The sequence below is a fragment of the Acinetobacter sp. AR_0276 genome (genome assembly GCF_003000705.1).
GTDB lineage: Bacteria > Pseudomonadota > Gammaproteobacteria > Pseudomonadales > Moraxellaceae > Acinetobacter > Acinetobacter nosocomialis.
In genome coordinates, this window is the sequence record NZ_PSQO01000004.1 from 461,372 (window position 1) to 518,694 (window position 57,323).

A 57,323-nucleotide genomic window follows, 5' to 3' on the forward strand; every position below is an offset into this window, starting at 1 on the left:
GTTGCTGAAAATATTGAAATGCCAATGCGTCTGCTAAATTACAAAAAGGCAGAACGAGAAAAGCGCTTAAATGAGTTATTAGATTTTATTGATCTTAAGCATAAAAAAGATGCTTATCCAGATGAGTTGTCTGGCGGTCAAAAGCAACGTGTCGGTATTGCGCGTGCTTTAGCAAACCATCCTAAAATTTTATTATGTGATGAAGCCACATCTGCCCTAGATCCTCAAACTACTCAATCTGTTCTAGAGCTTTTAAAGAAAATCAATCAAGAACAGAAAATTACCATCGTCATGGTTACTCATGAAATGGATGTAATTGAATCCATTTGTGACCATGTTGCTGTTATGGAAGCTGGTAAAGTGATTGAGCAAGGCTCAACTATTGATATCTTTAGCAATCCTCAGCATCCAACGACTAAAAACTTTATACAAACTGTTTTACATCAGCAGTTGCCAGTTAATATTCTAAATCAACTAGAAAATCAGCATCACCATAGTATCTACTGCTTACAATTTTTAGGCCGTTCCGCTCAAGAACCTGTGATTCAGTCACTTATTAAACAATTTGATATTAGTTTAAATATCTTGTTTGCCAATATGACTGAAATTAATGGCACAGTGATTGGTCAAATGTTTGTACAGCTTTTAGGTGATCCACAGTTGATTCGTCAAGCGATCGAATTTTTAGAGAAAAATGAAGTAAGTGTAGTTCAGTCAGGAGATCAAGTATGAGAGATTTAATCGTACAGTGGTTAACTCAACTGACTCAACCTTTCTGGCATAGCTCTCTTTCTATGGACCAGTTCGTAACTGCGTTACAAGAAACCTTTCACATGGTGTTCTTTGCGCTTTTATTTGGTGGTATTTGGGGCTTCATTCAAGGGATTATCCTGCTTGTAACTCGCCCAGAAGGTATCTTGCCAAATAAATTCATTTATCATTTACTCAACCCAATTGTGAATGCTCTGCGTTCGCTCCCATTTATTATTTTGCTTATTGCAGTTATTCCTCTCACCAAGTTCTTGGTAGGTACATCAATTGGTACTTGGGCAGCAATCGTTCCTTTAACAATTTATGTTGGACCATATATGGGACGGCTCATTGAAACTTCCCTACTTGAAGTAAATGAAGGAATTATCGAATCTGCTCAAGCAATGGGTGCAACACCTTGGCAGATTATTTCACGCTTTATTTTACCTGAAGCTCGCAGTTCTCTTATTTTGAACTTAACAACTGCTACAATTAGCCTTATCGGCGCGACTGCTATGGCTGGTGCGGTTGGTGCTGGTGGTATTGGTGACTTAGCAATTTCTTATGGTTATCAACGTTTTGATACAAGCGTCGTAATTTTAACAGTGATTATCCTCTTGCTCTTAGTACAGATTGTACAGACTTTGGGCAACTGGCTCTCTAAGATACGTTAAATCATTTATATACAAATCAAAGCTCCCTAAACGGGAGCTTTTTTTGTTTTTAGAAGTTTCTGTCACCAAACAGTTGAGTACGTGGCTTAATAGCATTTTCTGTTATCATCAGAATTAGCGATTAATCATTTACTCTTTGGATTTAGTTTCAGGATAAAAACAATGCGTTATAGAATTCATTTTATTGATGTGCAAAATGCCCTACAAAACTATATCTGGATTTTAGAAGATACTGAAACTCATGAAGCTGTTGCAGTTGATCCAACAGAGGCTGAGTTAGTCACTCAATTTTGTGATGAGCATCATTTAACTTTAAAGCAAATTTGGCTTACACATTGGCATAAAGATCATATTGGTGGCGTTGCAGATTTAATGGCAAATTCCACTCTAGCTGTATATGGTCCAAGAGATGAATTAAGTAAAATTCCTGGTATTACCCATCCTCTTCAACATGATGACCATCTAAAGTTTAATGATTTAAAAGCAGAGATTATTGCGACACCTGGTCATACCTTAGGACACATTGTTTATTTTATTGAAGAGTTGAATGCGCTCTTTTGTGGAGATACTCTGTTTGCAATGGGATGTGGCCGACTATTTGAAGGTACGGCAGAACAGATGTATCACTCATTAAATCGTCTTGCTGCCCTTCCAACCACAACTAAAGTCTATTGCACACATGAATATACGCTTTCTAATGCTGAGTTTGCTTTAAGCGTAGAACCTGAAAATCATGCCTTACAAGAACGTGCAGAACAAGTCCGCAAACTTCGCAAAGAAGGTAAAATTACCCTACCAAGTAGTATTGAACTTGAGTTGGCAACCAATCCATTTTTACGTGCTGAAAGTGTAGATGAGTTCGCTCAATTACGTAGTTTAAAAGATAATTTCTAATTTTTTGGCTTTATATAAAGATACAGTTTAATTTTAAGAACTGTATCTTTTTGAATAAGGCATGTTTCGTGAAATTATTTTTTACATTTATTGATTTTAAATTAATTTGTTTTGATTAAAATTTACTCTAATTCTTATATTTTAAAATAATTATAAAAATTAAATAGTTAAATTTTATTAGTGATAAAAATGATTACACAAAAACTGAATAAATTCATAAAATGAAGAAGATCGGTTTATCTCTATTACTTTTTTTACAAGTTGCAAAATAAAACAAAGTTTTCCCCCTTTAAAAAATCCTAGTAAATCCCTATTAATAAATAAGGTGTAAGACACGGATAGAAGGAGTTCTCACGTGAAAAAGGTTGTTAAAGCTAAAAATTTAATTGCGTTCCGTATTTGGTTAGAAAAATTAGGATATTCGGTTAAAAATCTTGCCGATGGAAAAGGTTTCACTTTCAGTTTTAAAAAAGAGTATGGTTTAGTCACTTGTGATTTGGCTGGCAATGCCTTAGCGATGCAATTAGGTGAAGAATTTGAGGATCATTTAAAAGCGTAAGCTTGAGCTGTTTTGCGTATACTATTTTTAGTATAGGCACCTCAAAAGTTCTACTTCATAAGTAGATCTATATGAGAGTTTGTGAGAAATTTTATACTGACCTGCCATAATTAAGCATTTACATAGAAGATAGTTTTTTTAAATTAAATTTTCGACTAGACAAAATAAAACCTGTAGCATGGCGCCTCTCCCAAATTGCCAATTGCTACAGGTTTTTTATTTCGAATTAAAATTTTAAATAATTAATTCGTTTTAGATTTTCCTAATGCTTTATCTAGAACGTCCTTGTCCAGAGCTTTGTCCCAACGGGCAACAACAATTGTTGCACATGCATTACCAATTAAATTAGTTAAAGCACGACACTCAGACATAAAACGGTCAATACCTAAAATTAGCGCCATACCTGCCACTGGTACAGATGGAACAACCGACAAAGTAGCAGCCAGTGTAATAAAGCCTGCGCCCGTTACCCCTGCTGCACCTTTTGAACTCACCATTGCCACTAAAAGTAATGCAAGCTGTTCACTAATAGATAGGTCTACATTACATGCTTGTGCAATAAATAAAGCAGCCATAGTCATATAAATATTAGTACCATCAAGGTTAAATGAGTAACCTGTAGGAATGACTAAGCCCACTACAGATTTTTCACAACCTGCTTTTTGCATTTTATCCATGAGGGAAGGTAAAGCAGCTTCAGATGAACTTGTACCTAAAACTAACCAAAGCTCGTCTTTGATATAACGAATCAAAGCAATAATTGAAAAGCCGTTATAGCGCGCCACAGCACCTAGAACAATTAATACAAACAGCACAGCTGTAATATAGAAAGTCATAATCAACAGTAATAGATTACCAATTGATTCGATCCCATATGCGCCGATAGTAAATGCCATAGCCCCAAAAGCACCAATTGGCGCAAGTTTCATTAACATGCCAACCAAGTAGAAAACTGGAGCAGTAAGGTTATTTAGGAAATCAGTGATTGGACGCGCACGATCACCTAAAACAGCTAAAGAAATACCAAATAACACCGCCACAAATAGAACCTGCAAGATTTCACCACCAGCAAGCGGACTTACCAGTGTTTGCGGGATAATATTCATGAAGAAGTCAGTAATATTGGTAGCATGAGCCTTCTCAACGTAAGTATTTACTTTATCGCTGACTAAGGTCGCTGGATCAATATTTAGGCCTTTACCAGGTTGAATGATGTTTGCCACAATCATACCAACCACAAGTGCAAGACTTGAGAAAGTAATGAAATATAGCATAGCTTTACCAGTCACACGTCCAACTCGACTCATGTTCGTCATGCTGGCAATACCAGTAACCACGGTCAAAAAGATTACGGGAGCAATAATCATTTTAACGATCTTGATGAATGCATCACCAAGCGGTTTTAAGCTTTGTCCAAGTTCAGGGTAAAAATGACCTATTAAAACGCCTAAAATAATTGCAAAAATGACCTGTACATACAAAATTTGGTGAAACTTCTGTTTTTTCTGTACCGTTTCTTGGTCAAGGGTATTGAAATCCATTATCTAAATACCTGTTCGATGGGGATAAAAAAATAAAATATAAAGCGTGCACCACAAGCTGCTTTAAAGGAAGTGAAGCCATTGTAAAGAATAAAAAACACCCTGTGTCATAAATTTAAAAAATGTTAAATTCAAAAATCATGTATATTTTTGTATACAAAACAATTATTTTACGGAATTTTTAAAAAATTAAATTTCTTAAAAATAATTAAAATTCTATATAACTCTATGTTTATTATATGATTTATATTATTTAAAACTTCCTTGAATGCTTTCAATATTAATTTTACAATGAATAAAATCATCATTTCAAAAGTAAATGATTAAAATAAATTCATATTTATTCTAAATTATGAGAATTTAATTTTTAAATAATAAGAAATATTGATATATAATTGTTTAATAAAAACAAAAGCCTATATGCTTAGGCTAATTAAATGAGCCATTTTTAACTAAAAAGACGAACATATTTCTATGATTTTAAATAAATAGACGTTTTAAAAGACTACGTACGTAATCTAAATTTAATTCCTGATTGGTAAATAGAATCCGAAATAACATGGGTGCAATTACAGTTTCGATAATTTCTTGGTTCGGTATAGTAAACTCATTTCGTAATTTTGCACGATTTTGAATAATGTCGAGTTGCTGAATAATTAAACTTTCGCACATACGTGCATTAGAATCCGAATTTGATGTATACAGAACATCTCGTAATAAATCTTGTCCCACCTCGGAAGCATATTCTTCAAAATATTGCTCAACCCATGCTGTGATATCTTGTTTAAACGAACCTAAATCTTTGGGTTCCATATCAGGTTTAAGTTCATTTAAAGCTACATCTGAAAATAACTGATTGATGTCTCCCCATCGACGATAAATGGTTGAAGGTGTTACTCCCGCCTGTGAAGCGATCATTGGAATGGTAATCTGGCTTTGCTCGAAATCTTTTTGTAATTCTTTTACAGCATTATGTACCGCGGTTTGTATTCTTTCGCTACGGCCACCAGGGCGTAATCCAGTAACAACTTTTGCCATTTATAAACTCTGTAAAGGTCTCGAAAAATTTATAAATATTTATATCTATATACAAAATACACTAAAGCTAAGGATTTGCTTTAGTGTAAAAATAATGTATAAAAGCTAAATATTCGCTTTTATGTTATTCATGTTCTATGAACAATTCAAGTTCAAAACGGTCAAGAGCTGTTTTTCAATTAGATGCCGCGTGTGCTTTGACACTCAATACAATTACGCTCATGACATTTATGGCTGCATCTAGTGCACCAACCCCACTCTACCGCCTATACCAACAGCTCTGGCAATTTTCACCGATCACACTGACTTTAATTTTTGCAACCTATGCTTTTACACTGCTGGGATCATTACTCATTATTGGGTCACTGTCTGACTATATTGGACGTCGTCCAGTCATCATTGCAGCTATTTCTCTGCAAATTATTTCGATGAGTTTTTTCTTATTTGCATCAGATGTTTCAATGTTATTTATTGCACGGGGCTTACAAGGTATAGCAACTGGTCTTGCAGTTTCTGCTATAGGAGCAGCAATTTTAGATTTTAGTAAGTTACATGGTTCACTGATTAATAGTATCGCACCCATGATAGGCATGGCTGTTGGGATTTTTCTGACCTGTTCTATTTTACAGTTTTCTACTCAACCCTTACGGGTAGTTTTTGAGTTCTTATGCTTTCTTCTTATTTTGGAACTCATTTTAAGTTTTCTTACTCCTGAAACAGCGCAAAAAAGATCCGGCGCACTTGCTTCATTAAAACCCAATATGGCCATTCCTCCACAAACGAAAAGCGCTTTATTGACTATTAGCCCAATTAATATTGCACTATGGATGGTTAGTGGTTTCTTCTTGTCACTCATGCCATCGTTATTGGCAAAAATTTTCCATACTTCATCTGCATGGCTAAATGGTATTACCTTTATGGCGCTCGCCCTTTCAGGTGCGGCAGGTATATTAACGCTTAGAAAGTCGACAAATTTTCGTATTTTATTAACAGGTACGCTCTCAATTGCTATTGGCGCAGCTGTTTTATTTGTCGCTATTAACCTGACTAATGCTGTAATTCTATTTTTAGGTTCTATTATTACTGGAGTTGGTTTTGGTACGGCGTTTATGGGGGCCATTCGTAGTGTAATGCCATTGGCGCTTCCTGAAGAACGTGCGGGTCTTATGGCTGCTTTTTTTGTTGAAAGTTATTTGGCTTTTAGTATTCCTGCAATTTTAGCTGGGTATTTTGTAGGAAAAATTGGGCTGATGAGTACGGCAAATAGTTATATTGGTTTTATTATCTTATTGTCACTGGTTGCTCTTCTAATGATTATTAAAAATTTTAAAAATAAATAAGCCATAAAAAAATAGCCTCTAATGAGGCTATTTGAATTCTAGGTATCTGCTACATACATACGTACCATCTCGCCTTCCTCATCCTTTACCAACGTTAAAAACCGCCAACCACATTTTTCATAAAATTCGGTATGGTCCGTTATTAAATAAAGTGTTTGGATACCCTGATTACCCAAGTCTTCACGTACAAAATCTAAAATGTGTTTTGCAACGTTTTGGTTTCGATAGGTCTCTTCTACAAATAAAGCACATAAGTTTGGGGTTAAATCTTTACGCTCATGAAAGTCATTATCAATGACTCCCGCTCCAGCAATTAAATGCTTATTTTCATTTAAAACAATGTACCACTGTGGAATAGCATGCTTTTGATCAATGGAAATCTGGATACTCTGAGGATAATCAGATAACCGTAATATTTGCATAAAATAGACCTATTTTGACCAACCTTTTTAAGGTTGAGTCACTGAACTACTAATGGTTTGTTGGGTTGGACTCTCATACGTTGTTTCAGCAACTGGTGAAACACGCCAAATTGTATTACCGACATCATCTGCAACTAACACAGCTCCTGAAAAATCAATTGCCACCCCAACTGGACGCCCATACGCTTTGCCTTTATCACTTAAAAACCCTGTCAAAATATCTTGCGGTGGACCAGAAGGCTGACCACTTCTAAATGGTACAAAAATGACTTTATAACCACTATGAGGCTTGCGGTTCCACGAACCATGCTGTCCGATGATCGCCCCACCCCTAAATTGTGGCATCAATTCGGCTGCATAAAATGCGAGGCCTAAAGAAGCAGTGTGGTTACCTAATGCATAGTCAGGTTTAATTGCCCGAGCCACCATTTCAGGATTTTGTGGTTTTACACGTACATCTACATGTTGACCATAGTAGCTATAAGGCCAGCCGTAAAAAGCGCCATCTTGAACTGAGGTCATATAGTCAGGTACTAGGTCACTACCAATTTCATCGCGCTCATTAACCACCGTCCAGAGTTTACCGCTTTGAGGTTGCCAAGCCATACCATTTGGATTACGCAGTCCAGTTGCAAATGGACGTGACTGCCCACTTGCGATGTCAAACTCCATAATTTGTGCGCGACCTTTTTCTTGATCTAAGCCATTTTCAGCTACATTACTATTGGAGCCGACGGTAATGTAGAGCTTTGTCCCTTCACGATTGGCAATGACGTTTTTGGTCCAATGATGATTTAAAGGACCACCCGGTAAATCTAGTACTTTAGTACCACTGGCAGTAATTTTGGTTGCGCCTTCTTGGTAAGGGAAACGCATAAGTGAATCAGTATTGGCAACATACAAATAGTTCCCCACCAGTGCCATACCAAATGGTGAATTTAGATTTTGAAGAAATACGGTTTTCTGGTCAGCTATTCCATCTCCATTGGTATCACGAAGTAAAGTAATACGATTAGCACTCGGATGAGATGATCCTGCTCGTCTCATCACGAAAGTCATAATTTTACCTTTAATGCCTTTGCTGTCTTCGGGTTTAGGCGGAGCATCTGTTTCAGCGACCAATACATCACCATTCGGTAATACATAGAGCCAACGTGGATGTTCAAGTCCTTTAGCAAATGCTTTTACCTTTAAGCCTTCTGCCGGAGTTGGCGCAACACCACTAGGCCAGCCCTTCGCTGGTGCTATATTTACGGTTGGAATTAAGCTTGTTTTTGGTTCAGGTAACTTTGGTTCTGGACCGTAACTCTCGGTAATTGGATATTGAGAGGATGAAGCACATCCTGCAAGGACACATACAACAGTAGTACCTAAAGTCGGCAGTAAAAAACGTGTAAGCATCTTTTATCTCCATTTCTTATTTTTTCGCAATATGCACAGGGTAATGCTTTAGGAGAGAGACTTATAGTTTATTTATTTAACTGTGCTCGGCATTAACGGCTATATTTTTAAACTTTTAATACATAACTGGGTGTTTTCTAGACGTTTAGCTTACTTTAATGCTTAGCTATAAATTGATACCTTACATTTAGTTTAATTACCTAAAGTATTTATGTTTGCTGATAATCATTTATTAGGTAATTATCTATCCTTGCCTATTTTTTAATTAAAAATTCCTTTACCCTGACTTACTTTAATTATTTTAACTTTCACTGTAGCTCAGGTGTTCAACTAAGTTCATTTATTTCTTATGTCAAAAAATTTAGCAACATTGATTGGTTTAAGTGCCATCCTGATGTGGGCCTCTATGGTAGGTTTTGTAAAACATATTACGACCGTGATTGGACCAGATGTTGGCATTACACTGATCTATTCACTAAGTGCGTTGCTACTGCTTATTATTTTTAGAGTGCCAAACTTTAAGTTAATTTCTAAAAAATATTTAATTTTAGGTGCAATTTTATTTATCGCTTATGAACTCTGCTTTTCGTTTGCACTTGCCTATTCAAAGACAGCGCAACAAGCGATTGAAGTCAGCATTGTGAACTACCTTTGGCCAAGCTTGACTGTTTTAGCTTTTGTCATTTTTAAAGAGCTAAAATTTAATATCTTTATTATTTTAGGTTTAATTATTTCAATTTTCGGCATTACTTTTATTCAGACCGGAAATGGCGATTTTAGTCTAAGTCGAGTTATAGACAATTTTTATAGTAATCCTCTAAGTTATATTTTGGCTTTTATAGGTGCAATTATTTGGGCTTTGTACTGTGTATTAACCAAGAAAATAGGTAAAGGACAAAACCCTATTTCTATTTTCTTTATTGGCGTCGCTCTAACATTGTGGTTAAAGCTATTCTTTAGTGGTCAAGCTGTTTTACCTACACTCGATTTAAATACGACGTTATCTCTCGTCTTTGCCTCTACAGCAATTGGACTAGGTTATGCCGCATGGAATATTGGCATTATTCATGGCAACACCACGATGCTAGTGGTGGCTTCTTACTTCACTCCAATCATTTCATCTTTACTGGCCATGCTGGTTTTACAAACCGAGTTATCAATCAGCTTTTGGCAAGGAACCGCTATGGTTACAGCCGGTTCACTCATCTGCTGGCTTTCAACAAATTGGACAGTAATCCGCTCTTATTTCAAAAAGAATTAAAAGCAGTGATGAGTAACAGGACTAGCATTAGTTTTTTTGCTCTAAAGCAAAATTTACAGCTTCTTTGGCATGACTAGAAGGAAATTGCTGTTTATCTTTTCTTAGCCTAGTTATTTTAATATTAAAAAATATACAGCCTCAAAATTATCTTCAAACAAGCAAACAAGAATCTGTAGTTCTCCCTTTAACGTGAAAACTAAAAACTCAAGAATTCACGCAAATTTCACGACAGCCTCTTTAATTTAATTTTATAAAGTTGGCTAGGATTTAAATATGAAAATTATAACCACTGCCCTAGGGCTGATTACCTTAGTAGGTCTAACAGCATGCAAAAGCGTGCCTAGTTACTCAGGTGATTATGGTAAAGCCGAACGACAAATTACTGGCGTCACATTAAATGATGAGCAAGCACTGGAGATTGGTCACCGTTTTGTTGCTGCGTTTAACACTTTAGGCACACCTTCTTTTGTAAGTAATGCGAGTCAACTTTATGCGGATCAGCTCTATATCAACGATACACTTTCCCAGTTCTCGCAAAAAAAAGATCTAATTAAACACTTTGAGGGTATGAACGCACGAGTAAGTAACGTCACTGTAAAACTGATTAGCGCAACTCACCATCAAGATACAGCCTATATTCATTGGTATATGGCTTATGACTTTAAAATGCTAGGCCGTACAAAAACCATGGCTTCTTATGGCATTAGTCAAATCAAAATTAATGAACAACAACAAATTATTTTCCAACAAGACTTCTGGGACCCTGCGAATGGTCTCTACCGTTCTTTACCTATATTTGGAGGAGTTTATAAATGGATATTGCCATTCAAAAAAGTCGAATCATAATACTACTGGGTATTTTAATTGCGTCTCATGCAAATGCTACTGAACTGAAAAAATGCAGTTCAGCTCCTTTAATGGTAACGAGTCAAAAAGTCGGAAATGTTAGCTACTTTGCTGAAGATTGCCTAAAAAGTTGGCAGAACCAAAGCATAAAAATGGACTTTAGTTATAACCGAGATATTCCTGAGTGGGCATTTAAGCGAGCAGCAACTCACTATTTAAAGAAGAATATTAGTGGATTTGATGCGAAATCCCCGCTTAATCATATTAATGAGCTTTATAGACCAATCAAGAGCGGAGATTTATATAGTCTTTCTTATCACCATGAAAATCAAAAACTAGAGCTAAAATTAAACCAGAAGCTACTCGGTTCTATAATTAATCCGAATGCAAATCAATATTTTAAAATCTGGTTTGGTACTGAACCATTTAATGCTAAATTAAAACAACAACTATTAAATTAATGGCTTAATAAAATCTCATGGGTAATCATTTTATCCTCATGGTTGAGGACCATTTTGAACTGGCGGCGACCGTGTGTGAATTTCTTGAAGTACATGGTTACGTCATCGATCATGCGCGTAATTTAGATGCGGCACGTTCTTTTCTTAAGTCACAGCATTATCATCTTTTGTTGCTCGATATCAACTTACCCGATGGCTCAGGTTATGACTTGTGTAACTGGTTACGAACCGAACAAGGCATTGATATGCCAATTCTTATGCTCACTGCTAGAGATACTTTAGATGACAAACTTAAAGGATTTACTGCTGGCACGGATGATTATTTAGTTAAGCCATTTGATTTTAATGAGTTGGTCATGCGTATTCGAGCACTGATCAAGAGAGCGGCTGGTGAAGTCGCAAATCATAAAATTCAAATTCATGATTTAATTCTCGACAGCGCAACTCAAACTGTTATTCGTGCCGGAAACAATATCGAATTACCCCCTATTCAATTTAAATTATTAAAAATTTTGATGCGTCAGTCTCCTAAAGTAGTAACTAAACAGGAACTTATGATGGAGCTATGGGGTGATGAAGAACCTGAAAGTGATGCTTTGCGCAGCCACATCTATAACTTAAGGAAAATGATAGATAAACCTTTTGACCCTAAACTATTACATACAGTAGCAGGCGTAGGTTTAAAAATTGCTTTAGACGATACTGCCGATTAATTTAAATAGACGACTACTATTAAACCTGTGGTCATCTCTAAATCCAGCTCAGGATGAGTCGTTAAGTAATATTGCCGATCAAACAACTCAACTCGCCAACCTAATTGTTTGCAAAGCTTTTGGACCAATTGTAACCCGATGCCGTGTCCTTTGGCTTTTAAAGAAAGTTGCGAGTCGCTGAGTTCCTGAACTTTCATATCATTAGGTAAAGAAATTCCGATACCATTATCGGCAATAATTAAGCTGTTTTTTTGTTGGATAATATCGATTTGTGAACCTTGGGAATAATTCAGAGCATTACGCAAAATATTGCCTAGAACCATTTTAGTCATAGAAGGATATAACCAGCGTGGTTGTTCGGCTGAGTCTGGGTGAATATGAATATGTATACCTTTACTCACACTTACCCCTTCTAAACTTTCGACTAAATCCCTCACAATTTCAGATAATAAATTCTTTTCAGACGGTAAATTTTTTACCGTATTACGGGCAATTGCGAGCAAGGTGTCGACAAGCAATTGCATGTCTTCAATTGTATTGTGAAGACGAGTTAAAGATTTATCTTCTCCATATTTAGTCTGACAAAGTTGTACATTGCCTTTTAAAATCGTGAGCGGCGTACGTAACTCATGGCTGACATCGCCGGTAAATTCTCGCTCGCGTCGAATAAATTCACTTAAAACCTGATGATATTTTTCCAAGGCTTGTTTGAGATATTCCGCCTCCATATTGCCATTGGTATTGATATCTTTAAAAGGTGAAGCTTGTGTATCTTGGTGTGCCCAATCAATATTTTCTAATGCATTTGCCAAACGGGTAATAGGGGAAAAATAGCGTCTTGCTCTTCGATTTGACCACCACAAAAAACTATATAAAACAGACAAACTAAACATAAGTGGTGCGAGACCAAAAAGCCAAACCAGCTTATTGACATTACTTTCGCCAAATACCAACAGTACATGCTGACCATTACGTTCACCATATACCGTCATACGTTCTTTGCCATCAACAAATATCCGATGTACCCCACTTTCTAGATGCATATCTTTAAAAGGTTGTGGGGCTACTTGAGTATTCCACCGATATCCATATAAATTTTTAGTATCTGGCAGGTCTGCATTTGGGTTACGTTCTATACGCAACCAGTAATGTTCCATTTCTTGTTCTAAAGCGGTTTTAAGTAAAGAGCCTTTAATCACCCAAGCACTACAAGCCAACCCGACCACAATTGATAAGGCAATTAGACCAATCTGCAACCAATAATATCGATTGAACATTTGGGCTAATGGATGAGCTTTGCCATCGTTTCGAGTTCTTATCATATTTTATCGCCGAGATAGGCTATCGAAATTACAATGATCTCTTTTTAAATAAAAAGTGACCAATGACCCACTCTTGTCCTTGTTCAAAACCAAAAAGTTCAGCACAAGCCATGAAGAAAATACGCCAGCGTTGCCACCAAATATTGGCATCTTTGCCATAGATCTTTTTAAACAGTGGTTTGAGCTCTTCCTCTTGATTATCCATATTATTAAGCCAAGCATTTGCCGTTCTCATATAGTGCTCACCCGACCATTGCCAATGTTGAGCCAACTCTAAATGCTCTTGAAAATGCAAAAAAGTTGAAGTCGAAGGCATTAAACCGCCAGTAAAGAAATACTTAGACATCCAATCATAGTCTGATTTTACTTCAAAAGGATAATGCAAAAAGCGATGACAGAAAATATGACACCAGAGTAATCCTTCCGGCTTTAACCACTGCTGAATTTTTTCAAAAAGTCGCTGATAGTTTCGAACGTGTTCAAACATTTCGACCGATACAACACGATCAAATCGGGCTTGGTCTAATTCGAGTACGTTTACATCACAGGTCAGTACTTCAATATTGCTTAAACCTCTTAACTTTGCTTGCCCGAGAATATGCTTTTTCTGGGTTGCAGAATTTGAAACAGCCGTAATTTGTGATCGTGGATAGTTTTCTGCCATCCACAAAGTTAAAGAACCCCAACCGCAACCTAACTCTAAAATGTGTTGACCATTTTTAAGTTGTGCTCTTTCACAATAAAGCTGAAGTGCAAGCTCTTCTGCCTGATCTAAAGTTGTTGTTTTGGTGGGAAAGTAACATGCACTATATTTCAGTCTTTTTCCAAGCACCGCCTGAAAAAACTCGGTTGGTAACTCATAGTGCTGCTCGTTTGCCTTATCTGTTTCAACGGCGATTTCGCTCTTTTTCAGCATATTAAGCACATCCATATAGCGCTGTGCCCCTTGTTCAGGGTCATAGCGACCTTCCTGAATTAAACGCTTTTTGCTTAAAGCTCGAATTGCAGCCCGAATTGCATGGTCTGGAATCACACCACTTTCAACAATTTTCAAAGACTGATGAACGATAAAATCCATATGCGCACCTATTTTTTTGGTTTCCGCGGTATAAACATTGACGTTTTTTGTTGATAATCAAGATAATTTTGACCGCGACTTTTAATTGCCTGTTTTTCACTAAATGGAATACCCGTGACGTAATATAAAAATAGCCACATGAGTACCGGATAAATCCACAATAAATATTGGCCTGCTGCTAAACCAATAATTGGATAGGCAAACCAGTGTAACCATTCAAAAAAATAATTGGGATGACGGGAATAGCGCCATAAACCTTGGTCCATGGTTTTACCCTGATGTTCTGGGTTTAATTTGAATCGGTATAGCTGCTGATCAGCGAACTGTTCTCCGATAAAGGCGGTTCCCATAACTACAGCAGCAATAATTAGGGTAATTTTATATCCGCTGTCCCATGCAATTGCCTCTACATTGAGTAACATCCACATCGGCAAAAAGAATAAAAGCACTAAAAAGGTTTGAAAGATAAAAAACAAGAAAAAACCTAAATGCTGAAACTTACCCATTGCCTGTCGCATACTGGCGTAACGACCATCTTCATTCTGTTCAGATTGATAACGTCTTAATAAGTGCCAAAATAATCTTAAAAACCATAATCCACTGAAAAGACCAATAAACAGTCGCACTTCGACAGGAGCAACCGAAATGAGTAAAGAAGAAACTATAATGTTCACTGCCAGACAGAAACTCCATGCGGCGTCTACAATTCCGGCACGACCATTTAGAGTTGCAAGTAGCCAACTGAGCAACATGATCAGTAAATCCAGAATTAATAAATTCCATAACATGCGCATTCTCCTTGCTTGATGTGTTTGAGTTAGTAACTGCTACTTTCAAACAACAAGTGAACGTTGCTTATCACACCTTCTTTAAAGCCACCCTCGCAATAACATAAATAAAAATCCCACATACGTATGAAGTTTTCATCGAAACCCAAAGCCAAAACCTGCTCTCGGGCTGCTAAAAATCGCGCTCGCCAGTGATGAATGGTTTGCGCATAACTTAGACCAATGTCATTTAAAGACTTTAACCTTAAACCACTTTCAGACGCGGTTTGAGTCAATACAGTTATGCTAGGAATAAAGCTGCCGGGAAAAATATAGCGTTTAATATAATCAACAGTGTTGAGTGCTTTTTTATAGCGGAAATCTTCAATGGTAATGGCTTGAATAAACGCTAAACCTTTTGGTTTTAATAGTGCTTTACACTGATCAAAATATGTCGATAAATACTGTGCACCAACTGCCTCAACCATTTCAATTGACACCAACTTGTCAAACTTACCTTCAAGCAGACGGTAGTCTTTGAGTTGTACATCAATTCGGTGAGATAGTCCTGCTTCATTTACGCGAGTAATGGCTTCATCATATTGAGCCTGTGAAATGGTAATAGTGGTCACTCTACAGCCATAGTGTTGAGCTGCATAAATTGCAAAACCACCCCACCCACTTCCAATTTCAACCAAATGATCCATTGGTTTTAAATCGAGCTTTTTACAGATAATCTCTTTTTTTAAATCGGATGCTTCTTCGAGAGTCATGGTTTCATTTTCAAAGACTGCACTCGAATACATTAAAGTCGGATCTAAAAACAATTTAAAAAAGTCATTGCTTAAGTCGTAGTGCTCAGCAATATTTTTTCGGCTACCAGTTATGGAATTCTTCCGGTTTTGATACCAGGCCTTAAGAAAAAACTGACTGGCTTGGGCAACAACATTCTGGTTGATTTGGTCTAATACATCTCGATTACGCGCTAATATCTGAATCAACTCGACAAGTTGCTCACTGCTCCAATCACCACGGATATACCCTTCTGCTGCTCCTAAAACACCATTTTTTAAAATGAGATCCATCAGTAGAGGATTATGAACTTCAATTACAGCGTGAAGATCTGAAACTTCACCGACCGTCCCATTCCACGCGCCCTGAAAAGTAATCTGTCCATGACGTAATTTAAGAAGACTCTTGAGCAGTAATGGTAGCGAGTCATCTTCACCATAAAGAAATGTTTTTATCATGTCTTATCTACCTTGATCTTTTTAGGATGACGATAAAATGGAACTTTTTTTCGCCACAACTTAAATGCCTCTAAATATATGGAAAACAGCATTTTAAAAGGCGCTAGGCTGTTGATAAGAGCATATCGATATTGCTGTGAAGGAAATGTGATGGGCACAAGTTCAAAGCGCATAGTGGCATCAAAGACTTGTTTTTTCTCTTCAAAGAGCTGCATATGAATAACATTTTGTAAGTCTGAAAAACTAAACCGCCAACGGTAAGTCAACTGCATGGGCATGAACGGCGAAACATGAAATGATTTTTCAAAGTTAAAATCGAAACTCTGATAATCACCCACCTGACCTTGTTGTTTTATACAGTCGTGTGTATAGACTTTTCGCTCATTCCACGGGGTATTGGTAATTTCACTAAGAATAAATAGCGGTTGGCCTGTTTGACTTAAAACAAAATAAAATACGACTGAATTAAAGCGAAAACCCAAACAACGAGGCAAAGCCAATACTCTGATTTGCCAATCTGAACCCATATATAAGTTGTTATTTTGCAGTAGCGCTTTTCCTACCCGATCCCTTACCGAACCGCTATACATATTTAAAAAATCACTTTCGGATAGTTTTAATACATTCCAATGATCAGTCGACCAAAATAAACAATCTTGTGTAATTTCATTTAATTGATCTGGGTCAAACCATAAATAATTTAAGGTCGATGTAAATTGATGAGTTTTGGGACTATAACGTCTGTGACGAATAAGTGCGGGAGCGATAGCCAGTTTATTTAATAACATTTTATAAGCTCCCGTTTTATTTTTATAACGCTAAGAGTTGCTCTACAACGTGTGCTGCACTGCGAGCGCCATCTTCATGAAAGCCCCATCCCCAATATGCTCCACAAAATGAAGTACGATTTTGCCCACTAATTTCTTGCCAACGAGATTGAGCTTGAATCGCTTTTGCATCAAATACGGGATGTCTATAATGACGTTCAACCAAAATATCTTCGGCTTTAATTTCCATATTGGGATTTAAAGTACAGAAAATCTGAGTTTTGCAGGGTAAGTTTTGTAAATTGTTCATCCAATAGGTAAAACCATAATGTATGGCAGACTCACTGTTTTGAACTTGCAATGTAGGAGTTACATGTACATGCCAGCTTGCCCACTGCAAACGGCTTTTAGGCATAATTGAAAGATCGCGGTGTACCACCATATGATTATCTTGATAACCAAACTGACTTAATATTTCTTGTTCAAGCGATGAAGCATCTTTTATTAAATCTAGACTATCATCAGCGTGGCTTGCAAAAATCACCCAGTCATATTGTGCTTGCCCTTCTGAAGTTTTGATCCACACGGTTTCAGGGGAACGGCTCACACTTTTTACTTCTGCAAACTTCCATTCAAGCGATGGGCAACTCTTTTGAATAGCACGAATATAACTTGCCGAACCGTGTTTAACCGTTTGCCATTGTGGCCGCTCTTTTAGCTGCAACATACGATGATGCTGAAAAAAACTTACCACAAATCGATATGGAATCTGTCCTACCTGCTCAACAGGTGCCGACCATAATGCACCACACATCGGATAAAGATGCTCATAGCGGAACTCGGCACTATATTTATGTTGATCTAAATAGTCTTCAATCGCTAAATTAGGATCTAGATCTGTCACGTCTATATCTTTATTATCATCGTAAAAACGCAGCAAGTCTGAGAGCATTTGTAGAAATTTACGATTTAAAAAGTTCTGCGGACGGGCAAAGAGCGACCATTTTTTTGAAGGATTATATTGAAGCCCACTGACCAGATTATTTACCGAAAAACTCATATCGCTGCTTTGAGTTTCTACGCCTAATTTTTTAAGCATGTCAGTAAATAACGGGTAGTTATAGTCATTAAACACAATAAAACCGCTATCTACCGCTATCTTAGTACCGTCTATATCAAGCTCATGCGTATCTGTATGACCGCCAAAATAGTTATTTTTTTCATATATCGTAACCTGATGTTGTTTTGACAATTTCCAAGCCGCATAAAGCCCCGATATACCTGAACCAATAATGGCAATTTTCATAACACTTCCCCATTTTCAATTTTTTCTATCGGCAGATTTTTAATTTTTTTATATTGATAAACCTTCTCTGGTACTGGTTTTAATCCCCATACCAAACCAAATAAAGACATGACTTTTAACACATAAAAGGTAATATCGATCTGCCACCAATAAAAACCTTGACGCACACTACCCGCGTAAAAGTGATGGTTGTTGTGCCATCCTTCACCTAAGGTAATTAAAGAGAGGAAAAAGTTATTACGGCTATCGTCAGCCGTATTAAACTCTCGTGAACCATAACGATGCGCAAGTGAATTAATACATAAAGTCGCATGTGTTAACAGCACAGTAGAAATCACAAAACCCCATACCAAAAGCTGTAAGCCATTGGTACCCAACCCAGGGAAACGCTGCGCCAACCATGAACCTAAACCGTAAATTGCCAAAGCCGTCAAAATCACAACAGGTAAGCTAAATCGGTCAAGCCAAATCAGTTCGGGATACTTCAACCAGTCTTTAATGACTTTTTTTCGAGTGGCAAAATTCTGTTCGTTTAAAAACCACCCTACATGCGAATACCAAAAACCTGCTTTCGCTGAATGCGGATCTTGTTCGGTGTCGGTAAAATGATGGTGATAACGGTGGTGTGCTGCCCACCATAACGGTCCGCGCTGTGCACTCATGGTTCCAATCAAGATAAAAATAAATTGGACAACACGGGAGGTTTGAAAGGTTTTATGGGAAAGATAACGGTGAAAAAAAGCGGTAATTGCAAACATGCGTATTAGGTAAAAGCCAAGCATGAAAATCACAGCAAACCAAGACACCCCTACCCAAAAAGCAGCTAAACAAGCGATATGTAATAGAATAAAAGGTATGATTCTTAACCATTGAATTTTCTTTTCAATGACATATTCGCTAGAAGCATCCATTTGCGCATTTTCTGAATCTGACCAGCTATCGATCCAGCGTAGAAAAAATTTAGACATTGATTCTTCCTGATCTAAAGCATTTCTTTTGGTTCTAATTTAGAAAATGCGCAATGAATTTTATGTGAAGTTCACAGATTTATGAGCCAAATTTAAAAGCCAACATAATCAGCGATTTCAATAATTTGTTTGTGTTGTTTTAATGAGTTTGGAAACATCATAGCCATAATGTTTTGCCGTTTGCAAATAAGAGTTATATGTTGCTTGATCAATTTGAGGGCTACGAGAAAGAATCCATAAATATTCTGTACTTGGTCCACCCACCAAAGCGACTTGATAATCTGGGTCAACTCTGAGCACCCAATAGTCACCTTTAGTAAAAGGAATCCATCTTAAACCGGAAGGTAAGAAGCTTACCTCTAGTTTACTATTACCTTCATTTTGCGGATAAGCCACACCTTCGGATGAAATCACTTCGCCTTTTTTATTCGTACAACTATTTAAAACACCCACGGTTTTATCTGCGTTAATCGAATAGGTTGCTGTTGTATTGGCTATACAATTACGCTGAAAAAACATAGGTAAATGCGCAATCTCATACCACTTACCTACATATTTATTAATATCGATAGCGTCAACAGCTACGGGTTTAGTGGTAGTTTCTGCATAGGTACTTAAAGGGGCCAATAAATTAACCGCGGCCAGACTGCTACTCATCACAATTGATTTAAATAATAATTTCATCATGATCCTCCTATATTTATTTCATGTGTTTAAACATACTTCAGAGGGTTGTGAACAAAGTGTGAAATTTAGAATTAAGCAACATTTATAGGTAGTTAATTGTATTTCTATGGAGTATCTGCAATTGGAAAATCAAGCTCAAAACATACTCCTACAGCCGTGTTATAAGCACGGTATGAGCCATGATGTAAATCCATAATAGAAGCCACAATAGATAGACCTAAGCCGCCTGTCTGACTCTCATCAGTTCGGCTTGAATGACATTGGTAGAATCTTTCAAAAAGATGTTCAAGTTGATGTTCAGCGATTGAAATACCACTGGTTATCACACTTAGGCTCACCATATTCTTGTGATCAAGTGTCTTATATTTACTTGTAACCAAGATAGTTCTGTTACTGCCTCCATGAACCAGCGCATTTAAAACAAGGTTGTAAACCGCTCGTTGAAATAACTCTGGATCTGCAAATAACATTGGAACTTCTAGATTAAAACTAATGTGGCAGTCTTGTTCCTCAAATTGATATTCAAAAATCTGGCATAGCCCATCTAAAACGTCCTGAATATTGATTTGCTGTTTGTTAACAAGCACCATTTTTTGATCGGCTCTTGCCAAGAACAACATGCTATCAATCATACGTTTTAATCTGTGATAATCCTCTAAATGAGACACTAACAAATCTTGATATTGCTCTACTGAACGCTCATCTGTTAAAGCAATCTCGGTTTGCCCTATCAAGTTATTTAACGGCGTACGGAACTCATGTGCGATATCTTCAGAAAAACGATTGAGCTGCGTATAGCCCTTTTCAATACGTTCAAGCATATGGTTTATATCTTTAGAAAGCAGCTCAACTTCTAAAGATGTATTTGATAGGTTTAAACGTTTTTGTAGCTGATTTACGTTAATTGAGTGAGTTTGCTTGCGAAGCCGTTGTAGCGAACGCAATCCCAAATGACATACCAAAATACAAAGAGCAAAAATTGCAAGAATTCCTCCTACCACATACATGAAAAGATTCTTTTGAAATGGTAAAAGAATATTGATGCGCTCAGACCACTGTTTACCCGCAATAAGCAGATAAGGTTCCTGATTAATAGTGATGGTTTTCCATGCAATTCGCGTTGGATATGAATTGTTAGCCAAGTCTTGAAATTGAAGATTTGTTCGCTCTGCAAGCTGAGGTAGCTGAATATGGAGTGGATTGATATTAATTAAAGCTTTGTCTTTATGAATAAGTAAAAATAAGTTGTCTTGGTTGCCAAGCATGTTTTGATACAGCTTAGGACGCGCAATAATTTGCTCAACATTTTCACTGTCTTGTAGCAAAATTTCCAAACGATTAATTCGGTCTACTAAAGCTTTATCTTGCTGCTTTAATAAAATTTGGTTAATGCCTAAATAGGTCATAAAGCCGACTGAACATAAAATGAGAGCCGAACAAAGCGTGACCAGTATGGTAATACGGACTTCAAGCGAACGCAGAAATTTAAAGTTCATAAGCTAACCGAAATTTTATAGCCCAAGCCACGGATGGTATGGATAAGTTTTGGTTCATATCCTTCATCAATTTTGCTTCTTAAACGGCGTACTGCGACGTCAATAAAGTTAGTATCAGTGTCAAAGTTAATATTCCAAACCTCAGAACCGATTTGTCTACGCGTCACGATTTGTTCTTTATTGACCAATAAATAACGTAATAAGTTAAATTCGGTTTTACTCAGTTCGATTAAGTTGCCATTACGCCATACTTTATGCCCCACCAAATCCATTTTTAGATCACTTATAGACAACTCATTTTCTTGCAAATACTGCTGTCGTCTTAACAAACTTTTAATGCGTGCCAAGAGTTCAATATAGGAAAAGGGTTTAGCCAAGTAGTCGTCTGCACCTAACTCTAACCCTTTCACTCTATCCATGACCTGATCTTTTGCCGTTAAGAAAATCACCGGAATTTTTGAAAACTGGCGTAGTACTTGTAATACGCTCCAACCCTCTATGTCTGGCAACATCACATCAAGAATAAGCAAGTCATATTGATCTTTTTTTAGCATTTCCAAACCTTGAAGCCCTAAATGTACGCACTCGGCTTGGTATCCGGATTCTTTTAACCCTTTGACCAAATAAGTGGCGATTTTGATCTCGTCTTCAATAATAAGAATACGCATTTTGTAGAGACTCATTAGAAAAATGACAACTTTGTAATGTGATTGTCATGCTTGAAATTAGGCAATTTGTTTAAGATTTTCAAAGCGACATAGAGGCAATCATTATGAACAAAATAAACTGGCTGCTACTCACAACAGTGCTATTTGCAAATAGTACTGTTGCACAGCCTCCTGCTTTGAATCAAGTTTATTCGTTAGATCTTAAAACCGCCCATCTGCTAGCTGACAGTGCTAAACAGGCATGTAAACAACTAAATCAAAATATTGCGGTCGTTGTCGTAGATCGTGGCGGTAATACTTTAACTGCCGAGCGGCATGAGTTGGTTGGCCCGCATAATTTAATGGCTGCCGAGAAAAAAGCGTATACCGCGTTATCGACCAAAACATCGACCTTAGTTTTAAGCCAAAACAGTAACCAAAACCCCGATGCAAAAAATTTAACCACTGTAGCAAATTTACTTTTGTTAGGCGGTGGCGTACCTGTCCGTTTTGAGAACCAAGTGATCGGCGCGATTGGGGTTGCGGGTGCTGGCGGCGCGCAAAATGACAATCAATGTGCAAGCAAAGCCATTGAAACCGTTTTTAACTCATAAGGAGCTACATCACATGACTAAATCATTTATTGCTTTATCTTCTTTATTTATAGCCTCAGCTACATTTGCACAAACCAATCCGCTTAGCGTGCATGTATTAAACCTAGAGACAGGTTTACCCTCTTCTCAAGTTGAAGTGGTTTTGGAGAAGAACACCAATAACCAGTGGGTGAAACTCAACCAACAAGTGACAGACTCAAATGGTCGTATTACTGCGCTCTATCCGGAAAATAAAAAACTAGAACAAGGTGTTTATAAAGTTACGTTTAAAACTGAAGAATGGTTTAAAAAGAACAAACAGCAAACGTTCTTTAGCGAAGTACCCGTGATTTTTAAAGTGGACGGCAGTGTAAATCACTACCATATTCCGTTACTGCTCAGCCCTTACGGTTACTCAACCTATAGAGGCAACTAAAATAAAAAACCCTTTATCTGTTTTAGGCAGATAAAGGGTTTTGTTAAAACACCTTGCTACGAACAAATACCATTGTTGACGACTACTTTTTTATTTGAATCTAGCGCCAAGATGGAAGAAGAAACCGTATTAATAATCTGGCTCATTGCCTCACTTGAAGCACTAACAATTGCTTCAAGTTTTTTAGCTTTTTGATCAATCGGCTGTTTAAAAGCAATTCGACAATTGAGCTGCGAACCCGCATTCGTGATGACTTTTGGATTAGATGATTCTAATTGAGTAGGCGGTATTTGACGCTTCACGACCCAAGACACTGCAACATTGATATTGCTGTTATCTACAATATCGAAATGAGAAAAGTCTGTAGAAACTCGGTATAAAGGCTGATTATTTCCAGCAAGCCCACTGCTATAGCTATCAATAGCGCCTAACTTTTGCTGTAAACCCGCCGACAAGGTATCACGTAATTGTGTACTCATAGTCGAAGTCCAACGCTCATTATCCAATACTGTTGACTTGCCATTACTGTCCTGTAGCACCAAAGGCGCACGATCTAAACGGTCTGGAAGTCCAACCGGTAGAACTTCAATAACTCGAATACTTGAGTTAACTGCCGGAGTTACTTTAGGGCTAATCGTATAGTAGTTTGGCGTTGGCGAACTAGAACAGGCTGTCATAGCAACCGCTGTTAAAAGTACCCCACTCCCAAGCAGCCATTTGGCTACTTGAGAGTGTTGAAATGATTGGTTCTTTTTATTTTTCATCGTTGGCCTCTGGTCTCTTACCACGAATAATAGATTCAGGATGTTGCTCAATATAATCTGACATGAGCTGTAAAGAAGCAGCCGCACGAGTCATCTGTTGCAGTGCTTTACGTACGTCTTGTTGTAACGGCGCATCACTCGACAAAATAGACTCGGACGATCTTACAGTTTTACGAACATCGTCTAAGGTTGCCTGTAAACCAGGTGCGACTTTACCGTCTAACTGTTTAACCAGCTTGTCAGTAGACTCAATAGCTGTATTCATGTTCTTAAGCGTTTTACGAACATCCTGCCCAATTTCTACTAACGGGAATTTGGTTAACTTGTCAGCAATTTGAGAAACCTGCGCCTGCAAACCACTTAGCTCTGTTGCAGTGGTTGGAATCACTACACGACCATCATTTAGCGTTTGTAAAGTTGCCGGTTTAGCTTTAGGGAACTTGTCTAACGCAATATAGTTTTGGCCTGTTAAGAGATTGCCCGTTCTCATTTGTGCACGCCATCCATGCTCAACAAAATCTTTGAAAATTTCACTGTTTGGATTGAGTGCCAAGCCATTTTCAACGCGTGACGGATAAATTACCGCCTCAACACGCATACGAATCTGCTTATAGTTGTTATAAAACTCTGCATTAATTGATTTAACACTACCAATTTCAATACCCATGAAGTCGATTGGTGCACCAACTGCTAACCCACGTAATGAATGATCAAAGTACATAATCACGCCACGCGGTTGTCCATCTGGTTCTTTTAAAGCCTCAGCTTTTGAGTCCCAAAGATTAAAGTGACTCTTATTGGCTGCTACAGTTGCATTTGAGTTTTCAGGGAAACCAAACGCAATACCACCAGCGACAATACTTGCAAGCGACTGAGTATCTAAATTAAAGCCTGAAGCATTTAAGGTGACGTCTATACCACTTGCCTGCCAAAAACGAGCGTCTGTTGTTACAAACTTATCATACGGCGCACGAATAAAAGTCTGAAGCTCTACGCTTTTACCGTCATTGGCTAAGTTATAGGCGGTAATTTGCCCTACGTTAATTCGACGATAATAAATCGGTGAACCGATATCTAAAGACCCTAAATCATCAGCTTTTAGGAAAAATACTTTGCCCGGTACATCTGAGGTAATAACGGGTGGTATTTCTAACCCCGTAAATTCAAGTTTTTTCTCGGGTGATTTCCCGCCATCCACTTCAATATATGAACCCGACAATAAAGTATCTATGCCTGAAACTCCACTCGTCCCAATGCGTGGTCGCACCACCCAAAACCGTGAATCTTGGGCAGCAAAGTTGCTTGCATCCTTACGTAAATCAATACGTGCAATAACGCGCGAACGATCTTCTGCAAGAGCAATCTGCCGTACCACCCCAATATCCACTTGCTTATAGCGAACTGTTGTTTTACCTGCGACTAAACCCTCGGCTGTACGAAAAGACACTTCAATCGTTGGCCCATTCGACAGTAACGCTTTCACCGCGAGTGAAAGTGCAATTAAAAGTGCAACCAGTGGGACAATCCAGATAAGTAAAGGTTTCCACCGATTTTTCTTTTCTTGAGGTTCTGGTAAATCATTCATGTTTTCCAGTTCAACATCTGTCTCATGATGATCTGAGGTACCGCTGGTTGTTTTGTTTTCAGACATACTCATTTTTCTTTTATTGACTGGGATTAATGGAATCATTATTCAAGGACGAGTGCTCTGCCTGAATAATTGTGTTTTTTTCCGAGGAAAACTGATTGGGTTTATTCGTATTTTGAGATGCATAAAAATTATCCCAAATAATACGTGGGTCAAAACTTAAAGATGCAAACATGGTCAAAACCACAACTGCACCAAAGGCGATAGAACCCGGCCCTGCTAAAATAGTGGCAAGCGATTGAATTTGAATGAGAGCAGTCAATAAAGCGACCACAAACACGTCAATCATAGACCAACGCCCGACAAATTCTACAATTCGATAAAGTTTAATACATTGCTCAGGCGCAAATTTCCAAGCTGCCGATGACTGTATATATACAACCAATAACAGGAAATACAAAATAAATAGCTTAAGCATCGGAATAAAAATACTGGCCATAAAAATGACCACCGACACCAAATAGTCTCCATTTTGCCAAAAGTAAATCACGCCACTCATAATGGTATCTTGCTGACTTCCTAAAAGAGAGTCAGTCACCGTCATGGGCAGCACATTTGCCGGTATATAAAGAATAGTTGCAGCAACCACTAAAGCAAAGGTACGGTTTAAACTTCCCGGTTTACGTTGGTGCAGCACACTGTGACATCTCACACAGCGTAAAACTTGATGTTTTTTACCAGCGACTGCTTTATCTACTTTTGATGAGTTTAATAACCCGCAGCAGTGACACAATATAAGTGAAAGATCTTTGGCTCTTGGATATTGCTTTAGAACCATATCGGTATTTTCGGTTTTCGCTGTAGTCACATTTTTTATTGTTTTCATAATTGTGACCTATCAATTTCGTTCCATATGTCACTGACTTTTATGGATGTAATATAAACCATTAATAGGCTTAAGACCGCAAATGCCCACAAGGCAATTTCGGGAATAACCAGCACCATACCCATTAACTTTACGAGAGTGACCAAAATTCCAATTAGGAACACCTCAACCATTCCCCACACTCTCATAAAATAAAGTGTACGTAAGGCACCGACTAAAAACTTGGGGCGTCTTTTTAATACACTCACCGTACCAAGGACATAAGCCATTAATAACAAATATGAAAGCGGCACTATAAATGTAGTGATTAAAATGAGGACACCGACGAAGGCCCGATCATAATGAAACATCACCCATACGGCACCAAGTAAAGTGGTTTCGGATATGTTGCCTTGCAACTCAATTTTTACAATCGGAAAGCTATTGGCAATAACAAATACAATTAAGGCCGTTAAAATTAAAGCTAACAACGTGGTAAACGGTTTGGTATGCCGATAAAGTTCCGCACCACAGCAGACACAATAAGCTCTTTTTCCGTAAGCAAGCGGGACTCTACGATAGACGGTATCGCACTCCTCACAACCTGCTAATTCTTTAAGCTTCATAGTTATACTCTAAGGTTTATCGTTTTACTGTGCTATAACGCTTGCCGAAAATAATACTTATGAGCAATGTGCCAAACTAATCTCATTTCTTCAAGAAAAAATTAGTGACCATATGGATGAATTATTTTATTAAATAAAACAAAAAGAACTAAAAAGCTCCTTTTCTTCAAGGAGCTTTTAAGGTACTAAATCTAAAAGAATATTCAGCTTAAATAAATTTACGCTCTCTTTAACGCAAAAACATTCCAGTGCAAATTTACACCCAGCATAACAAAATAAGTTTATTCATTCTAAATAGTAATTCTTTAGCTGAATAAATTTAATTAACCCTCACCAAAAAGTAATCTAACAATTTAGTTTGTTCTTCAATTCTGTCTGAGGTCAAAAGCCCTAAAATTGCCCCATCTATCATAAATACCAAAATCTCTGCTTCTGCATAAGAAGTCATTTTCTTAGTTTCTACCATGAGGCAGAAAACCTCATTTTTTAGCCAACGCCTATAACGCACGGCACTTTGGTAAGCATAAGGATAAAGTGATTTAGTTTCAAAAATTGCTTTAAACAGTAGGTAATAAGCGCTATTTAAGTCGGCATGTAAAAGATAAATTTGTCTGAGTTTATCGGTTAACGTGGAATATTGGGTTGTTTCTATCACCTCTCTTACTTTTTCCATGAGTGTGTCTTTTTGAAGTAAAAGGCATATTTCAATGAGGCCTGCTTTTGAGCGAAAGTAATTGTAAAGCGTGGCTTTCGGAACGTTGGACTCTTTGGCAATCAGGTCTACGCCTGCGGTATGGAATCCATAGGTTGTAAATAAACGTATAGCCGTTCGAATAATGTGTAATTTTTTGGAGGCCGTTTCTAAATAACGTGGCATAGTTTTACCAATTAAAATAATTTTTTGTTGTATATAAATGAGATAGAAATGCCGTCACTCTTAAATTGAGTGCTAAATACAGACATGCAAAAGCCGCACAATAATGGTGTGCTCGCCTATCTCAGGTTTATTGTTGCTATGATTTTTGATCGTAACGATACTAAAGGCGTAGAAAACCTAGAGTCGATTAAACCGTTTTATAGACTTTTTAAGCGGTATGGGCAGAGAGAATTTGGCGAAGGCCAATAAATAAGAAATAGTACGCATGTGCGGACTCCTTTTGATTTAAAAGAGTCTTACCGATTACTGTCAAATAATGGTGGCAAGACTAGAAGGGTTGACAGACTGGTACAAAAGGAAACCAGCGCACGCAAGCGTGCCCCTCCTAGCCTCACCATAAAGGCGTGACTTAGGAGTACGCACAAAACGATAAAAACGTTGTTGTGCGCCTTTTGTACCAGCTCTGTCAAAAGCTGACTGGCAATGTAGGCCAGCAGGCAAAGGATAGTGCTCAACCCTATTGCAGTCAAGCATACAAAATGACATTTGTTTTAATTTAGAGCATTAAAAAGTAAGGATAAATAGTTAAAATTTATTGTTAAATTGGGGTTTATAAAGTGATGATCTGTACGGGAATCTAAAAACTACCAGCAAGGAGATACTCAGTCTAAAATTTAAATAATATAAAATAGATCATTTAAAGCCAGATTAGATAACGCCTTATTGTTATCTTTGAAAGTTAGTGTATTAACAAATATGATTTCTTTATTAATTACCGAATATAGATGGGATCTTCTTCAACAAAAAAGATCTCACCCGAAGAAGGTAAAATCCATTGATAAGTTCCTTCTATTTTCTTCATTTTTTCTTTAAAAATATCATATATCGCTATAAGGTTATGTTTTTCATCATATTCTCCTATATAACCATGATCCTTTTCTTCATGAAACTCTCTAAACATTTTATGGACTTTAACAGCTCTACGTTCCATAACCGTTCTCCTTTTTATTATCAATAAAATTATTATGATCTCTTTTTATTTTAAATTCAAAAAAAGCTCTAAGATACATTACAGAAATACCACTTAAATATTTATTATAAATCTAATATTTATCAAACCTAAATTTTTTCATGTCATATGGTATATCTAGCCTCACACTCCACAGGCTTAAATTTTCACTAATTATAACCGCATCAACTTCAAAAGCATCCCTTTTATTAAAACCTTTTATTTTCAAAAAATCAGAAAAACTATGAGCATTTATTTTATTAAGATATCCTACTCTTAAAGTATCAATATAAACTGCTATTTTATTTGTTTCTTTTTCTAGACATATTACAGCATTTTTAAAAACAGTAACTCTATCGCCATCTTGCTCACCCACCAAAGTTATTAACTCTTCCTGATACAAAGTTACAACTATTTCATGCTCAAAAAAATTTTTATTTTCAGTAAATATTTTTCCAGCTATTTTTATAGTTTTCTCAGGCAACTCTAAATAAACTTTTGAAAAAAACTTAATTAAAAAACAAGCACCAATAACTAAAAAAACAATTACTATAATAAAAAACATTTCAAAATATTCCTCTTAATCTTAGAAATTGGCAAAAAGAATAGAAACTCTTTCTACCAATTAATATTTTAAGAAAAAATAAATTTTATAATACTATTATTTTTTCTGATTTTCATCATTTTGATTTAATTTTTCTAAATCATTCTGATCAGGACTTTTAGGAACAAACTCTTTACCATCTTCCTGCTGCTGTTGTTGCTGTTTTGATTTTTCTTGATCATTTTTAACTTGGTCATGTTGAGACATTAGAGTCTCTCCTATTTAATGATGTGCAGATGATTATCTAGCACTTACTGACAATATTCCTTTTATGCAAACTTAGATACTATACAAATGTATCTAAATGTCACCACCTTGTTTATTATTAAGATAATTAATAATTATATTTTTTCATTTTAATTTTCAACAATCTACAAAATTAATAAAATTTTAGATAAGAACTCTAAATCAAAATTCTGATGGCCATATATTTTATTTTCTTTCAGCAGAAATACTTTTTATAAAACTCGCCAACCACATAATATATTCATGTTTGCTATCTAAACTAGGCAGTAGACTTAAATCTATTTTGATAACACGTTCTTTCATTGGTCTATTTAAGCAGTTTTCGAAATCAATATTACTATACATTAACCTTAATTGATGGATAGCAGCTTCTTTTTTTATCTCTACTAGTAGCTTATTAAGATAGTCAACTCTCCACTTATTAGTCTGATTTTTAAAACTAATATTCCTATAAACACATTCAGCAACATCAAAATATTTTTTTACTTCAGTATCCATATTATTTCTCTTTTTTAAATTTAATCTAACTAAGTTGCATTATTTATCTAAAAATGTATCTTCAAGTTGTTCAAATATATTTACAAGTAAGTAGTTAAAGACTTTTACACTTCAAAACTTTCAACCTTATAATTTATATCATTAAAAAAATTAAAAACCTACACATTTAAATACATTTTCATAAGCAATTTATGTTTAGGGTTTCTAAAAATTAAAATATTAATTTATATGTTACATCCTGTATTTAACTAAATGATGTTTTTACATATATATCAACACTCAAATCAATTTATAGAAATATTATGTCGATAACTAGCTTATTTTTAGAACATATCACTACATAGTGCTCTCACAACTACCGTAATGTAACTAAATTAAAGGTCTAGTATAAAGCTTCCTTACTACTATTATTAAAGAAGTTTAAAATGTCTGATTTTAAAGATTTTTCCAAAAAAGCAACTCAAGAGCAAAATAATTTCAACCCTAAATCAACTGAGGAAAAAATTGAGAAACCCGTTCAATCTCCTGAATTTGACAATCCTTCACCAGAAAATAACGATCAGGAAAATAAACATTAAAATTAATTAAATATACCCTTTAATTAATAGGCTTTGTTGCATAAACATTCAAAAGCTGAGTTCTCCCCAATCCATTCAAATTTAAGACACAACTTGGGTGCGAGGTCTACCTAATTCCGTAAATCTATTCAGAACTGCCACACGCGCATGAATTTCATTGACCTGACTTTGAAAATGTCTTGCCGTCAGCCTATCACCTAATAATTTGATGCAATGCATCTTGGTTTCCACCAAACTACGACGGTGATAACCCGACCATTTTTTCCATAGGGTTCTGCCTAAATGTTTAACCGTTTGAAGTAACTCATTTCGTTCTATTGAACTTATTTTAGAATCTTTCCAGGGCTTGGCATTCTTTCTGGGTGGAATTACTGCATGTGCTTGACGATCTGAAATCACTTTTCTGCAGCACTTCGTGTCGTACGCGCCATCGGTATAGACAGAATCTATTCGCTCATCTAGTGGAATTTGATCCAGTAAATCACCTAGTACTTGTGAATCACTGACATTATTTGTAGTAAGCTGAACGGCACGTATTTGCAGTGTTTCAGCATCTATACCAATATGCAGTTTACGCCATTGCCGACGGTATTCAGGCTGATGTTTTTTACGCTTCCATTCGCCTTCACCTAAAAACTTTAAACCCGTAGAGTCGACAAGTAGGTGTAACCCATCATGACTTTTCTGATAGCTTATCGCAATATCAATATGCTTTTGTCGTCTACAAAGGGTGGAGTAATCTGGTGCTGTCCAATTCAAGCCACAGAGTTTAATCAGGCTTTGAACAAAGCCAGTAACCATACGTAAAGAAAGACGGAATAGAGATTTGATCATTAAACAGCATTGAATCGCTGTATCGGAATAAGTTTGATTTCGTCCTTGCTTGCCTTGTGGTTGTGCATACCATTGCGTCTTAGGATCAAACCAGATTGAAATATTTCCTCGCTTGATTAAAGCTTGGTTATACGAGGACCAATTGGTTGTACGATAGATTTTAGGTGTAGGCTTCTTCATCTGGAAATTATATTACTGAAGAAGCCTTCAAGAATAGCTTTGTGCAACAAAGCCATTTTAATGTAATATTTATTCCCTTTGCTGGATAACATGTATCATTAATCCAAAAGTTAAATATTCCAAGATCTAAATTATTTTTTAATGGATAAACAACATCCCATTGTATAAAAAATCATCACAATATTTTACTATCATTTCAATTTACAACCTATTATTTACAACTTTCCAATTTATTATTCAATAAAGATTAGAGAGCATGATATTTTTTAATTAAGAAAGGTATGCTCAATTTCATTAACCATCTTTTCTAGTTCATTTTTCTTAATAAAGCACTCATTTATTTCATACTGTTTTAAATCTTTTAGAGAGAAATATGTATTAGCTATTTTATAAGAAATTAACCTTACCTCGCCTTTATATCCAATACAAAATAAATCATATCTATTTTCCCCAAACAAACTACTTTCTAAATTAGCGCTATAAATAAATTCATTATAATCATAATAAATCCACTCTTTAGCCATATACTCAGCTTCATTCTCTGCTATAAAGTTCAAATATCGAATTGATAGCATCTCTTTAAAACACTCCTTTACGTCCATAAAGAAGTATTTTTCGGAATCAATAACATTACAAAGAGCTCCCACCTTTACTGACTCTTTTTGCGTATATAACATTTGAGTAGACTCCGAACTATATTTATTCCCTTTTATATAAAACCCACAAAAGCAATCATAATCCCGCATGCTTTCAATATATACAATAGGCTCAATAAATAAAGCGAAGGTATTCTTATTTCCAAAAATCATTATTTCTCATCTAATTCCATTAATTTATGTAAATAATCTATAAATTAAAAAATGCTTGTACACTTCTCATAGACTAAGCCCCTATCCGAGACTCAGTTTGTCGGCTACTGTTTTTCTGTGGCTTAGTTCAGTGTGTTCTAGGGAAATCTTGACATTCAGGCTGAAATATTTCTATTTTATTCAACAATATAGCCTTCATCACACAAAGCTTTTGGTATACCATCAAACAGATACAACTCATCTCCTAAATTAATAAATACCTTACTTCGTTTATTAAAAAACTCCAATTCAAAACCGACATTATTTTCCTCAAATATGATATTTTTAATATTACACAATCTTATTCCAATAGTCTCATTAAATTCCTTTTTATTACTAATATTAATTACTTTTAAAAAACCATACTCTCCCATATCTACCTCTTCAAGCATAGGGTTATCAATATTGATTTTCAGACCAACACCTACTTCATCACATTCTATTAAAATCTTTCTTCCCTCGAAATTTAATAAAATCTTTTGAATATTATTTTCATCCAAATCTTCAATGTTTATGTTATATTCAACATATACCAAACCAAACACATCTTTTAGTAGTTTTCCCTTTAGAAAATCTAAATTTTTCATTATTTAGCTCCATTTAATACTTGCTTAACTGAAGGATTATTAATTCCATTTCTTGATATAGTAACAAAAGTTCCTTCAGGTTTAGTTACAACAACATCTTAGCCTTTTATTCTAAATTGGACCGCACCTCTTGTAGTGATTAGACTTTTTCTAAAAATGTTCCTCCTCCAACTTTATCAGGATTTCTTACAATATTTTCAATTTGAGCTAATACGTATTCTCTATCAATTGCATCAGCTAGATTTCGACCAAATCACTAACATTATTTCCTAATTTTTCTCTATTTTTTTATTGACACATTTAAAATATCATTTATTATCATCCTTATTAGAAGGTATACTGTTTCAGAATACCCTATTAATAAAATTTCATACTACTATTTAGATTGTTTTTTATCCTTATCTTCAGTACTCATACTGATTATCGCAGTCAATTAAATAAAAGAGCTACGCTATCTAAATCAATATTTTTGGGGAAAGTCATTACTACCATTAAAATTAAACTCGGAGTTAAATTTTCAACATTACTCTTACAAAAATATGCACTATATTGAGACTAACACCAATAATAAACGTGAAAATTAGTTTACACTGCTGATTATAGAGTTACCCTACTTATCTTACTTTTATTTAATTCACTTCACTTTCTGTGCGGCTCAATACAACCGCACTGACGCTCAGGAGAATATTTACATTGCCCTTATTATTTGTAATTGCTGTAAATTTTCTTCGAAAAGTAGACTATCATCAAAAAGTTCATTATTTGCCCAGTAACGCTTATCATCAAAAATTTCTGTGATATACATTCTCAAATTATCCTTCGCCACTTCACTTTTAGATGTGCTAAATAAATTTAAAAAGAAGGTTAAATATTCATTACTATATTTAGTATTATAAAATTCCACACAATTAGAAAATAAAGATGTAAAGCTCCTAGATTCAAGTACTACTAACATATATTCAACAAGTTTGAATAAACAATTGGATGGAATTAACTTATTAGTTTCACAATTTGAATAATAATTACTCAAATGTAAGTCAATATCGTTATCTACACTATAACTTTCATAATCAAGATCAAATCTATGAGCATATAATTTCCTATTAAATTCCCTAAAAGCTTCCGGGTTAAGATCTTCAAACTCCCAAGGCATAACAAACTGCAAATCTAAATCACCTATCAACATTTTATCTATTTGACTTAAATACATAATTATTTACCATTCGATATGTTTTTGTTTTTACATGCCTTAATAAAAATTTATTTCGTTCCTTCTATCAGTTTACGATCTCGCTAAAAATTTTTCATTTGCATGTTAATTGCATACAGTTAAATCAAATAAGCTACCACTTATCCTGCAAACATTTTACCCAGCTTTCAGCTGCCCCAGCTCCAAATATCGTTTCTTCTTTACACCAAGCAAATAAAAAATCTTCACCAACAATGTAGAAATTAAAATTATATGTATTTTCAAAAATTCTTGACAAATCATTAAAATTTTTAAAATTAAATATTTTTTTACAGTAAAAAAAATCAAAAAATATATATAAATCTTGTTTTTTAGGATTACAAAACTCAAAAAGCCGTTCCATTTGAGAAGCTCCCATAGGCAAATGTGCACCCTCTGTCTCTTTTTTTAATTCCTGCCAGAGTTCGGAATCATTTAAAGCAGGCGGTTTCCTAAAATATTTTTCAAAAACTTGAACATAAAAATTCTCACTTTTACTAATATCTAGCTCTCTATAAAAAATGTTTAATTCCTCAGCTACTTCAAAAAAATCTTCAATAAAAAAATCTTCACCTCTTAACATAGATAAATCACTCTTTAAAAATTGTTTATCGAACTTTTTCTTTAGATCGATTAGAGAAATATCACCTAACAAAATATGCCCCACTACTCCTTTCTCACTTTTTTCCTGGAGTCTGCCAACCTACATGTTGCACCTTTTATATCATTATAGGTTTGATAACCTTGGGTACCTGTTGCAACAGCTTGTAGTGATTGAGTATCTCCCTTCAATTTCAAAGCCATTAGTGTATTTTATAAAAAAAGCCTATCTAATATTGATAGGCTTTTTAAATATCTATATGGCTTTTAATCTAGTAATAAACACGTTTACTTTTGCATAAAACTCTTATTTATTTCTTCACCAGCAATAAGTTCATCAGTTTCCTCATAACCTTCTGGCTTGTTATAGTCATATTGGATATTAAATTTCCCTGTTGGGTATAGTGTAAAAGTTAATCCCCAGATACGATCGCCTGTTAAATCAAATAAATGTTTTCTAAGAAAATAAATTTTCTCCTTAGCCAATTTACGAACATCTCTAGGAATATCATTACCAAGTTGGTCTAACTCTCCATTATATTTTGACCACCATGTACTACTAATCATTTTTCCAAAGATTTCATATGTTGCGCCAGCCTCATCCCAAGAGTTTTTCCCAACAAAAGCTAAAATCTCTTGAGCAATTGCTTGATATGCCTCAATGACTAATCTATTTTCAATTTGTTGACTCATTGATCAAACTCCCAAGTCTTTTTCACACCATCAATAACGGCTGTTACATTAAATTCGTTTGGTCTTGCCGAAGATGAATTAGGATAACCTACATCAATTTTAACACTAACAGCTTTCCCAACTTTTAACTCATTTGCTAACTGTCGCTCCATCGCTTTCCAGTCTCCACGATTAAGTGTACTGGCTTGCGGTACAAGGTTAATTTTATCACCCGCACCGCCTAATGACGAGGCAATTAAATGCCCACCATCATCTCCTTTCGCATTAACACATTTACCTGCACAATTTTGCTGGTATGTATTTCTATCCATAGTTGTTAACTTGAGTTCCCCTTCAACTTGATTTACCCGACCATGATTATCTGTTATGTAAGTATGACCATTTGATAACTCATAACGGGTATTAGGTTGAATAGTTTTGTTTAATACAGGATCCCAATTCCCCTTAGAACCTGCATCAGCATGAATAGTTGAAAGTTCTTGACTTGAAGATTTCGGATTATCAGTAATATTCTCCCCACCTTTCCCCTTTGCAATACCACCAGCCCCTAACACTACACTCGCTAAGAAACTTACACCATCTTTAGTGCGTTGTAGCTGCTCAGAAACTTGTAAGGCTGTTTGCGATGCCGGATCAGTCAGACCTGATAGTTGTTGTTTTGTACTATTTGAAGTATAGCCAGAAACGGTGTCATAGCTCGTATCTCTCACAACCGCTGTAACTTCATTCTTCAGTGCATCACTACCCTGTGCTAGCGGTTCTCATACTAAGGTATCGGTTATTAAATCTCTAGCTAAACCAACTGGTCCACCAAATGCTAAAGATAAAGCTAATCCTGCTATTGCAGGGTCAATTCCTGTTTTTTCGATCGCATCATTAACTTTATAGCTAACCGCTGCACTTTGATTGAAGAGTTTAATTGCGATGTTATTTCCATCAATTACTTCGGCTAAAAAACCTTCATGAAATAAAAAAGCATGTCAATTTAGACATGCTCTATATTTAAAAAACTAAATATCAACAGTTAATATTAACTTTCATCATAAATAAATTTAGTATGAAATCTATCATTTTCATCCAACCTTAAAATAAATAGGGATTTCAGGCACAGGAATAGAATCATAAAATAAAAATTTAACACTCAAATTCCACGATATTTGTCTCGTTTGGTTCTGTCTTGAGGAATTGACTCCATTCTCTTAAAATTGTGTAAAAACTTTCAAAACTCATTGTTGGCTGCTGCGATGTTGGCGCGCCTTTATCTGCACTAATCTGGGTTTCAGCCACACTGCTCATTGGCAAGCTAATCACCAATGCTCCCAAACAGCCAATCACAGCAAAGTTGAGTGGATTTAACTTCTTATAATGAATAGGTAGAACCGAGACTGTCGTCGAATCTGTTCCAGATACCCCCTGACTTTGCCCTGCTTGCTTGGTTTTGCTTTTTACAATCTCGGCAACAGCAATAAACATCCCACGAGCATGGCTAAAAATAATACGATAACGATTCTTATTCACTTTAAAGTCTCACTAAATTTTTATGTAATCAAATAAATATGTAATTGGGAGAGGATGTATTAATAAGTCCAGTTCACGCTAAATCCAGTCGTGTAATCATCTGTTTCGAAGTGATCTGGTTTTTTCAACGGTGCTCCGACAAAGGCGTCATAATTCAAACGCAAGGGAGCAATTTGACCACGCAACCCAATAACTGCACCTAATAAACTCGTGCCTGGTAAAGGATTTGGATAATGTGCAGTTTTTCCACCAACCTCTCCGTAATCGATACCTGCGTACCAAGAGTGGGGTTTATTCATGATTGAGCCACTCAGTTCATTGCGAACTAGAAATCCATTATCGGCCAATAAAGTTTGCTCACCATCAAAACCTCTTACGGTATAACGGTTTCCAATTGAAAATCTGTCTTGAGGAGTTAAAGGTTGATTGCTGTGTTGAGTACGCCATTCAGCTAGATATTGAAGATTTTGCTGACCTACTTTAAAAGGAACTTGTAAACTGGCATTGGCTTGTAAAATCCCCACACGCGTATAAGCTTCACCAAAGTCTTCTTCTGGTGCTCTCATCGCATTCAACCAACCTGTACCACGTTTATAAGTCAGATTGCCGCTTAAAGTAGCATTAGAAAAATATTCGATATGATCAAGAGTTGCTTTCCAACCCGCAGTTTTACGGTGTTGTACTTCAACTTCTACATCATTAATATAGTTTTGTGATTCACGATACCACCCCCCAAAACCTAAGGTTGTTTTCCGGTGCGCATCTCGATAAATCACCCGAGATAAATCTGCATTAATGAGTTCACTTTTACCGCTATATTGATAAGTTTCACTACTTCCAGCGACTGTTTGCAAGTAATTAGAGCGACTATAACTGGTTGAAAATAACCAATAATCAAATGGAATAGTATAACTTGCATAAAAGCCATCAGTACCATGTTTACCAGAGTTTCCACCTCCTAAATCATGGTTATAGCTGACATAAAACAGATCATTTAAAGTCAGCACATGATCAAGTGATAAAGTCGCTGTACCTTGATATTTTCCTGTCGCCTCACTCCCTGAATCATCAATCCCTATATGTAAGCGATAAGGTTTAGCCTGTTGCCAAGCCAAAACCACATCACTATAGCCTGGTTCTTTTTTTTGTTCTGCTGGTTGGATCTTAAAATCAGCCTCAACCGTAGGTACTCGTTTAAAGTTTTCTAAACCTTGCTCCATATCACGAATATTTAACAGCTCACCCGACTTCATTGGTAAAGCATTCCATAAATGTGCACGTTTAGAAGTACCCTCAGCAAACTTAATCTGATCCACTCGTCCTGGAATAACACGAACACGCACCGTACCAGATGCAATATTTTGTTGAGGAAGCAAAACTCGTGTGGTTACATAACCGTTTGCTATAATTTTATTTTGTACAAGATCAAGGGCTTGGTTTAGTCCATTTACCCCTAAACATCTTCCAATAATATTGTTCTTGCCAGTCGTAATAACATTAAAATCTGATATAAATTGATGGGCTTCTTCACCTTCTAAAAGTATTTTGTTAATTTCAAAACAAGGGGTTTCACTGTTAGAACGTAAATATTGTAATTGCTGAGCTGAAATCTTATTTTGTTCTTGCCCTAGATTTACGTTTACATTCGGCTGAATTTGTTTTTCTAATGCAGTGTCACGCTGTTGTTGTCGAATGGTTTGGTCAGCCTGAATTCTCTGGCCAATCGGATCACCTAAGTCTGCAGCATAACTTAAGCCCCCCATTAGCGATAAGCAGATGAATAAGACGCTTTTATTAAATTTTTTATAGTTCAACATATAAATCAAATCAAAATTTACTTTAATTAATCATATTTTAACAAAACATTAACAAAGTAAAAATACTTTATACAGATTAGTCTGTATGAAATTAAATTTTATTTAATATAAGTAATAATTTTTAAGAAAATTTAATTAGAAAATATACGAGACAAAAAAAGCTCCCTCAACAGGAGCTTTTTTGAATCTTGGCAGAGGATCAAGGATTCGAACCTTGACGAACGGTTTTGGAGACCGTCATGCTACCATTACACCAATCCTCTATATGTGCAATTAAACCCTTTGGATTTAATCATAAAAAAAGCAAGATCATCGTCTTGCTTTTTTCAATGGTGGGGGCGAAGAGACTCGAACTCTTACACCTTGCGGCGCTGGAACCTAAATCCAGTGCGTCTACCAATTTCGCCACGCCCCCATCTGGGACATTTATTTAAAATAAATGTGGCAGAGGATCAAGGATTCGAACCTTGACGAACGGTTTTGGAGACCGTCATGCTACCATTACACCAATCCTCTTCCAAGATTTAAATGATTTAACATTCAAATCAACTTTAAGTCTTAACTTAAAGTGGTGGGGGCGAAGAGACTCGAACTCTTACACCTTGCGGCGCTGGAACCTAAATCCAGTGCGTCTACCAATTTCGCCACGCCCCCGATGGCTGTGTATATTAGCGATAAGATCTAACAGTGACAAGTGTTTTTTTTCTAAAAAAAACTGACCGTGTAAATTGTATACAGATACTAGATCAATGATTTTTATAAGTTTGAGAGACCATTTAAACAATTGATTGCTTCAAATGCATTTGAAAAACGGTTTTTCTGCTGTTTTTGCAATAACCCTATAAGTAAAGGGTAAAAAACTTGAACTGAATCAGGCAACTGAATGTTTAAGTTTTGGCAATGCAATACAGCCCAGTCATGATAAGTGTTTGCTTGTAAACGTATTTGACTTAGCCATTCATATAAAACAACTCCAAAAGCATATAAATCGCTTTGTATATTCTTCCTAGTTCCATGGAACAGTTCAGGTGCCATATATCTTGGCGTAGCATCAATGATTGAATCAGGAGTAGTTATAAGCCGTGCTTTTTCAAAATCGATTAAATAAAGTCTTTGCTCAAACTTTCGAAAGTGTTCTTTTTTAATATCGCCATGAATCCACCCTAGCTCATGAAGTTCTGCTAAAGCCATAAGCGCTGTATAGATCATCTCATGAATATCTTTTAAATTTTGCTTTTGATCTAAGTCATCAAACCAGCAATCGGTGTCTGGCAAAATTAATACTTTTCCTTCAAACTGATGTAATTGGGAAATAGTACTGACATCAAATATTTTAAATGGCAAAAGCCAATTCACTTTTTTATGCTGAATATTTTCATAGAATTGCAATTCATGCAAAAAATCTTGCTCACCTTGAGCATGTACATGCGGCACTTGATATTTTAGCCAGTAGTAATGAGCATCTATAGAACATGTCCATAGATGCCTTCCTAAAGCTGAACTTTTAGGTTTTGTTACGCATTTTAAGTGTTCTATATGAGAAGCAAAATCATGCTTCAGCATAATAAGACTCTGGCTGTTGTTTCTTTTCTTCAAAACGTAAAACTTCTAAACAATGCTGAATTGTTTTACCAATACGCGCATGAGTTTCTATAGAAGATATTTTCGGCCAAGTCGCACGCTCACCTTCTCGTTGTAATCGTTTAAATAAATGTGGACGAGGGTTTTGTAACGTATAGGCATAATGTTTTAAGCTATATTTGGCAATAATATTAACATCTCCATAATATCGCTGCCCTACTACACCATATCCGTGATCAAGCAATCTCCTTACTGGAGAAATGGCTCCTAATCTTTGACGGGTAAAATCCATTATTCCCATCGAAAGCACTTTACCTTGGCGTCTTAAAATACGTTCAGGCCAACTTAAAACATCCTTACGGAAACGGTGTGCATCATCTTGCATAAATGGCACAACATGCGGATTCACTTGACTAGCAATGGTGTAGTTTAAATTATAAAGCCTTGCCATTCTTTCTTGTGGAAAGTCACTACGCACACTGCCATCTACCCATTTAGTGTTTGCCATATACGGCGTATGTTCACCATCATAACGCTTACTGGTTAAACGCACAGGCGGAAATAAAACTGGTACAGCACAAGAAGCCAACACAGCACTCCAAACCAAAACATTGGGTGTCATAATTGCATTCATAATCCGAGGATTTTCTGTTGCATCATACGGCGCAACAGCGACATTAATATTCAAACCTGATTTTTTGAATGCTTCTTCAAAAGTAAGATCGCCCAAATTTTCAATGAGGAATTTTTTTAAATAGTGGACATCTGCAATACCACCATTCCCTTTTATAAGTTCACGAAGTTTTCTAAAGTGAAACGCATCACTGAAAAATTGCTCGCCATTTAACAAATTTTGAATATCTTCACTGGCAGAAATTCCCAACATACCAGTCATAATAGCGCCCGCACTTGAGCCTGACAGTACCTTAGGCATTAAATCTTGTTCAATTAGAGCTTTACATACACCCGTATGAAAAAGACCTAAAGTTGCACCACCCGAAAACATAAGAGCAGGCTGACCATAAGCTTTTTCACAATTTTCAAAAAACTCGATTTTTTCTTTTCTTTGAAACGTAATACATTCACTAGATGCAATATAAGCCAAGCTTTGACTGACTTCTTCAATATAATCTTCAATTAATTTTTTTGTGCCTACATGTGTGGCAGCAAACAACATAGGATGACCAATATTTGCAATATCGTAGGTTAGCCCTTCTTTTAAAAGATAAATCAAATCCAGAGTACGGTGTTGCTGACGATATCTTTTCAGTAAAGTGTAACGATAAGAAATGAGCTCGGCATCGAAGTAAGGCGAACTATTATCAAACTTCCACTCTTGTGCACCTGTTTCTTCATCCAGTTTTAATGCAAAAGACTTCCATTCTTCATAAGATTCAGCCATGTCTAATTGACGTTGTAATTTTTTGATACGGTAAGCCTGATGTGGATTCATATCACTTCGTATTTTTTCAAACATATTTCGTCCTCATCTTCACAGATGATTTTACTGAATAGACATGACAACACTATGCGCGGTCTGAACATTTCAATCAATTGCAAAACCGATAAACTGCATTACCAGTATCTTTTTTGTCAGCTTGCAAATTTCGGTGTTAGTATCCTAGTAAATTACTGTTTAACATGATTGATTAACCATGGCTACCATTGATTTACCCGACAATTTAGTTCAAACCTTATCACTTGTATTAAATCAGTTACAGCAGGTCTTACCTGAACCGAAGCAAGAAACTGATTTCACTGCACCAGCTTTTAGATGGGAAAACCAGCAACTTAAAGCCATTTATACGCCTAAGAATATTTATCTTGATGACTTAAAAGGCATCGAACGTCAAAAAGAAAAAATTATTCAAAATACTTTGCAGTTTTTAAATGGCTTACCCGCAAATGATGTACTGTTAACAGGCTCACGTGGTACAGGTAAATCCTCTATTGTGCGTGCTTTACTCACTGAGTATGCTCCTCAAGGATTACGTTTAATTGAAATTGAACGTGATGATTTAGCAGACTTACCAAAAATTCAAAAAATTATTCAAAACCGACCTGAAAAGTATATCGTTTACTGTGATGACTTAGCGTTTAATGCTGAAGATGAAAATTATCGTAGTTTAAAAAGTGTATTGGATGGTTCATTACAGTCAGGTTCAACAAATTTTATTATTTATGCGACCAGTAACCGTCGTCACTTGTTACCTGAGTTCATGCACGAAAACACACCTGTAACCAAAGTAGATGTGCCCCAATATACCGAACTACATCCTCAAGAAGCGATTGAAGAAAAGATCTCTCTATCAGACCGTTTTGGTTTGTGGTTATCTTTTTACCCAATGGATCAAAATTTATATTTAGAAATCGTAGAACATTATCTAGATAAAGCGAACATGCCTTTCAATGATGAAGTTCGAGCTGAGAGTTTACGTTGGTGTCAAATGCGTGGTCAGCGCTCTGGTCGTGCGGCTTATCAGTTTTCTAAGCATTGGATCGGTTTAAACGCTTTAAAAGAACTGTCTAACAGTTAAATAAAATGTCCCACAAAGCCTTAGCTTTGGCCTATAAACCGCTTAGCTTTGGCAATTGTTTTTCATAACCTAAATATAGATAGTTTTCTTTAGGCTTATATATGAAAAAACAATTGCCAAAAATTTCTCTAGTAAGCAAAACTGTTGCTAAAAGTTTGTTATTCGCACAAGGCTTTTTAGATCAAGCAAAAAAATATTCAACCCTTCCTTTTACTCAATCTTATATCATTCGCCCACGTGTTGACGAAAAATACTATAGCTGGACCCACTACGGAATCTTTTTTCCACTTTTGCCAGAACCTCATCGCTATTTAAATATTATGATTTTAATCGGTACGCCTGGCGCACTTGCATTTGATCATGATGATATTATCGTTGGAAACCCTAGAAAAACAGCGACTTTCTTTTCAAGTACAGCCGCCCTTGAACAAGCATTATTGAAAGCCTATATCATTCCCGAAGAGACAAAAATTAATAAAGATGGAAGTTTAATAGAACTTGGTAAGGAAATTTCAATTCAAGGAAAATTCCCTCAAATTCATATTAATGGGCATTATCAGGGTCTAGATTTCGACTTTGATATTGATGTGACTTCACATGTTTCATGGTTCATAAAAACACCAGTCTATGACCATTTTAGTTTGTTGGCAAAATTTAAAGGTTTTTTAAACTATCAGGAAAAACGCATTGAAAGTGAAGGGCTTTGCACTTACGAATATGCTCGTGCAGTTGGTCCCCACTCATTCACAACTCAACTTATACCTGAGAACCATAAACTACCGCTTGATTTTTTCACTTATCAAATCATCAATTTAAATGAAAACACTCAACTTCTTCTAACAAAAGCAGATATTGTGGGGCAAACAGTAACCTATACCTTGCACATTAGACATCTTGATCGACCAGCTGAAATTTATACAGACGTTAGCTTTGATATTATTTCACACCAAGTTGATGACTTCATTTCTCCAACGGGCAAAAAAATGCAACTTCCAAAATATTTTTCATGGATCGCTCGAAATGATGCAAAGCAAATTATCTTAAACATTCAGGCAGAAATTGACTGCCCATTCCGCTATGGTCATGGGCAAGGTTATGCAAGTGGTTATATATTTACGGGCCATTATTTTGGCAATGAAGTGCAAGGCCGGGGTTATATCGAATATATAGATATTGAAAACCAACAAGCCTTTGCAGATGAATAATTTTATTTAGGAATAGACAATTCTGTCATTGGCCAACGCGGTGTAGTCGTGACAGCCAAGCCATCGTGTTGGCCCGCTTTTAAACGCTGATAACCTGCAAATGCAATCATTGCCCCATTATCAGTACATAAGGCAGGTTCAGCATAGTAAACTTGCGCTTTAATTTTGGCCAATGAAGTTTCCAACTGTTCGCGTAATCGTAAATTTGCACTCACCCCACCAGCAATCACTAAACGCTTAAGTCCAGTTTGCTTTAAAGCTTTTACCGATTTTTTTACTAAGGTGTCTACAATAGCTTCTTGGAATGAAGCAGCAATGTCAGCATCACGGTTTTCGCCATTCAATTTTTTCAGTTGAACAGAAACTGCCGTTTTTAAGCCACTAAAAGAAAAATCTAGACCTTGATGAAGCATTGGACGGGGAAACTCAAATGCTAAAGGATCACCAGATAGCGCCTGTTTTGCGATATTTGGCCCACCCGGATATGGCAGATTCATCATTTTTGCAACTTTATCGAAAGCTTCACCGGCTGCGTCATCAATTGATTCACCCAATAACTCATATTGACCAATCGCATGAGCCGCCATCAATTGTGTATGTCCACCTGAAACAAGTAATGCTACAAATGGAAATTCAGGCGGTTGGCTTGAGAGCAATGGAGCTAACATGTGTCCTTCCATATGGTGAACACCGATGGCAGGCTTATTTAAAGAAAAAGCTAAAGTTCTTCCAAATAATGCGCCTGTCATTAATGCTCCCATTAAACCTGGGCCACGTGTATAAGCGACTGCATCAATTTCCTGTTTCTTAACACCACTTTGTTCAAGCAGCTGATTCATTAAAGGAATAAGCTTACGAACATGGTCACGAGAAGCTAACTCCGGAACCACACCACCATATTCAGCATGAAGTTTTATCTGGCTATAAAGAACCTGTCCCCGTAAGCCGAGTTCGCTATCATAAAGTGCCAACCCTGTTTCATCACAAGAAGTTTCCAAGCCTAAAACAATCATCAAAACTGCCTTTTATATGAGTCAAAATATTGCAATCGCTATTATAGACTTGTGATATGAGTTGTAAATGAGTAAAATACTGACCTTCACTTGTGATCCGGCGCAATGGTGTGCCTGATCTTATCCATAATCTAGAGGATTTTACATGCCACAAGTTAAGTTGAAAGAAGGCGAACCAGTTGACGTAGCTATCCGTCGTTTCAAACGTTCATGCGAAAAAGCTGGTGTTTTAGCTGACGTTCGTAAGCGCGAATTCTACGAAAAACCAACTCAAGAACGTAAGCGCAAAAAAGCTGCTGCAGTTAAACGCTACCAAAAGAAATTGGCTCGCGAATCTGTACGTACTACTCGCCTTTACTAATTAATTTGTGATTGACTGCTGAAATTATGACTACTTTAAAAGACCAAATTACTGATGCATTAAAAACTTCTATGCGTGCCAAAGATATGGCAACAGTGACGGTTTTGCGTAGTCTACAAGCAGCAATTAAGCAAATCGAAGTTGATGAGCGCATAGAGCTTGGCGACGCTCAGGTTCTTGCGGTCATTGAAAAGCAAATTAAACAACGTAAAGAATCGATCAAAGCCTTTGAAGGTGCTGGTCGTGATGATTTAGCTAGTAAAGAACAAGCCGAAGCTGAGATTATTTCCCAGTTTCTACCAGAAGCTATGACTGAGGAAGAGCTTGATTCTATCATTGAGCAAACGATTGCTGCTCAAGAAGCAACTAGCATGAAAGATATGGGTAAGGTGATGAATTCTCTACGTCCGATCATAGCCGGGCGTGCCGATCCTGCTCAAGTTTCAGCAAAAATTAAAGCTAAATTAGCTTAATTCCCTCCTCTCTCTTTATATACTCTTAGACTAAGCTTTCATTTACTTGTCAGTTTAAGCATATCTGTGTGTTTGAAAAGCATAAGCTCAAACTACAAGCTCTAAATTTTCATTCGTCGCTCATCTTGCATTTGCTTTAATCGACCATCAATTTTAGCTGACATGGCTTGATTGCCTTTCGCTAGTCTTTGTGCATGTAGCATAGATTTAATTGCATTTTCTTCACTACCAGACCAATACTGTGCTTCTGCACGATATCGCAACACATTCACCGCTCTTAACGGTGACTGTTTATCTAAATTAGCGGCTTGCTGTAATAGTTGCCAGCCTTGAATATCTCTAGCATTTTTATTAATAAAACGCTGCACCAAAGTTTGCACTTGAGCATATTTACCTTGACGCAATAAAACCTCAGCCAATTTGTAGCTAAAAGCTTTATTTTCAGGCATTGTCATTTGTAAGGGAGCGATCGAATTATAGGCCTGATCAAGTTTATTCTGACCCAAATAAATATCTGTTTGAATTAAAGAAACAAGTGGCTTACCACTAGATTTTACTTGATCTAAGGTTGTTTGAGCTTGGGCATAATCTCCTTGTTTAAGATAAAAAGCAGATAAAGCCAGTAACCCTGCGAGATTTTTTTGCGATGCCAGACTTTGCAATTGGTTTTCAGTCGCCTCTCCCGCAACCACCATGGTATACCATTTTAAAATTTCAAAATCGACATCATATATTCGACTTTTAACTTTAGGCATCTGGTTTGCTCTTAAACGGGCCTCGCTCATACGTTCAGTCGTTAAGGGATGCGTAAGCCAAAAATCCGGCAGGAAACTTACATGACTTGTTGCTCTGTGCATCGTTTCAAAATAATCTGCCATACTTTGCGGGTTATAACCTGCAGCATACATATATTGCATTCCAATACGGTCAGCTTCACGCTCTTGATTACGACTATAAGTGAGCTGTTTATCCAGAAGTGCAGCTTGCGTACCCAACATGACTGCAGCTCCAGCATCCCCGCCTGCTTGGGCAGCTAAAGCCACACCTGCTAGCAAACCAGCTAAGCTTAAAAGAGTTTGCCCTTTAAAAGCCTCTTCTGAACGACTAAAGTGCCTCTGCGAAACGTGGGCAATCTCATGCGCCATCACTCCAGCAATCTCATCAATATTTCGAGCCGAGGAAATAAGACCTGTATTTAATGCAAATAAACCACCAGGAACAGCAAAGGCATTAATTTGTGGGTCTTTAATGACCACAAGCCCAATAGGTTGTCCAAGCTGTGTTTCAGCCAAGATATTAGAGAAAACTTGAAAAAACTGATCTTCCAGCCACACATCTTGTATGACTGGCATTTGCTTATGAACTTCACGGAAAACTTTTTCACCAATAAATTTTTCTTTTTGTTGATCAAGTAATCCTATTCCACTACCAATATTCGGAATTTCAACCTGCCCAGAAGCTGGTTTTGAGTCAAAAGGATCAGCGTAAGAGGCATTTGTTATAAAAGCCAAACTTAAAATAACTGGCAAAAATTTCAAAAGTTCTTCTCTATTAAAAATTAAACTAACAAAAAAGCCCATTCATATAATGCTTGAGTTTCTTACATCATATGAGCAGGCTTTCACTATAACATTGAAAATAGACTATATTTGCAATGAAGTGTTATTCAATATTTATACGAAATTAGGGTTCACCAAATACCTTGGTGTTTTATCTTCCAATGCTTCTACTAAGTTTTTATAAGCTAAATTTGCCATTTTTTTGCGTGTTTCAGCTGTAGCAGACCCCACATGAGGCAAAGTAACAACATTTGGTAATTTAAAAAGTGCCGAATCTTGCAAAGGCTCTTTTTCATATACATCTAAGCCAGCAGCAAAAATGACTTCCTGCTGTAAAGCTTCAATAAGTGCCTGCTCATCAACCACTGAACCGCGCGCAATATTGATAAAGATAGCGTGCTTTTGCATCAGCTCAAATTGAGCTTTGCCCATTAAGGCTTTAGATTCTGCATTTAAATCAACTGCTGTGACTACAAAATCAGACTGTTGTAGCAACTCATCCAAACCTAGATATTGAGCATTCAATGGCTCGGCCAATTCAGGCTTTTCGCGTCGATTATGGTAAACAATATTCATGTTAAAACCATAAAAACCACGACGCGCAATTGCAGCACCAATATTACCAAGTCCGATAATACCAAGTGTTTTCCCAAAAACATCCAGACCAAACTGCTGTGGCCCTACTGTTCTTTTCCATTCGCCTTGTTTAGTCCAGTGGTCTAAAAATGGTACTTTTCTAGCTGCGCTTAACAATAGAGTAAAGGCAAGATCAGCAGTAGTTTCTGTCAAAACATGAGGTGTGTTTGATAACCAGATTTTCTTTTGGTTCAAATAAGCAACATCATAATTATCATAACCAACAGTCACAGATGAAATAATTTTTAATTTTTGTGCTGGAGCAAGGTTACTTTCATTAAGTAAGCGTCCCGCGCCAATCATTCCATCAGCATCTACCACTTCTTGTCGTATCTGTTCATTGATATCACCCAGTTTAGGGTTTAATACGACAACATGATAATCCTGCTGCAACCGTGACAAAATCTCTTCATCAATTTGACTAAAAACTACAACCTTTTTCATGTATGTCCCTACTACTCATTGTTATCTTGCATAAGTTGCCACAATCTTTTCTTAAGGAGAGGCTTATCTAACATTTCTTTTAAACTAGCTAAATGAATAAGATTTGCATGTTGAATATACGCACATTTACCTAAACACAAAATCTTTTTTTCTGCAGCTAAAGCATCTAAGAAACCCTGAATATATGAACCCACACCGCGTTGATCTTGATATGCCGCTAAGGGAAAAGGCCATTTTAATTCAGCATAGTGACCCACTTTAGCCTTTTGTATATTTGTCCAAAGTTGTTTCTCTTCTTTTTCTAGTGCTGTCACATCAACAAAGATTACACACTTTTCAAGGCAATAAGCCTGCAACTCGAATGGAGCAATCGCCTCTTGCTCAACAGCAATCACAGGTTTTTCAATAACCCTTTCAGACTGCGGAACATCTCTAATTGCTATTGAAGGTTGCTCTACAACTTTAGGCGCTTCAGGCAACAGAGGCTTAGATGGCTTTTGTTCAAAAGCAGGAACATCTATTGTAGGTGCGATAATTGGTGTATGAGATTCAACAACCTGATCTCGCCATACAGTATGGGCATTATTTTTTTGGCACGCTTGTGTTCTAGGAATCCATATATCAATTCCTAAATTTGCCAGTATATTTCTTTGCTGCCCAATCATGTTTAAATCAGTACCTCTAATCTACACACATTCTAACGGGCTTCTGACTTTTTTTCAGCGTTTTCTTTTAATGATCGCTAGTGGAAATCACATATGTCTCTTAAATAATCATAACGCTATTTTTCTTCTGCATTTGCTCTACAATTTCATCGGACTCAAAACCAAATCGCCAGTAGAGTAACTCCAGCACATCAAGTTCATCTTGAGTAATAATGCGGTCACTCCATAAACACATCTCAGCAATTGCTAAAATACTTAAACGATCACGAAGTAAAAGCCCAGCAATGTCATTTAAAATTTCGGCCAAGTCTAAAGGCTCATCCGAAATTTCATCATATATATGCATTTCATCTGGGTTAAGTAAAGAACGCAAAATACGCTCACGGACTTCCAACTGGTTTGGACTATTAATTTGCTGCACATGAAGTAACGCATCAATTAAACGAACTATTTGAGGTTTCACTTCTTCAAATGCTGTTGGCAAATGAAGTGGCATCAAATTCAATTCATACTTGACCCGCTCTAATAATAAGGCATCAAGCAGCCCAATTTCCCCATCTTCCTGAATAATAAGTGCCAGTTTTGTCAAAAATTGACGCGCAATACTTGCAGGCATATGGCCAATATTTTTACATGCGTCGTGAAATATCTGAATATGAATACGACCATCCAAATTAAGCAAAGCATCGACTATCGAATGGCTTACAGGGGCTTCTTGCGGAATAAATTCTCGATATTGACGAATCATTAAAATCGCAACCATCACCTCACGGGAACCAGTGGCTGTTTGCAATGCACGCTGAATAAGTTCAGGGCGTTTTTTATTACGTCGGATATCACTACTTAAAGGCTTGATCGCATCATTTAATGCAAAGCTAATTGGAGAAAGACGCAATAATGGCAAAGGTTGTGGTGATGACCACGGAATATAGATTTCCGTCTCAGATTCTTCTAATGAACGGAAAAGGCTAAATAAAGGCCTATTACGAAGTTTCTTTAAATTTTCTAATTGTAAATCTTGCAGTAAAGTAGGATTGAGTTCGTAAATACGCTCACGAATGCTCGGATGAATATTCATCCAGCTTTGAGGGCTAAGTGAATTTGCAAAACACATATGCGCGATTGATTCAGAATAAGCACTATGAATTTGTGATCCTGAATGGTGAACATAAATACGTAATAATGTTTGGGTATTCGTACTATTTTTTAGCAACCGCATAGTTTTTTGGTCATTGCGAAATGTGCGGCCACTTAATGTTAAATATTTAATAAAGCGAGTGATTAAAACACCTAAACTTCCTGCTAACCAAATCACTCCACCAACAGCTACAAACACAGTCTCGAACTTATGCTTATAACCCGGACTGTAGCGCTTAAAACCTTGTTTTGCGAGCTTACTGCCCCATTGACTGAAAGTCGTTAAACCGCTGTATAAAATTTTTAATTTAGTATTTTCTACAGCCTCACCAGATAAAATTTGGTTAAATTCATGACCCAGTAAACCATACAGCTCTAGTTCATCTAGATTCTGTAAAGCTCCCCAAGTCAAAATAATGACAATATCATTTGAGTGAAAACCAGCTGTTAATGCATTTACACCTACTTCATCAGGCAAAACATAGAGAGTTGGAACGTTAAGAGAAAATGTTTGCGCCAAATGTTCTGTAATTTTTAATGCCGCATGTTCTTCTGGTGTACTCTCGCCTTTTACCAAACGACGTGCTTTAAGCTGTTTGGCAAGGGAATGACCACCTTTACGTAAAATGTAAAGCTCGGTCACCACCGACCAAACCATAATAAAAAGCAAAAGAGCAATAAAATAGGGACTTAAAGCATGCCACCAAATCGGTTGGCTATAATCAAAAAAATGAACAAGTAAACCTAAAATGAGATTTAAAATAAAAATAGTCAAAAGCACAGCGACCAAACACATAGTGATGGACCATGCCATATTTTTATTTTCGATTAAATAGTGGCTTACTTCTTTCAATGTAAATATTCCCAATTACATTGTTAAGTTTCATCATAAAAGAAAAAAGCGGGAAACACCCGCTTTTTTCGGCTATTTCTATTCTTCTTTAATACCCGTCAAATCTACTGACGCTGCATCAATATTGACATCAATATAACCATCTTTTTTCTTTTTCGCAGAATCATTACGCTTCTGTTCCAAATTATTCAGATAGTCTGCATCAATTCCACCAGTTACATAGATACCATCAAAAACAGAGCAATCAAACTCAGTTAATGTAGGAACCTTACTTGTACGTACGGCGTTCTTCAAGTCTTCCAAATCTTGGAATACTAAACGATCAGCACCAATAATTTCTTGGATTTCTTCTACACTGCGTTCTGAAGCAATAAGCTCAGTTTTAGCAGGCATATCGATACCATATACGTTTGGATACATCACTTTTGGTGCTGCTGAAGCAAAGTATACTTTTTTCGCACCTGAGTCACGCGCCATTTGAATAATCTCATTACACGTAGTACCACGTACAATAGAGTCATCAACCAATAGAACGTTCTTGCCTTTAAACTCCAACTCAACCGGGTTTAATTTCTGACGTACAGATTTTTTACGCTGTTGCTGACCCGGCATAATGAAGGTACGACCGATATAACGGTTTTTCATAAACCCTTCACGGAACTTCACACCAAGAATGTTTGCAAGTTCTAATGCAGAAGTACGGCTTGTATCTGGAATTGGGATAACCACATCAATATCATGGTCTTCACCCCAGTCACGCAAAATCTTATGCGCTAATTTTTCACCCATTTTTAAGCGGGCTTTATAAACTGAAATACCATCAATAATTGCATCTGGGCGAGCAAAATAAACATATTCAAAAATACATGGGCGATATTTTGGATTAGCCGCACATTGTTTAGTGAATAACTGACCTTCGGCATCAATGAAAATTGCCTCACCTGGTGCGATATCACGTTCGATCTTAAAACCAAGAGCAGTAATCGCCACAGACTCAGATGCAATGATATATTCCATCTCACCTTGTTCAGTTACACGCGAACCATAAATAAGTGGACGAATACCATTTGGATCGCGGAAACCAACCAAACCATGACCAGTGATCATAGCAACTACGCCATAAGCACCTTGGCAGCGCTCATGAACACGAGAAACCGTATGAAAAATATCTTCAGCTGTAGGATTTAACGTTCCTTTCTTTTGCAACTCATGTGCAAAAACGTTTAAAAGAACTTCTGAATCAGAATCAGTGTTCATGTGACGCAAATCTGTTTTAAACAGGTCATCATGAATTTCTTCTGCATTAGTCAAGTTACCATTATGCGCAAGTGTAATACCGTAAGGTGAGTTCACATAAAATGGTTGAGCTTCAGCACTACTAGCAGAGCCCGCAGTTGGGTAGCGCACATGACCAATACCGTAATTACCAAGTAATGCTCTCATATGACGAGTATGAAAAACATCACGCACCATACCGTTATCCTTACGAAGGAAAAGACGGCCTTCATGGCAGGTTACTATTCCAGCTGCATCTTGCCCACGATGTTGCAACATCGTTAATGCATCAAACAACATTTGGTTCACTGGCGATTTACCGGCTATACCAACAACTCCACACATAGCAACCTCGCAGACAAGCTAGGAATTAATAAAAAGGATTCTTTGTTGAATGGTCGGGCCGGATTTCTGGTTCTTCCGACTCGTCCATTGGTTTTGGAGAAGTGCGAGATACACCGCCTCCAGATGTTATCTGATGAAAAGCCTCACTTGCTGCCCCTTTAGAAAGCTCCGTGGCTAAAGGTGCGTAAGGCAATAAAAACTGGATAAATTTGGATTGCTTCCAATGAGGTGAACTTTCTACCCAAGGACCAACACCTTGCATAGTAATAAGAACAACCAATAAACCCTTCAACGAACCAAAAGCACCACCTGCTAAACGATTTAATGGCCCCAATTTTAAACTTTTCAAGAGGCCATTTAAAAATGCGGTGACGATCCAAGTTAAAACAATAATAATGAGTGCAATAAATGCAAAAGCTGCAATCTTTTGAACCACCGGATCCTGACTTAAACCCGACATTGACGGAGCTAGAAGAACAGCATATTTTGCACCCATAATTAATGCAAAAATCCATCCTACCAAGTTCGCAAAGGCTTTTATAAATCCTTGCCGCAAACCGTTTAGCCCCCCAATGAGCAAAAGTATTAGAATGATGATATCAATAGTGTTCATGTTCAATTAGGTCATAGCTTCAACACATTGCTTTACAAGCGTTGGTCCCGTATAGATTAGACCACTATAAATTTGAACAAGTGTTGCTCCAGCTTGTTGTTTCGCTAAAGCTTGCTCACCAGACAAAATACCACCCACACCGATTAAAGGAATTTGACCTTTCAATGATTGAGCAAATAAACGTAAACATTCTGTACTTTTTTCAAATACAGGTGCACCTGACAAACCGCCAGACTCATTACCGTAAGGCAGGTTTTCCACCCCTTCTCTCGACAAAGTGGTATTGGTCACAATAAGACCATCAATTTTAAAATCTAATAATTGAGCAGAGATAAACTTAACATCTTCAGCTGTTAAATCCGGAGCAACTTTAAGTACTAGAGGAACATAATGGTTATATTGCTCAGCCAACTCAAGTTGACGCGCTTTTAAGGTTTGCAGTAATTCAGTTAACGCATCACCACTTTGTAAACTACGTAAGTTTTTAGTATTCGGTGATGAAATATTGACAGTAATATATGAAGCGTAGTTATAAACTTTCTCAAGACAAATTAAGTAATCATCAACTGCTTTTTCGACAGGCGTATCGGCATTTTTACCAATATTAATTCCTAAAATGCCTCTAAACTTTGAAGCTTTAACATTTTCAATAAGTTTATCAACACCATCATTATTAAAACCCATACGATTAATAATGGCTTTAGCTTCAGGAATACGAAATAAACGTGGTTTTGGATTACCCGATTGCGGACGAGGTGTAATTGTACCAATTTCAATGAAACCGAAACCTAATCCAGCTAATGCATCAATATGAGCACCATTTTTATCTAGACCTGCTGCCAAACCTACCGGATTAGGAAACTCGATCCCCATACATGTAGTAGGTTTTGCTTCTACGGCCTGACGCATCATGCCTAGCTTATGCGCTTTATCAAGCATGGATAATGTTAATTCATGGGCACGCTCTGGTGCTAAACTAAACAACATCGGGCGAGCAAGTGAATATAACATACCAATCACAGTCTACTGATTTTAGGTACGCATATTATAGGCACAGGCAGCACAAAACACCATGCTTGACATAAGCATATTTTGATATGTTATTGAACTGTCGCTGTTAATTTAATCTGACCTTCGCTTGAAACCATTTCCATCTTCTGAATACTAAGACCCATCTGTGCAAGTTGTGTTAAAAAGTTAGCTAAAATTGCATAATTCTGATGCGTTACAACAATTTGTAACTGCTCTCCATTTTGCTGAGAAGTCACAGTTAAACCTTGCTGTTGAGCCACCCTTTGTATTTTTCCAGACTTATCAAGTTCAAGCTCATTTGCAGGCTTCATAGTAACTGCATTACTTTGCATCCACACCATCAGATCTTTTAAATCATTTAAGCGTTTTTGCTGTTGTTCTGCCAAGGAATGCATTTTCCAAAGTGAAGACCCAACAATAGCCACTACCACAAAAATTGTAGTAAAGACCACCATAACGCGTTCACGGACAGTTAAACGATCTAGGTATTGAACAACTTTTTCAATCCACTGATCAAAACGATTCTGCAATTGAGCTAACATTTTCATTATTGTATTTTCACCACCCCAATTGCCCCACCACCATTTGCTTGGACATTACCTAGCTCAGCTTTAAATCCTTGCTGATTTAATTGTTGTGTCAAAGCTTGTAAATCATCTGCCGATTTTGCTTTTAATGCCATCGTTAAAATTGAAGCATCATAATTAAGTTGCTGAGCCAAAATCTGTCTTTGCATTAAAATAGGTCCAACACGGCTTAACAAAGAAAGTGCTTGTGTATCACCTTGTTGACTCATTCTTAAATGACTTTCAAATTGACCTTTAATATTTTGTTCAGTCACACGACTAGATGGCCCAAACCAGTATTTATATTGTTCAATTGTTTGGTCAGCAGTTAGATTTGCTACTTTTTTCAATTTGACCCAACGCAATAGATCATAGCTAAACTGCACTACGATAATTGCTAAAATAACGGCAGCACATGCCTTCCAATAACCAGAAAAAGTACGCTCCTGGCCTTTTGATTTTGGTAAAACATTGAAAGGATGCTGCTTAGTTTTATCTAATGGCTGAAATTGATAAACGAACTCAGAACGTTGTTCTGCACTTGAAGCGGCCTCTAAACTTTCCAGTTGCCCTGATGTTAAACCACTATATTGATAATGTTTTTCAGCTGACTGAAATTCTAAAAAAAGCCCCAAATCATCAATTGAATTACCCAACCATTTATTTTCACGCACCAAAAGTTGGTGATTAATATTACACAGAATAACTTGCTCGGTTTGCGGCTCTGGCAATATTAGAAAATCTGGTAGCAAGGAAACAAGTTTGGTTGGCAACAAAGCCAAAGAATGTTGCCATGTCTCGACCATCCCTTGAGCGACACCCAAGACAGTTAACTGATCGGCATGAAAATGGTGAACCACTTTCATATGATCAATCGGTAAAGTCACAAACTCTTCTAGTAGATATTTAACCCCATCAGCCCCCAGTTGTTTATAGTGGGACTTCGCCATAGTTTGCTGAAGCATTTGTGCATGACGACTCGGAAAAAAAACCGTAGCTTCTTTTCCCTGATGTATTTGCAAGTCTTGTATTAATTGATCGAGACTCGCAGCCTGCAACCAGCTCTCTCCGTTAGACCAATGCCATATTCCATTGGTTTCAGGCATCCATATATACAGCATGTTGGCGAAATAACCTTTTTAATTATATTGTGGGTATAAAACTATTTTTTTGTGTTGATAAACCATTTGCAATAACAGCTTGATCATAAATTCTAGCTTCAGCAAGCGCAAATGGATTGAAATTTTCATGAGTAAGTAACTCTGCAATATGACCTATTACATTCATATGGCAAACCACTACAATCGACTCATAAGGAATTTGAGACAACCATTCAACTGCTTCTTTTGCATCATCATCTGGCTTAATCTTATCGCATAACAGCACTGGCACATCTTTAAAATAAGTCTGGATATGCGCCAAAGTTTCCTGAGCACGCAACAAAGGACTAACAACAAAAATATCCGGTTTTACAATGTCTTTTAAAAATGTTGCTGTTTGCTCAGCCTGTGCATGTCCACACGCAGTAAGGGGACGTTTAATATCATTACCATTAACTGGTGGAGCAGCTTCCCCATGACGAACTAATGTCAGTTGCATAAAATTTCCTTGTTAATAATTCTGCATTATAACCACAATTTATGACATTTATTCGTCAGACTTCATGATGAGGTAAAACAAACTCCACATCACTACGATGACCATTTTTCATAAGAGAAAGTGCAATATTTAATGGCGGAGCACCTTCAAAAATGACTTCATATAAAGCATTGGTAATTGGCATATATACATCTAGTTCTTGTGCCTTACCACGCACCTGAACAATCGTGTTAATACCTTCTGCAGTTTGCC

The 57,323-nt window shown here is 36.7% G+C and carries 63 protein-coding genes, 4 tRNA genes and 1 pseudogene (2 of these 68 running past the window's edge); 17 read left to right on the forward strand and 51 right to left on the reverse strand.

Going from position 1 to position 57,323, the window contains the following annotated elements; translation table 11 throughout:
• The 4 genes from CSB87_RS03030 to CSB87_RS03045 all read left to right on the forward strand — a co-directional run.
• On the forward strand, positions 1–732 hold the 3' portion of the coding sequence (locus tag CSB87_RS03030; RefSeq protein WP_002049347.1) for a methionine ABC transporter ATP-binding protein. 294 nt of this gene lie to the left of the window's left edge; 732 of the gene's 1,026 nt are visible here — the last part of the coding sequence; its start codon lies beyond the left edge, outside the window; its stop codon occupies positions 730–732.
• A complete protein-coding gene (locus CSB87_RS03035) occupies positions 729–1,424 on the forward strand; it encodes a methionine ABC transporter permease (RefSeq protein ID WP_002049205.1) in 696 nt (231 codons plus the stop codon). The genes CSB87_RS03030 and CSB87_RS03035 overlap by 4 nt, the downstream gene beginning before the upstream one ends.
• Before the next feature lie 162 nt (positions 1,425–1,586).
• Complete coding sequence (gloB, locus tag CSB87_RS03040) at positions 1,587–2,318, forward strand: hydroxyacylglutathione hydrolase (protein ID WP_031952841.1); 732 nt, start codon at positions 1,587–1,589, stop codon at positions 2,316–2,318.
• Between the two features lie 355 nt (positions 2,319–2,673).
• Positions 2,674–2,877 (forward strand): hypothetical protein, encoded by a 204-nt coding sequence (locus tag CSB87_RS03045; protein ID WP_000758190.1) that lies wholly within the window; start codon positions 2,674–2,676, stop codon positions 2,875–2,877.
• A 242-nt stretch (positions 2,878–3,119) separates the two neighbouring features.
• Here the strand turns inward: CSB87_RS03045 and CSB87_RS03050 are convergent, their stop codons facing one another.
• The gene (locus tag CSB87_RS03050) at positions 3,120–4,418 is read right to left on the reverse strand and encodes a dicarboxylate/amino acid:cation symporter (RefSeq protein WP_106105027.1); all 1,299 of its coding nucleotides are present in this window, start codon (positions 4,416–4,418) and stop codon (positions 3,120–3,122) included.
• A 480-nt stretch (positions 4,419–4,898) separates the two neighbouring features.
• The gene (locus CSB87_RS03055; protein ID WP_002049198.1) at positions 4,899–5,456 is read right to left on the reverse strand and encodes a TetR/AcrR family transcriptional regulator; all 558 of its coding nucleotides are present in this window, start codon (positions 5,454–5,456) and stop codon (positions 4,899–4,901) included.
• A 137-nt stretch (positions 5,457–5,593) separates the two neighbouring features.
• On the opposite strand from CSB87_RS03055, the gene CSB87_RS03060 reads away from it, so the two are divergent.
• Entirely contained in the window at positions 5,594–6,796 is a 1,203-nt protein-coding gene (locus CSB87_RS03060) for an MFS transporter (RefSeq protein WP_031952847.1), read from the forward strand.
• A gap of 38 nt (positions 6,797–6,834) precedes the next feature.
• Here CSB87_RS03060 and CSB87_RS03065 read toward each other — a convergent pair whose 3' ends face one another.
• A complete protein-coding gene (locus tag CSB87_RS03065) occupies positions 6,835–7,218 on the reverse strand; it encodes a GNAT family N-acetyltransferase (protein WP_031952849.1) in 384 nt (127 codons plus the stop codon).
• Positions 7,219–7,245: 27 nt separating this feature from the next.
• Positions 7,246–8,619: a PQQ-dependent sugar dehydrogenase gene (locus tag CSB87_RS03070; protein WP_031952851.1), complete on the reverse strand. Its 1,374-nt coding sequence runs from the start codon at positions 8,617–8,619 to the stop codon at positions 7,246–7,248.
• Positions 8,620–8,968: 349 nt separating this feature from the next.
• Between CSB87_RS03070 and yddG the strand changes: the two genes are divergently transcribed.
• The 4 genes from yddG to CSB87_RS03090 all read left to right on the forward strand — a co-directional run bounded on the left by yddG (position 8,969) and on the right by CSB87_RS03090 (position 11,900).
• Positions 8,969–9,880, forward strand: coding sequence for an aromatic amino acid DMT transporter YddG (gene yddG, locus CSB87_RS03075; protein WP_004708023.1), 912 nt, complete (start codon positions 8,969–8,971; stop codon positions 9,878–9,880).
• 273 nt (positions 9,881–10,153) lie between these two features.
• Complete coding sequence (locus CSB87_RS03080) at positions 10,154–10,726, forward strand: nuclear transport factor 2 family protein (RefSeq protein ID WP_031959341.1); 573 nt, start codon at positions 10,154–10,156, stop codon at positions 10,724–10,726.
• Complete coding sequence (locus CSB87_RS03085) at positions 10,693–11,187, forward strand: chalcone isomerase family protein (RefSeq protein WP_031959342.1); 495 nt, start codon at positions 10,693–10,695, stop codon at positions 11,185–11,187. Before CSB87_RS03080 ends, CSB87_RS03085 begins: the two co-directional genes overlap by 34 nt.
• A 17-nt stretch (positions 11,188–11,204) precedes the next feature.
• Entirely contained in the window at positions 11,205–11,900 is a 696-nt protein-coding gene (locus CSB87_RS03090) for a response regulator transcription factor (RefSeq protein WP_004708019.1), read from the forward strand.
• Here the strand turns inward: CSB87_RS03090 and CSB87_RS03095 are convergent.
• The 10 genes from CSB87_RS03095 to CSB87_RS03140 all read right to left on the reverse strand — a co-directional run bounded on the left by CSB87_RS03095 (position 11,897) and on the right by CSB87_RS03140 (position 22,209).
• Entirely contained in the window at positions 11,897–13,222 is a 1,326-nt protein-coding gene (locus CSB87_RS03095) for a sensor histidine kinase (RefSeq protein WP_004708017.1), read from the reverse strand. The genes CSB87_RS03090 and CSB87_RS03095 overlap by 4 nt on opposite strands.
• A gap of 28 nt (positions 13,223–13,250) precedes the next feature.
• On the reverse strand, positions 13,251–14,300 hold the full coding sequence (locus CSB87_RS03100; RefSeq protein WP_002049152.1) for an SAM-dependent methyltransferase: 1,050 nt from the start codon (positions 14,298–14,300) through the stop codon (positions 13,251–13,253).
• An 8-nt stretch (positions 14,301–14,308) separates the two neighbouring features.
• Positions 14,309–15,088 carry a DUF1295 domain-containing protein gene (locus CSB87_RS03105; protein ID WP_002049230.1) on the reverse strand — a complete coding sequence of 260 codons (780 nt, stop codon included), beginning with the start codon at positions 15,086–15,088 and terminating at the stop codon, positions 14,309–14,311.
• A gap of 29 nt (positions 15,089–15,117) precedes the next feature.
• Positions 15,118–16,317 (reverse strand): SAM-dependent methyltransferase, encoded by a 1,200-nt coding sequence (locus CSB87_RS03110; protein ID WP_031952853.1) that lies wholly within the window; start codon positions 16,315–16,317, stop codon positions 15,118–15,120.
• Positions 16,314–17,105 (reverse strand): DUF1365 domain-containing protein, encoded by a 792-nt coding sequence (locus CSB87_RS03115; protein WP_004886394.1) that lies wholly within the window; start codon positions 17,103–17,105, stop codon positions 16,314–16,316. Before CSB87_RS03115 ends, CSB87_RS03110 begins: the two co-directional genes overlap by 4 nt.
• A 22-nt stretch (positions 17,106–17,127) precedes the next feature.
• Complete coding sequence (locus CSB87_RS03120; RefSeq protein ID WP_031952855.1) at positions 17,128–18,390, reverse strand: NAD(P)/FAD-dependent oxidoreductase; 1,263 nt, start codon at positions 18,388–18,390, stop codon at positions 17,128–17,130.
• A complete protein-coding gene (locus CSB87_RS03125) occupies positions 18,387–19,358 on the reverse strand; it encodes an acyl-CoA desaturase (RefSeq protein WP_004708007.1) in 972 nt (323 codons plus the stop codon). Before CSB87_RS03125 ends, CSB87_RS03120 begins: the two co-directional genes overlap by 4 nt.
• 117 nt (positions 19,359–19,475) lie before the next feature.
• Positions 19,476–20,042, reverse strand: a complete 567-nt coding sequence (locus CSB87_RS03130; protein ID WP_031952858.1) for a lipocalin family protein — start codon at positions 20,040–20,042, stop codon at positions 19,476–19,478.
• Positions 20,043–20,149: 107 nt separating this feature from the next.
• The gene (locus CSB87_RS03135) at positions 20,150–21,541 is read right to left on the reverse strand and encodes a heavy metal sensor histidine kinase (RefSeq protein ID WP_031952860.1); all 1,392 of its coding nucleotides are present in this window, start codon (positions 21,539–21,541) and stop codon (positions 20,150–20,152) included.
• Positions 21,538–22,209, reverse strand: coding sequence for a heavy metal response regulator transcription factor (locus CSB87_RS03140; protein WP_031952862.1), 672 nt, complete (start codon positions 22,207–22,209; stop codon positions 21,538–21,540). The genes CSB87_RS03135 and CSB87_RS03140 overlap by 4 nt, the downstream gene beginning before the upstream one ends.
• Before the next feature lie 104 nt (positions 22,210–22,313).
• On the opposite strand from CSB87_RS03140, the gene CSB87_RS03145 reads away from it, so the two are divergent.
• Together CSB87_RS03145 and uraH are read left to right on the forward strand one after the other, a co-directional pair.
• Complete coding sequence (locus CSB87_RS03145; RefSeq protein ID WP_031952863.1) at positions 22,314–22,802, forward strand: GlcG/HbpS family heme-binding protein; 489 nt, start codon at positions 22,314–22,316, stop codon at positions 22,800–22,802.
• Positions 22,803–22,815: 13 nt separating this feature from the next.
• On the forward strand, positions 22,816–23,217 hold the full coding sequence (gene uraH, locus CSB87_RS03150) for a hydroxyisourate hydrolase (protein ID WP_000167348.1): 402 nt from the start codon (positions 22,816–22,818) through the stop codon (positions 23,215–23,217).
• A 56-nt stretch (positions 23,218–23,273) separates the two neighbouring features.
• On the opposite strand, the gene CSB87_RS03155 is transcribed toward uraH, so the two are convergent.
• From CSB87_RS03155 to CSB87_RS03175, 5 genes are all read right to left on the reverse strand, one after another.
• Complete coding sequence (locus tag CSB87_RS03155) at positions 23,274–23,981, reverse strand: PqiC family protein (RefSeq protein ID WP_004707996.1); 708 nt, start codon at positions 23,979–23,981, stop codon at positions 23,274–23,276.
• Positions 23,971–25,638: an intermembrane transport protein PqiB gene (locus CSB87_RS03160; RefSeq protein WP_031952865.1), complete on the reverse strand. Its 1,668-nt coding sequence runs from the start codon at positions 25,636–25,638 to the stop codon at positions 23,971–23,973. Before CSB87_RS03160 ends, CSB87_RS03155 begins: the two co-directional genes overlap by 11 nt.
• 7 nt (positions 25,639–25,645) lie before the next feature.
• Positions 25,646–26,455 (reverse strand): paraquat-inducible protein A, encoded by an 810-nt coding sequence (locus CSB87_RS03165; RefSeq protein ID WP_031952866.1) that lies wholly within the window; start codon positions 26,453–26,455, stop codon positions 25,646–25,648.
• Positions 26,452–27,060, reverse strand: a complete 609-nt coding sequence (locus CSB87_RS03170; protein WP_017393544.1) for a paraquat-inducible protein A — start codon at positions 27,058–27,060, stop codon at positions 26,452–26,454. The genes CSB87_RS03165 and CSB87_RS03170 overlap by 4 nt, the downstream gene beginning before the upstream one ends.
• A gap of 319 nt (positions 27,061–27,379) precedes the next feature.
• A complete protein-coding gene (locus CSB87_RS03175; protein ID WP_031952868.1) occupies positions 27,380–27,937 on the reverse strand; it encodes a TetR/AcrR family transcriptional regulator in 558 nt (185 codons plus the stop codon).
• Positions 27,938–28,021: 84 nt separating this feature from the next.
• Here CSB87_RS03175 and CSB87_RS19840 point away from each other — a divergent pair, with 84 nt between their 5' ends.
• Positions 28,022–28,186: a hypothetical protein gene (locus CSB87_RS19840; protein ID WP_164076302.1), complete on the forward strand. Its 165-nt coding sequence runs from the start codon at positions 28,022–28,024 to the stop codon at positions 28,184–28,186.
• A 60-nt stretch (positions 28,187–28,246) separates the two neighbouring features.
• Here CSB87_RS19840 and CSB87_RS20040 read toward each other — a convergent pair whose 3' ends face one another.
• The 5 genes from CSB87_RS20040 to CSB87_RS03195 form a co-directional block, all read right to left on the reverse strand.
• Complete coding sequence (locus CSB87_RS20040; protein WP_153310055.1) at positions 28,247–28,471, reverse strand: hypothetical protein; 225 nt, start codon at positions 28,469–28,471, stop codon at positions 28,247–28,249.
• Between the two features lie 238 nt (positions 28,472–28,709).
• A complete protein-coding gene (locus tag CSB87_RS03185) occupies positions 28,710–28,898 on the reverse strand; it encodes a hypothetical protein (protein WP_079377847.1) in 189 nt (62 codons plus the stop codon).
• A gap of 142 nt (positions 28,899–29,040) precedes the next feature.
• Entirely contained in the window at positions 29,041–29,511 is a 471-nt protein-coding gene (locus tag CSB87_RS03190) for a hypothetical protein (protein WP_031952870.1), read from the reverse strand.
• 96 nt (positions 29,512–29,607) lie between these two features.
• Complete coding sequence (locus CSB87_RS19850) at positions 29,608–29,757, reverse strand: hypothetical protein (RefSeq protein WP_079377788.1); 150 nt, start codon at positions 29,755–29,757, stop codon at positions 29,608–29,610.
• Between the two features lie 225 nt (positions 29,758–29,982).
• A complete protein-coding gene (locus CSB87_RS03195; protein ID WP_031952873.1) occupies positions 29,983–30,294 on the reverse strand; it encodes a hypothetical protein in 312 nt (103 codons plus the stop codon).
• 425 nt (positions 30,295–30,719) lie between these two features.
• On the opposite strand from CSB87_RS03195, the gene CSB87_RS19855 reads away from it, so the two are divergent.
• On the forward strand, positions 30,720–30,872 hold the full coding sequence (locus CSB87_RS19855) for a hypothetical protein (RefSeq protein WP_081404285.1): 153 nt from the start codon (positions 30,720–30,722) through the stop codon (positions 30,870–30,872).
• A gap of 81 nt (positions 30,873–30,953) precedes the next feature.
• On the opposite strand, the gene CSB87_RS03200 is transcribed toward CSB87_RS19855, so the two are convergent.
• The 15 genes and pseudogenes from CSB87_RS03200 to CSB87_RS03270 all read right to left on the reverse strand — a co-directional run bounded on the left by CSB87_RS03200 (position 30,954) and on the right by CSB87_RS03270 (position 42,235).
• Positions 30,954–31,886 carry an IS5-like element ISAha3 family transposase gene (locus CSB87_RS03200; protein WP_004812228.1) on the reverse strand — a complete coding sequence of 311 codons (933 nt, stop codon included), beginning with the start codon at positions 31,884–31,886 and terminating at the stop codon, positions 30,954–30,956.
• Between the two features lie 266 nt (positions 31,887–32,152).
• Complete coding sequence (locus CSB87_RS03205) at positions 32,153–32,695, reverse strand: Imm42 family immunity protein (RefSeq protein WP_106105028.1); 543 nt, start codon at positions 32,693–32,695, stop codon at positions 32,153–32,155.
• A gap of 176 nt (positions 32,696–32,871) precedes the next feature.
• Positions 32,872–33,321 (reverse strand): hypothetical protein, encoded by a 450-nt coding sequence (locus CSB87_RS03210; protein WP_106105029.1) that lies wholly within the window; start codon positions 33,319–33,321, stop codon positions 32,872–32,874.
• Positions 33,322–34,009: 688 nt separating this feature from the next.
• Positions 34,010–34,531, reverse strand: coding sequence for a hypothetical protein (locus CSB87_RS03215; protein ID WP_106105030.1), 522 nt, complete (start codon positions 34,529–34,531; stop codon positions 34,010–34,012).
• 133 nt (positions 34,532–34,664) lie between these two features.
• Complete coding sequence (locus tag CSB87_RS03220) at positions 34,665–35,204, reverse strand: hypothetical protein (RefSeq protein WP_228131584.1); 540 nt, start codon at positions 35,202–35,204, stop codon at positions 34,665–34,667.
• Between the two features lie 233 nt (positions 35,205–35,437).
• Positions 35,438–35,842 carry a hypothetical protein gene (locus CSB87_RS03225; protein ID WP_004707909.1) on the reverse strand — a complete coding sequence of 135 codons (405 nt, stop codon included), beginning with the start codon at positions 35,840–35,842 and terminating at the stop codon, positions 35,438–35,440.
• Positions 35,839–36,552, reverse strand: coding sequence for a DNA/RNA non-specific endonuclease (locus tag CSB87_RS03230; RefSeq protein ID WP_050675552.1), 714 nt, complete (start codon positions 36,550–36,552; stop codon positions 35,839–35,841). The genes CSB87_RS03225 and CSB87_RS03230 overlap by 4 nt, the downstream gene beginning before the upstream one ends.
• 517 nt (positions 36,553–37,069) lie before the next feature.
• Positions 37,070–37,360, reverse strand: a pseudogene (locus CSB87_RS03235) (ESPR domain-containing protein); the annotation flags it as partial.
• 59 nt (positions 37,361–37,419) lie between these two features.
• Complete coding sequence (locus CSB87_RS03240; RefSeq protein ID WP_031952883.1) at positions 37,420–39,177, reverse strand: ShlB/FhaC/HecB family hemolysin secretion/activation protein; 1,758 nt, start codon at positions 39,175–39,177, stop codon at positions 37,420–37,422.
• Positions 39,178–39,366: 189 nt separating this feature from the next.
• Positions 39,367–39,440, reverse strand: a tRNA-Trp gene (locus tag CSB87_RS03245).
• Positions 39,441–39,507: 67 nt separating this feature from the next.
• Positions 39,508–39,592, reverse strand: a tRNA-Leu gene (locus CSB87_RS03250).
• Positions 39,593–39,619: 27 nt separating this feature from the next.
• Positions 39,620–39,693, reverse strand: a tRNA-Trp gene (locus CSB87_RS03255).
• 53 nt (positions 39,694–39,746) lie between these two features.
• A tRNA-Leu gene (locus CSB87_RS03260) sits at positions 39,747–39,831 on the reverse strand.
• 102 nt (positions 39,832–39,933) lie between these two features.
• A complete protein-coding gene (locus CSB87_RS03265) occupies positions 39,934–40,740 on the reverse strand; it encodes a protein kinase domain-containing protein (RefSeq protein WP_031952885.1) in 807 nt (268 codons plus the stop codon).
• A complete protein-coding gene (locus tag CSB87_RS03270; RefSeq protein WP_002049303.1) occupies positions 40,727–42,235 on the reverse strand; it encodes a DUF3336 domain-containing protein in 1,509 nt (502 codons plus the stop codon). Before CSB87_RS03270 ends, CSB87_RS03265 begins: the two co-directional genes overlap by 14 nt.
• A gap of 178 nt (positions 42,236–42,413) precedes the next feature.
• Between CSB87_RS03270 and CSB87_RS03275 the strand changes: the two genes are divergently transcribed.
• Both CSB87_RS03275 and CSB87_RS03280 read left to right on the forward strand, forming a co-directional pair.
• Complete coding sequence (locus CSB87_RS03275) at positions 42,414–43,295, forward strand: ATP-binding protein (protein ID WP_017393791.1); 882 nt, start codon at positions 42,414–42,416, stop codon at positions 43,293–43,295.
• A gap of 101 nt (positions 43,296–43,396) precedes the next feature.
• Complete coding sequence (locus CSB87_RS03280) at positions 43,397–44,500, forward strand: DUF6670 family protein (protein ID WP_031952886.1); 1,104 nt, start codon at positions 43,397–43,399, stop codon at positions 44,498–44,500.
• Positions 44,501–44,502: 2 nt separating this feature from the next.
• Here the strand turns inward: CSB87_RS03280 and tsaD are convergent, their stop codons facing one another.
• The gene (tsaD, locus tag CSB87_RS03285; RefSeq protein ID WP_031952887.1) at positions 44,503–45,513 is read right to left on the reverse strand and encodes a tRNA (adenosine(37)-N6)-threonylcarbamoyltransferase complex transferase subunit TsaD; all 1,011 of its coding nucleotides are present in this window, start codon (positions 45,511–45,513) and stop codon (positions 44,503–44,505) included.
• A gap of 145 nt (positions 45,514–45,658) precedes the next feature.
• On the opposite strand from tsaD, the gene rpsU reads away from it, so the two are divergent.
• Entirely contained in the window at positions 45,659–45,874 is a 216-nt protein-coding gene (rpsU, locus tag CSB87_RS03290; protein ID WP_001136722.1) for a 30S ribosomal protein S21, read from the forward strand.
• Between the two features lie 26 nt (positions 45,875–45,900).
• The gene (locus tag CSB87_RS03295) at positions 45,901–46,347 is read left to right on the forward strand and encodes a GatB/YqeY domain-containing protein (protein WP_004700591.1); all 447 of its coding nucleotides are present in this window, start codon (positions 45,901–45,903) and stop codon (positions 46,345–46,347) included.
• A gap of 101 nt (positions 46,348–46,448) precedes the next feature.
• Here the strand turns inward: CSB87_RS03295 and CSB87_RS03300 are convergent, their stop codons facing one another.
• From CSB87_RS03300 to CSB87_RS03350, 11 genes are all read right to left on the reverse strand, one after another.
• Entirely contained in the window at positions 46,449–47,876 is a 1,428-nt protein-coding gene (locus CSB87_RS03300; RefSeq protein ID WP_079377849.1) for a M48 family metalloprotease, read from the reverse strand.
• Between the two features lie 144 nt (positions 47,877–48,020).
• Positions 48,021–48,986, reverse strand: a complete 966-nt coding sequence (locus CSB87_RS03305) for a 2-hydroxyacid dehydrogenase (RefSeq protein WP_017393795.1) — start codon at positions 48,984–48,986, stop codon at positions 48,021–48,023.
• A gap of 11 nt (positions 48,987–48,997) precedes the next feature.
• Entirely contained in the window at positions 48,998–49,651 is a 654-nt protein-coding gene (locus CSB87_RS03310; RefSeq protein WP_031952888.1) for a hypothetical protein, read from the reverse strand.
• Between the two features lie 100 nt (positions 49,652–49,751).
• Positions 49,752–51,641, reverse strand: a complete 1,890-nt coding sequence (locus CSB87_RS03315; protein WP_004707885.1) for a M48 family metalloprotease — start codon at positions 51,639–51,641, stop codon at positions 49,752–49,754.
• A gap of 78 nt (positions 51,642–51,719) precedes the next feature.
• The gene (gene purF / locus CSB87_RS03320; protein ID WP_002049153.1) at positions 51,720–53,261 is read right to left on the reverse strand and encodes an amidophosphoribosyltransferase; all 1,542 of its coding nucleotides are present in this window, start codon (positions 53,259–53,261) and stop codon (positions 51,720–51,722) included.
• Between the two features lie 25 nt (positions 53,262–53,286).
• Positions 53,287–53,874, reverse strand: a complete 588-nt coding sequence (locus tag CSB87_RS03325) for a CvpA family protein (protein WP_002049156.1) — start codon at positions 53,872–53,874, stop codon at positions 53,287–53,289.
• 6 nt (positions 53,875–53,880) lie between these two features.
• Entirely contained in the window at positions 53,881–54,885 is a 1,005-nt protein-coding gene (locus CSB87_RS03330) for a quinone-dependent dihydroorotate dehydrogenase (protein WP_031952891.1), read from the reverse strand.
• An 89-nt stretch (positions 54,886–54,974) separates the two neighbouring features.
• Positions 54,975–55,454, reverse strand: coding sequence for a type II secretion system protein GspM (gspM, locus tag CSB87_RS03335; protein WP_004707877.1), 480 nt, complete (start codon positions 55,452–55,454; stop codon positions 54,975–54,977).
• Positions 55,454–56,593: a type II secretion system protein GspL gene (gene gspL, locus CSB87_RS03340; RefSeq protein WP_031952893.1), complete on the reverse strand. Its 1,140-nt coding sequence runs from the start codon at positions 56,591–56,593 to the stop codon at positions 55,454–55,456. The genes gspM and gspL overlap by 1 nt, the downstream gene beginning before the upstream one ends.
• A 22-nt stretch (positions 56,594–56,615) precedes the next feature.
• Positions 56,616–57,071, reverse strand: coding sequence for a SixA phosphatase family protein (locus CSB87_RS03345; RefSeq protein WP_106105032.1), 456 nt, complete (start codon positions 57,069–57,071; stop codon positions 56,616–56,618).
• 55 nt (positions 57,072–57,126) lie between these two features.
• Positions 57,127–57,323 carry the 3' portion of an NAD(P)H-dependent glycerol-3-phosphate dehydrogenase gene (locus CSB87_RS03350; RefSeq protein WP_002049214.1) on the reverse strand. It continues 877 nt past the right edge of the window, so 197 of the gene's 1,074 nt are visible here — the last part of the coding sequence; the start codon falls outside the window, past its right edge; the stop codon is at positions 57,127–57,129.

What these genes read in the sequence shown, in the direction of transcription:
- CSB87_RS03035 (WP_002049205.1), top strand. Translation starts at nt 729, where the DNA reads ATGAGAGATTTAATCGTACAGTGGTTAACTCAACTGACTCAACCTTTC.
- gloB (WP_031952841.1), top strand. Translation starts at nt 1,587, where the DNA reads ATGCGTTATAGAATTCATTTTATTGATGTGCAAAATGCCCTACAAAAC.
- CSB87_RS03050 (WP_106105027.1), bottom strand. Translation starts at nt 4,418, where the DNA reads ATGGATTTCAATACCCTTGACCAAGAAACGGTACAGAAAAAACAGAAG.
- CSB87_RS03055 (WP_002049198.1), bottom strand. Translation starts at nt 5,456, where the DNA reads ATGGCAAAAGTTGTTACTGGATTACGCCCTGGTGGCCGTAGCGAAAGA.
- CSB87_RS03060 (WP_031952847.1), top strand. Translation starts at nt 5,594, where the DNA reads ATGAACAATTCAAGTTCAAAACGGTCAAGAGCTGTTTTTCAATTAGAT.
- CSB87_RS03065 (WP_031952849.1), bottom strand. Translation starts at nt 7,218, where the DNA reads ATGCAAATATTACGGTTATCTGATTATCCTCAGAGTATCCAGATTTCC.
- CSB87_RS03070 (WP_031952851.1), bottom strand. Translation starts at nt 8,619, where the DNA reads ATGCTTACACGTTTTTTACTGCCGACTTTAGGTACTACTGTTGTATGT.
- yddG (WP_004708023.1), top strand. Translation starts at nt 8,969, where the DNA reads ATGTCAAAAAATTTAGCAACATTGATTGGTTTAAGTGCCATCCTGATG.
- CSB87_RS03080 (WP_031959341.1), top strand. Translation starts at nt 10,154, where the DNA reads ATGAAAATTATAACCACTGCCCTAGGGCTGATTACCTTAGTAGGTCTA.
- CSB87_RS03085 (WP_031959342.1), top strand. Translation starts at nt 10,693, where the DNA reads ATGGATATTGCCATTCAAAAAAGTCGAATCATAATACTACTGGGTATT.
- CSB87_RS03090 (WP_004708019.1), top strand. Translation starts at nt 11,205, where the DNA reads ATGGGTAATCATTTTATCCTCATGGTTGAGGACCATTTTGAACTGGCG.
- CSB87_RS03095 (WP_004708017.1), bottom strand. Translation starts at nt 13,222, where the DNA reads ATGATAAGAACTCGAAACGATGGCAAAGCTCATCCATTAGCCCAAATG.
- CSB87_RS03100 (WP_002049152.1), bottom strand. Translation starts at nt 14,300, where the DNA reads ATGGATTTTATCGTTCATCAGTCTTTGAAAATTGTTGAAAGTGGTGTG.
- CSB87_RS03105 (WP_002049230.1), bottom strand. Translation starts at nt 15,088, where the DNA reads ATGTTATGGAATTTATTAATTCTGGATTTACTGATCATGTTGCTCAGT.
- CSB87_RS03110 (WP_031952853.1), bottom strand. Translation starts at nt 16,317, where the DNA reads ATGATAAAAACATTTCTTTATGGTGAAGATGACTCGCTACCATTACTG.
- CSB87_RS03115 (WP_004886394.1), bottom strand. Translation starts at nt 17,105, where the DNA reads ATGTTATTAAATAAACTGGCTATCGCTCCCGCACTTATTCGTCACAGA.
- CSB87_RS03120 (WP_031952855.1), bottom strand. Translation starts at nt 18,390, where the DNA reads ATGAAAATTGCCATTATTGGTTCAGGTATATCGGGGCTTTATGCGGCT.
- CSB87_RS03125 (WP_004708007.1), bottom strand. Translation starts at nt 19,358, where the DNA reads ATGTCTAAATTTTTTCTACGCTGGATCGATAGCTGGTCAGATTCAGAA.
- CSB87_RS03130 (WP_031952858.1), bottom strand. Translation starts at nt 20,042, where the DNA reads ATGAAATTATTATTTAAATCAATTGTGATGAGTAGCAGTCTGGCCGCG.
- CSB87_RS03135 (WP_031952860.1), bottom strand. Translation starts at nt 21,541, where the DNA reads ATGAACTTTAAATTTCTGCGTTCGCTTGAAGTCCGTATTACCATACTG.
- CSB87_RS03140 (WP_031952862.1), bottom strand. Translation starts at nt 22,209, where the DNA reads ATGCGTATTCTTATTATTGAAGACGAGATCAAAATCGCCACTTATTTG.
- CSB87_RS03145 (WP_031952863.1), top strand. Translation starts at nt 22,314, where the DNA reads ATGAACAAAATAAACTGGCTGCTACTCACAACAGTGCTATTTGCAAAT.
- uraH (WP_000167348.1), top strand. Translation starts at nt 22,816, where the DNA reads ATGACTAAATCATTTATTGCTTTATCTTCTTTATTTATAGCCTCAGCT.
- CSB87_RS03155 (WP_004707996.1), bottom strand. Translation starts at nt 23,981, where the DNA reads ATGAAAAATAAAAAGAACCAATCATTTCAACACTCTCAAGTAGCCAAA.
- CSB87_RS03160 (WP_031952865.1), bottom strand. Translation starts at nt 25,638, where the DNA reads ATGAGTATGTCTGAAAACAAAACAACCAGCGGTACCTCAGATCATCAT.
- CSB87_RS03165 (WP_031952866.1), bottom strand. Translation starts at nt 26,455, where the DNA reads ATGAAAACAATAAAAAATGTGACTACAGCGAAAACCGAAAATACCGAT.
- CSB87_RS03170 (WP_017393544.1), bottom strand. Translation starts at nt 27,060, where the DNA reads ATGAAGCTTAAAGAATTAGCAGGTTGTGAGGAGTGCGATACCGTCTAT.
- CSB87_RS03175 (WP_031952868.1), bottom strand. Translation starts at nt 27,937, where the DNA reads ATGCCACGTTATTTAGAAACGGCCTCCAAAAAATTACACATTATTCGA.
- CSB87_RS19840 (WP_164076302.1), top strand. Translation starts at nt 28,022, where the DNA reads ATGCAAAAGCCGCACAATAATGGTGTGCTCGCCTATCTCAGGTTTATT.
- CSB87_RS20040 (WP_153310055.1), bottom strand. Translation starts at nt 28,471, where the DNA reads ATGCTTGACTGCAATAGGGTTGAGCACTATCCTTTGCCTGCTGGCCTA.
- CSB87_RS03185 (WP_079377847.1), bottom strand. Translation starts at nt 28,898, where the DNA reads ATGTTTAGAGAGTTTCATGAAGAAAAGGATCATGGTTATATAGGAGAA.
- CSB87_RS03190 (WP_031952870.1), bottom strand. Translation starts at nt 29,511, where the DNA reads ATGTTTTTTATTATAGTAATTGTTTTTTTAGTTATTGGTGCTTGTTTT.
- CSB87_RS19850 (WP_079377788.1), bottom strand. Translation starts at nt 29,757, where the DNA reads ATGTCTCAACATGACCAAGTTAAAAATGATCAAGAAAAATCAAAACAG.
- CSB87_RS03195 (WP_031952873.1), bottom strand. Translation starts at nt 30,294, where the DNA reads ATGGATACTGAAGTAAAAAAATATTTTGATGTTGCTGAATGTGTTTAT.
- CSB87_RS19855 (WP_081404285.1), top strand. Translation starts at nt 30,720, where the DNA reads ATGTCTGATTTTAAAGATTTTTCCAAAAAAGCAACTCAAGAGCAAAAT.
- CSB87_RS03200 (WP_004812228.1), bottom strand. Translation starts at nt 31,886, where the DNA reads ATGAAGAAGCCTACACCTAAAATCTATCGTACAACCAATTGGTCCTCG.
- CSB87_RS03205 (WP_106105028.1), bottom strand. Translation starts at nt 32,695, where the DNA reads ATGATTTTTGGAAATAAGAATACCTTCGCTTTATTTATTGAGCCTATT.
- CSB87_RS03210 (WP_106105029.1), bottom strand. Translation starts at nt 33,321, where the DNA reads ATGAAAAATTTAGATTTTCTAAAGGGAAAACTACTAAAAGATGTGTTT.
- CSB87_RS03215 (WP_106105030.1), bottom strand. Translation starts at nt 34,531, where the DNA reads ATGTATTTAAGTCAAATAGATAAAATGTTGATAGGTGATTTAGATTTG.
- CSB87_RS03225 (WP_004707909.1), bottom strand. Translation starts at nt 35,842, where the DNA reads ATGAGTCAACAAATTGAAAATAGATTAGTCATTGAGGCATATCAAGCA.
- CSB87_RS03240 (WP_031952883.1), bottom strand. Translation starts at nt 39,177, where the DNA reads ATGTTGAACTATAAAAAATTTAATAAAAGCGTCTTATTCATCTGCTTA.
- CSB87_RS03265 (WP_031952885.1), bottom strand. Translation starts at nt 40,740, where the DNA reads ATGCTGAAGCATGATTTTGCTTCTCATATAGAACACTTAAAATGCGTA.
- CSB87_RS03270 (WP_002049303.1), bottom strand. Translation starts at nt 42,235, where the DNA reads ATGTTTGAAAAAATACGAAGTGATATGAATCCACATCAGGCTTACCGT.
- CSB87_RS03275 (WP_017393791.1), top strand. Translation starts at nt 42,414, where the DNA reads ATGGCTACCATTGATTTACCCGACAATTTAGTTCAAACCTTATCACTT.
- CSB87_RS03280 (WP_031952886.1), top strand. Translation starts at nt 43,397, where the DNA reads ATGAAAAAACAATTGCCAAAAATTTCTCTAGTAAGCAAAACTGTTGCT.
- tsaD (WP_031952887.1), bottom strand. Translation starts at nt 45,513, where the DNA reads ATGATTGTTTTAGGCTTGGAAACTTCTTGTGATGAAACAGGGTTGGCA.
- rpsU (WP_001136722.1), top strand. Translation starts at nt 45,659, where the DNA reads ATGCCACAAGTTAAGTTGAAAGAAGGCGAACCAGTTGACGTAGCTATC.
- CSB87_RS03295 (WP_004700591.1), top strand. Translation starts at nt 45,901, where the DNA reads ATGACTACTTTAAAAGACCAAATTACTGATGCATTAAAAACTTCTATG.
- CSB87_RS03305 (WP_017393795.1), bottom strand. Translation starts at nt 48,986, where the DNA reads ATGAAAAAGGTTGTAGTTTTTAGTCAAATTGATGAAGAGATTTTGTCA.
- CSB87_RS03310 (WP_031952888.1), bottom strand. Translation starts at nt 49,651, where the DNA reads ATGATTGGGCAGCAAAGAAATATACTGGCAAATTTAGGAATTGATATA.
- purF (WP_002049153.1), bottom strand. Translation starts at nt 53,261, where the DNA reads ATGTGTGGAGTTGTTGGTATAGCCGGTAAATCGCCAGTGAACCAAATG.
- CSB87_RS03325 (WP_002049156.1), bottom strand. Translation starts at nt 53,874, where the DNA reads ATGAACACTATTGATATCATCATTCTAATACTTTTGCTCATTGGGGGG.
- CSB87_RS03330 (WP_031952891.1), bottom strand. Translation starts at nt 54,885, where the DNA reads ATGTTATATTCACTTGCTCGCCCGATGTTGTTTAGTTTAGCACCAGAG.
- gspM (WP_004707877.1), bottom strand. Translation starts at nt 55,454, where the DNA reads ATGAAAATGTTAGCTCAATTGCAGAATCGTTTTGATCAGTGGATTGAA.
- gspL (WP_031952893.1), bottom strand. Translation starts at nt 56,593, where the DNA reads ATGCTGTATATATGGATGCCTGAAACCAATGGAATATGGCATTGGTCT.
- CSB87_RS03345 (WP_106105032.1), bottom strand. Translation starts at nt 57,071, where the DNA reads ATGCAACTGACATTAGTTCGTCATGGGGAAGCTGCTCCACCAGTTAAT.